The organism is Microcystis aeruginosa FD4, assembly GCF_009792235.1.
GTDB lineage: Bacteria > Cyanobacteriota > Cyanobacteriia > Cyanobacteriales > Microcystaceae > Microcystis > Microcystis viridis.
In genome coordinates, this window is record NZ_CP046973.1 from 807,403 (window position 1) to 864,939 (window position 57,537).

Annotated in this window: 59 protein-coding genes and 3 pseudogenes (1 of these 62 only partly in view); 40 read left to right on the top strand and 22 right to left on the bottom strand. The window is 42.8% G+C overall.

All coding sequences use genetic code 11. The features are described from left to right. The first annotated feature begins 162 nt into the window (after positions 1-162). Positions 163-1,311, top strand: coding sequence for a substrate-binding domain-containing protein (locus GQR42_RS04185; RefSeq protein WP_158199018.1), 1,149 nt, complete (start codon positions 163-165; stop codon positions 1,309-1,311). A 285-nt stretch (positions 1,312-1,596) separates the two neighbouring features. Here the strand turns inward: GQR42_RS04185 and GQR42_RS04190 are convergent, their stop codons facing one another. Then, positions 1,597-2,826, bottom strand: coding sequence for a site-2 protease family protein (locus GQR42_RS04190; RefSeq protein ID WP_158199019.1), 1,230 nt, complete (start codon positions 2,824-2,826; stop codon positions 1,597-1,599). A 63-nt stretch (positions 2,827-2,889) separates the two neighbouring features. Between GQR42_RS04190 and ruvA the strand changes: the two genes are divergently transcribed. Further along, the gene (gene ruvA, locus GQR42_RS04195) at positions 2,890-3,519 is read left to right on the top strand and encodes a Holliday junction branch migration protein RuvA (RefSeq protein ID WP_158199020.1); all 630 of its coding nucleotides are present in this window, start codon (positions 2,890-2,892) and stop codon (positions 3,517-3,519) included. 100 nt (positions 3,520-3,619) lie between these two features. Here the strand turns inward: ruvA and GQR42_RS04200 are convergent, their stop codons facing one another. Next, positions 3,620-3,781: a hypothetical protein gene (locus GQR42_RS04200; RefSeq protein ID WP_158199021.1), complete on the bottom strand. Its 162-nt coding sequence runs from the start codon at positions 3,779-3,781 to the stop codon at positions 3,620-3,622. A gap of 220 nt (positions 3,782-4,001) precedes the next feature. On the opposite strand from GQR42_RS04200, the gene GQR42_RS04205 reads away from it, so the two are divergent. The 3 genes from GQR42_RS04205 to GQR42_RS04215 all read left to right on the top strand — a co-directional run bounded on the left by GQR42_RS04205 (position 4,002) and on the right by GQR42_RS04215 (position 5,445). Continuing rightward, complete coding sequence (locus GQR42_RS04205; protein WP_002744263.1) at positions 4,002-4,487, top strand: allophycocyanin subunit alpha; 486 nt, start codon at positions 4,002-4,004, stop codon at positions 4,485-4,487. A gap of 79 nt (positions 4,488-4,566) precedes the next feature. Beyond that, positions 4,567-5,052, top strand: a complete 486-nt coding sequence (gene apcB / locus GQR42_RS04210; RefSeq protein WP_158199022.1) for an allophycocyanin subunit beta — start codon at positions 4,567-4,569, stop codon at positions 5,050-5,052. Positions 5,053-5,241: 189 nt separating this feature from the next. Beyond that, entirely contained in the window at positions 5,242-5,445 is a 204-nt protein-coding gene (locus tag GQR42_RS04215; RefSeq protein ID WP_002739162.1) for a phycobilisome linker polypeptide, read from the top strand. A 53-nt stretch (positions 5,446-5,498) separates the two neighbouring features. Here GQR42_RS04215 and msrB read toward each other — a convergent pair whose 3' ends face one another. Next, positions 5,499-5,915: a peptide-methionine (R)-S-oxide reductase MsrB gene (gene msrB / locus GQR42_RS04220; RefSeq protein ID WP_158199023.1), complete on the bottom strand. Its 417-nt coding sequence runs from the start codon at positions 5,913-5,915 to the stop codon at positions 5,499-5,501. Positions 5,916-6,090: 175 nt separating this feature from the next. Between msrB and GQR42_RS04225 the strand changes: the two genes are divergently transcribed. The 9 genes and pseudogenes from GQR42_RS04225 (at position 6,091) to GQR42_RS04265 (ending at position 10,462) form a co-directional block, all read left to right on the top strand. Then, a complete protein-coding gene (locus GQR42_RS04225) occupies positions 6,091-7,119 on the top strand; it encodes a PstS family phosphate ABC transporter substrate-binding protein (protein ID WP_158199024.1) in 1,029 nt (342 codons plus the stop codon). A 50-nt stretch (positions 7,120-7,169) separates the two neighbouring features. Next, the gene (locus tag GQR42_RS04230) at positions 7,170-7,469 is read left to right on the top strand and encodes a hypothetical protein (RefSeq protein WP_158199025.1); all 300 of its coding nucleotides are present in this window, start codon (positions 7,170-7,172) and stop codon (positions 7,467-7,469) included. A 37-nt stretch (positions 7,470-7,506) separates the two neighbouring features. Next, positions 7,507-7,731: pseudogene (locus tag GQR42_RS04235) on the top strand (hypothetical protein); the annotation flags it as partial. Between the two features lie 113 nt (positions 7,732-7,844). Beyond that, entirely contained in the window at positions 7,845-8,051 is a 207-nt protein-coding gene (locus tag GQR42_RS04240) for a hypothetical protein (protein ID WP_158199026.1), read from the top strand. Positions 8,052-8,302: 251 nt separating this feature from the next. Beyond that, a pseudogene (locus GQR42_RS04245) lies at positions 8,303-9,001 on the top strand (IS1 family transposase); the annotation flags it as partial. Between the two features lie 172 nt (positions 9,002-9,173). After that, entirely contained in the window at positions 9,174-9,431 is a 258-nt protein-coding gene (locus tag GQR42_RS27430) for a hypothetical protein (RefSeq protein WP_233271261.1), read from the top strand. 241 nt (positions 9,432-9,672) lie between these two features. After that, positions 9,673-9,870 (top strand): hypothetical protein, encoded by a 198-nt coding sequence (locus GQR42_RS04255; RefSeq protein ID WP_002797026.1) that lies wholly within the window; start codon positions 9,673-9,675, stop codon positions 9,868-9,870. 86 nt (positions 9,871-9,956) lie between these two features. After that, the gene (locus GQR42_RS04260; protein WP_052277900.1) at positions 9,957-10,184 is read left to right on the top strand and encodes a hypothetical protein; all 228 of its coding nucleotides are present in this window, start codon (positions 9,957-9,959) and stop codon (positions 10,182-10,184) included. Continuing rightward, a complete protein-coding gene (locus GQR42_RS04265) occupies positions 10,172-10,462 on the top strand; it encodes a hypothetical protein (protein WP_199273266.1) in 291 nt (96 codons plus the stop codon). The genes GQR42_RS04260 and GQR42_RS04265 overlap by 13 nt, the downstream gene beginning before the upstream one ends. A gap of 485 nt (positions 10,463-10,947) precedes the next feature. On the opposite strand, the gene GQR42_RS04270 is transcribed toward GQR42_RS04265, so the two are convergent. From GQR42_RS04270 to nifJ, 3 genes are all read right to left on the bottom strand, one after another. Continuing rightward, positions 10,948-12,162 carry an ATP-dependent 6-phosphofructokinase gene (locus GQR42_RS04270; protein WP_158199028.1) on the bottom strand — a complete coding sequence of 405 codons (1,215 nt, stop codon included), beginning with the start codon at positions 12,160-12,162 and terminating at the stop codon, positions 10,948-10,950. Between the two features lie 268 nt (positions 12,163-12,430). Then, on the bottom strand, positions 12,431-13,456 hold the full coding sequence (locus GQR42_RS04275; protein WP_158199029.1) for a dihydroorotate dehydrogenase-like protein: 1,026 nt from the start codon (positions 13,454-13,456) through the stop codon (positions 12,431-12,433). A gap of 2 nt (positions 13,457-13,458) precedes the next feature. Further along, complete coding sequence (gene nifJ, locus GQR42_RS04280) at positions 13,459-17,013, bottom strand: pyruvate:ferredoxin (flavodoxin) oxidoreductase (RefSeq protein WP_158199030.1); 3,555 nt, start codon at positions 17,011-17,013, stop codon at positions 13,459-13,461. A 782-nt stretch (positions 17,014-17,795) separates the two neighbouring features. Between nifJ and lexA the strand changes: the two genes are divergently transcribed. From lexA to GQR42_RS04305, 5 genes are all read left to right on the top strand, one after another. Continuing rightward, positions 17,796-18,410, top strand: coding sequence for a transcriptional repressor LexA (gene lexA / locus GQR42_RS04285; protein WP_158199031.1), 615 nt, complete (start codon positions 17,796-17,798; stop codon positions 18,408-18,410). Between the two features lie 128 nt (positions 18,411-18,538). Next, positions 18,539-18,805, top strand: a complete 267-nt coding sequence (locus tag GQR42_RS04290; RefSeq protein WP_158199032.1) for a TIGR02450 family Trp-rich protein — start codon at positions 18,539-18,541, stop codon at positions 18,803-18,805. 1,232 nt (positions 18,806-20,037) lie between these two features. Beyond that, positions 20,038-20,484, top strand: coding sequence for a hypothetical protein (locus GQR42_RS04295; RefSeq protein ID WP_233271262.1), 447 nt, complete (start codon positions 20,038-20,040; stop codon positions 20,482-20,484). A 214-nt stretch (positions 20,485-20,698) separates the two neighbouring features. Beyond that, entirely contained in the window at positions 20,699-21,067 is a 369-nt protein-coding gene (locus GQR42_RS04300; protein ID WP_158199033.1) for a transposase, read from the top strand. Between the two features lie 90 nt (positions 21,068-21,157). Then, a complete protein-coding gene (locus GQR42_RS04305; protein ID WP_158199034.1) occupies positions 21,158-21,922 on the top strand; it encodes a metallophosphoesterase family protein in 765 nt (254 codons plus the stop codon). On the opposite strand, the gene GQR42_RS04310 is transcribed toward GQR42_RS04305, so the two are convergent. Beyond that, positions 21,841-23,088 carry a site-2 protease family protein gene (locus tag GQR42_RS04310; RefSeq protein ID WP_158199035.1) on the bottom strand — a complete coding sequence of 416 codons (1,248 nt, stop codon included), beginning with the start codon at positions 23,086-23,088 and terminating at the stop codon, positions 21,841-21,843. The two genes, GQR42_RS04305 and GQR42_RS04310, sit on opposite strands and share 82 nt — an antisense overlap. Here GQR42_RS04310 and GQR42_RS04315 point away from each other — a divergent pair. Continuing rightward, positions 23,051-23,245 carry a hypothetical protein gene (locus GQR42_RS04315; RefSeq protein WP_158199036.1) on the top strand — a complete coding sequence of 65 codons (195 nt, stop codon included), beginning with the start codon at positions 23,051-23,053 and terminating at the stop codon, positions 23,243-23,245. The genes GQR42_RS04310 and GQR42_RS04315 overlap by 38 nt on opposite strands. Before the next feature lie 83 nt (positions 23,246-23,328). Here GQR42_RS04315 and GQR42_RS04320 read toward each other — a convergent pair whose 3' ends face one another. Both GQR42_RS04320 and pgl read right to left on the bottom strand, forming a co-directional pair. After that, entirely contained in the window at positions 23,329-23,961 is a 633-nt protein-coding gene (locus GQR42_RS04320) for an FHA domain-containing protein (RefSeq protein ID WP_158199037.1), read from the bottom strand. Between the two features lie 289 nt (positions 23,962-24,250). Next, positions 24,251-24,973 (bottom strand): 6-phosphogluconolactonase, encoded by a 723-nt coding sequence (gene pgl, locus GQR42_RS04325; protein ID WP_158199038.1) that lies wholly within the window; start codon positions 24,971-24,973, stop codon positions 24,251-24,253. Positions 24,974-25,727: 754 nt separating this feature from the next. On the opposite strand from pgl, the gene GQR42_RS04330 reads away from it, so the two are divergent. Then, a complete protein-coding gene (locus GQR42_RS04330; protein WP_158199039.1) occupies positions 25,728-26,519 on the top strand; it encodes an HpsJ family protein in 792 nt (263 codons plus the stop codon). Between the two features lie 510 nt (positions 26,520-27,029). Then, positions 27,030-27,761: a sugar transferase gene (locus GQR42_RS04335; protein ID WP_158199040.1), complete on the top strand. Its 732-nt coding sequence runs from the start codon at positions 27,030-27,032 to the stop codon at positions 27,759-27,761. 46 nt (positions 27,762-27,807) lie between these two features. Here the strand turns inward: GQR42_RS04335 and GQR42_RS29395 are convergent, their stop codons facing one another. Continuing rightward, positions 27,808-27,942, bottom strand: coding sequence for a hypothetical protein (locus GQR42_RS29395; RefSeq protein WP_257792614.1), 135 nt, complete (start codon positions 27,940-27,942; stop codon positions 27,808-27,810). A 598-nt stretch (positions 27,943-28,540) separates the two neighbouring features. On the opposite strand from GQR42_RS29395, the gene GQR42_RS28310 reads away from it, so the two are divergent. After that, positions 28,541-28,861, top strand: a complete 321-nt coding sequence (locus tag GQR42_RS28310; RefSeq protein ID WP_233271263.1) for a hypothetical protein — start codon at positions 28,541-28,543, stop codon at positions 28,859-28,861. 185 nt (positions 28,862-29,046) lie between these two features. Here GQR42_RS28310 and GQR42_RS29400 read toward each other — a convergent pair whose 3' ends face one another. Further along, the gene (locus GQR42_RS29400; RefSeq protein WP_257792615.1) at positions 29,047-29,175 is read right to left on the bottom strand and encodes a hypothetical protein; all 129 of its coding nucleotides are present in this window, start codon (positions 29,173-29,175) and stop codon (positions 29,047-29,049) included. Positions 29,176-29,326: 151 nt separating this feature from the next. On the opposite strand from GQR42_RS29400, the gene GQR42_RS04345 reads away from it, so the two are divergent. The 9 genes from GQR42_RS04345 to GQR42_RS04385 all read left to right on the top strand — a co-directional run bounded on the left by GQR42_RS04345 (position 29,327) and on the right by GQR42_RS04385 (position 36,271). After that, complete coding sequence (locus GQR42_RS04345; RefSeq protein ID WP_199273267.1) at positions 29,327-29,674, top strand: NADH-quinone oxidoreductase subunit K; 348 nt, start codon at positions 29,327-29,329, stop codon at positions 29,672-29,674. Beyond that, on the top strand, positions 29,671-31,107 hold the full coding sequence (locus tag GQR42_RS04350) for a cation:proton antiporter (protein WP_158199041.1): 1,437 nt from the start codon (positions 29,671-29,673) through the stop codon (positions 31,105-31,107). Before GQR42_RS04345 ends, GQR42_RS04350 begins: the two co-directional genes overlap by 4 nt. Continuing rightward, positions 31,104-31,487 carry a Na+/H+ antiporter subunit E gene (locus GQR42_RS04355; protein ID WP_002752062.1) on the top strand — a complete coding sequence of 128 codons (384 nt, stop codon included), beginning with the start codon at positions 31,104-31,106 and terminating at the stop codon, positions 31,485-31,487. Before GQR42_RS04350 ends, GQR42_RS04355 begins: the two co-directional genes overlap by 4 nt. After that, positions 31,484-31,735: a hypothetical protein gene (locus GQR42_RS04360; protein ID WP_158199042.1), complete on the top strand. Its 252-nt coding sequence runs from the start codon at positions 31,484-31,486 to the stop codon at positions 31,733-31,735. Before GQR42_RS04355 ends, GQR42_RS04360 begins: the two co-directional genes overlap by 4 nt. Beyond that, positions 31,732-32,001 carry a monovalent cation/H(+) antiporter subunit G gene (locus GQR42_RS04365; RefSeq protein WP_158199043.1) on the top strand — a complete coding sequence of 90 codons (270 nt, stop codon included), beginning with the start codon at positions 31,732-31,734 and terminating at the stop codon, positions 31,999-32,001. The genes GQR42_RS04360 and GQR42_RS04365 overlap by 4 nt, the downstream gene beginning before the upstream one ends. A gap of 8 nt (positions 32,002-32,009) precedes the next feature. Then, entirely contained in the window at positions 32,010-32,552 is a 543-nt protein-coding gene (locus tag GQR42_RS04370) for a DUF4040 domain-containing protein (protein WP_158199044.1), read from the top strand. Continuing rightward, the gene (locus tag GQR42_RS04375; RefSeq protein WP_158199045.1) at positions 32,552-33,214 is read left to right on the top strand and encodes a Na(+)/H(+) antiporter subunit B; all 663 of its coding nucleotides are present in this window, start codon (positions 32,552-32,554) and stop codon (positions 33,212-33,214) included. The genes GQR42_RS04370 and GQR42_RS04375 overlap by 1 nt, the downstream gene beginning before the upstream one ends. A 284-nt stretch (positions 33,215-33,498) precedes the next feature. Then, positions 33,499-35,592 (top strand): DEAD/DEAH box helicase, encoded by a 2,094-nt coding sequence (locus tag GQR42_RS04380; RefSeq protein WP_158199046.1) that lies wholly within the window; start codon positions 33,499-33,501, stop codon positions 35,590-35,592. A 7-nt stretch (positions 35,593-35,599) separates the two neighbouring features. Beyond that, positions 35,600-36,271, top strand: coding sequence for a DUF2290 domain-containing protein (locus GQR42_RS04385; protein WP_158199047.1), 672 nt, complete (start codon positions 35,600-35,602; stop codon positions 36,269-36,271). A gap of 187 nt (positions 36,272-36,458) precedes the next feature. On the opposite strand, the gene GQR42_RS04390 is transcribed toward GQR42_RS04385, so the two are convergent. Further along, entirely contained in the window at positions 36,459-38,630 is a 2,172-nt protein-coding gene (locus tag GQR42_RS04390) for an EF-hand domain-containing protein (RefSeq protein ID WP_158199048.1), read from the bottom strand. A 293-nt stretch (positions 38,631-38,923) separates the two neighbouring features. Between GQR42_RS04390 and lepB the strand changes: the two genes are divergently transcribed. After that, on the top strand, positions 38,924-39,520 hold the full coding sequence (gene lepB, locus GQR42_RS04395; protein WP_158199049.1) for a signal peptidase I: 597 nt from the start codon (positions 38,924-38,926) through the stop codon (positions 39,518-39,520). A 59-nt stretch (positions 39,521-39,579) separates the two neighbouring features. On the opposite strand, the gene GQR42_RS04400 is transcribed toward lepB, so the two are convergent. The 3 genes from GQR42_RS04400 to GQR42_RS04410 all read right to left on the bottom strand — a co-directional run bounded on the left by GQR42_RS04400 (position 39,580) and on the right by GQR42_RS04410 (position 43,352). Continuing rightward, entirely contained in the window at positions 39,580-40,551 is a 972-nt protein-coding gene (locus GQR42_RS04400) for a ribose-phosphate pyrophosphokinase (RefSeq protein WP_199273329.1), read from the bottom strand. A 130-nt stretch (positions 40,552-40,681) separates the two neighbouring features. After that, positions 40,682-42,475, bottom strand: a complete 1,794-nt coding sequence (gene typA, locus GQR42_RS04405) for a translational GTPase TypA (RefSeq protein ID WP_158199051.1) — start codon at positions 42,473-42,475, stop codon at positions 40,682-40,684. 151 nt (positions 42,476-42,626) lie between these two features. Beyond that, entirely contained in the window at positions 42,627-43,352 is a 726-nt protein-coding gene (locus tag GQR42_RS04410) for a DUF1997 domain-containing protein (protein ID WP_158202380.1), read from the bottom strand. Between the two features lie 104 nt (positions 43,353-43,456). Between GQR42_RS04410 and GQR42_RS04415 the strand changes: the two genes are divergently transcribed. Then, on the top strand, positions 43,457-44,116 hold the full coding sequence (locus tag GQR42_RS04415; RefSeq protein WP_158199052.1) for an SDR family oxidoreductase: 660 nt from the start codon (positions 43,457-43,459) through the stop codon (positions 44,114-44,116). 674 nt (positions 44,117-44,790) lie between these two features. On the opposite strand, the gene GQR42_RS04420 is transcribed toward GQR42_RS04415, so the two are convergent. Further along, entirely contained in the window at positions 44,791-45,354 is a 564-nt protein-coding gene (locus tag GQR42_RS04420; RefSeq protein WP_158199053.1) for a Uma2 family endonuclease, read from the bottom strand. A 21-nt stretch (positions 45,355-45,375) separates the two neighbouring features. Here GQR42_RS04420 and GQR42_RS04425 point away from each other — a divergent pair, with 21 nt between their 5' ends. Further along, positions 45,376-45,576: an ATP-binding protein gene (locus GQR42_RS04425; protein WP_158199054.1), complete on the top strand. Its 201-nt coding sequence runs from the start codon at positions 45,376-45,378 to the stop codon at positions 45,574-45,576. Positions 45,577-45,738: 162 nt separating this feature from the next. Then, the gene (locus GQR42_RS04430) at positions 45,739-46,161 is read left to right on the top strand and encodes a L,D-transpeptidase (protein ID WP_233271264.1); all 423 of its coding nucleotides are present in this window, start codon (positions 45,739-45,741) and stop codon (positions 46,159-46,161) included. A gap of 5 nt (positions 46,162-46,166) precedes the next feature. Here GQR42_RS04430 and GQR42_RS28315 read toward each other — a convergent pair whose 3' ends face one another. From GQR42_RS28315 to GQR42_RS04460, 5 genes and pseudogenes are all read right to left on the bottom strand, one after another. Then, complete coding sequence (locus GQR42_RS28315) at positions 46,167-46,883, bottom strand: hypothetical protein (RefSeq protein WP_233271265.1); 717 nt, start codon at positions 46,881-46,883, stop codon at positions 46,167-46,169. Positions 46,884-46,912: 29 nt separating this feature from the next. Further along, positions 46,913-47,857 (bottom strand): pentapeptide repeat-containing protein, encoded by a 945-nt coding sequence (locus GQR42_RS04445; protein ID WP_158199056.1) that lies wholly within the window; start codon positions 47,855-47,857, stop codon positions 46,913-46,915. Positions 47,858-48,039: 182 nt separating this feature from the next. Further along, the gene (locus tag GQR42_RS04450) at positions 48,040-48,396 is read right to left on the bottom strand and encodes a hypothetical protein (protein WP_158199057.1); all 357 of its coding nucleotides are present in this window, start codon (positions 48,394-48,396) and stop codon (positions 48,040-48,042) included. Between the two features lie 444 nt (positions 48,397-48,840). Continuing rightward, a complete protein-coding gene (locus tag GQR42_RS04455; RefSeq protein WP_158199058.1) occupies positions 48,841-49,143 on the bottom strand; it encodes a hypothetical protein in 303 nt (100 codons plus the stop codon). Between the two features lie 170 nt (positions 49,144-49,313). After that, positions 49,314-50,007 (bottom strand): annotated as a pseudogene (locus GQR42_RS04460) (response regulator transcription factor). A 45-nt stretch (positions 50,008-50,052) separates the two neighbouring features. Between GQR42_RS04460 and GQR42_RS04465 the strand changes: the two are divergent. The 4 genes from GQR42_RS04465 to GQR42_RS04480 all read left to right on the top strand — a co-directional run bounded on the left by GQR42_RS04465 (position 50,053) and on the right by GQR42_RS04480 (position 55,527). Next, complete coding sequence (locus GQR42_RS04465; RefSeq protein ID WP_158199059.1) at positions 50,053-51,417, top strand: sensor histidine kinase; 1,365 nt, start codon at positions 50,053-50,055, stop codon at positions 51,415-51,417. Positions 51,418-51,778: 361 nt separating this feature from the next. After that, positions 51,779-52,180, top strand: a complete 402-nt coding sequence (psb27, locus tag GQR42_RS04470; protein WP_002732185.1) for a photosystem II protein Psb27 — start codon at positions 51,779-51,781, stop codon at positions 52,178-52,180. 281 nt (positions 52,181-52,461) lie between these two features. Next, positions 52,462-54,831: an endonuclease MutS2 gene (locus GQR42_RS04475; protein WP_158199060.1), complete on the top strand. Its 2,370-nt coding sequence runs from the start codon at positions 52,462-52,464 to the stop codon at positions 54,829-54,831. Positions 54,832-55,368: 537 nt separating this feature from the next. Further along, the gene (locus GQR42_RS04480) at positions 55,369-55,527 is read left to right on the top strand and encodes a hypothetical protein (protein WP_158199061.1); all 159 of its coding nucleotides are present in this window, start codon (positions 55,369-55,371) and stop codon (positions 55,525-55,527) included. On the opposite strand, the gene GQR42_RS04485 is transcribed toward GQR42_RS04480, so the two are convergent. Further along, positions 55,510-57,537, bottom strand: partial view of an efflux RND transporter permease subunit gene (locus tag GQR42_RS04485; protein WP_158199062.1) — the 3' portion only. The gene runs 1,077 nt beyond the window's last position; the window shows 2,028 of its 3,105 coding nt (coding positions 1,078-3,105); its start codon lies beyond the right edge, outside the window; the stop codon is at positions 55,510-55,512. The genes GQR42_RS04480 and GQR42_RS04485 overlap by 18 nt on opposite strands.

Consider the following 57,537-nt stretch of genomic DNA (forward strand, 5'->3'; position numbering starts at 1 on the left):
CTACCTAGTTGACATTCTGTTAAAAATCGTCCTATTGGAGGCCAGTCGCCAGTGGTCGATACCAAATTAGGTTACACTTCATCTTTAGGGGAAAGGCTGTATAATAATTCAAGGCTAGAAACTGGCAATTATTACTGTTGAAGTTGAGAATCGGCGGGCGATATGTTAAAGAGACGTTCTTTTTTGCAAGGATTAGGTACAATCGCCTTAGCAGGAGGTTTAAGTGGCTGCGCTTCTGGAAGCGGCGATCCGAGCATTTTTCTCCTATCTGGTTCGATTCCGCCGCGATTACTAACAGACTTTCGGAAAACTATTGCCGAAAAAAAAGTAAATTTTCAGTCGGAAAGGCAGCTGAAAGAGCTATTAAAATTGTTGGAAAAATGGTTAAAAAATCAGGAGCAACCAGCCTCACAATTTTCGATTCCTATCCCTTTTACGGAACAAAAACCAGCTATCGGTAATTTAGTCACCCTAGGGGATGCTTGGCTAGGAAAAGCGATTAGCAACGGTTTAATTCAACCCCTAGATACTTCTCAACTCTCTAATTGGTCAAAACTGCCCCCCCGTTGGCAAGAAAATATGACTCGCAATGTCCAAGGACAACCGCAAACAGAGGGGAAAGTCTGGGCTGCGCCCTACCGTTGGGGAATGACAGTAATTGCCTATAATGAGGAAAAATTCGCTCAATTTGACTGGCGGCCACAGGATTGGTCTGATCTATGGCGACCGGAATTAACCGGTAAAATTGCCCTAATTGATAATCGTCGCGAAGTCATCGGTTTAACCCTAAAAAAATTGGGTTATTCTTATAACTCTAGTGATTTAAAACAAGTAATGGGACTAAAAGACCAGCTATTTGCTTTACAAAAACAGGTAAGATTTTATAGTTCTCAACATTATTTACAACCCCTGATACTCGGAGATATCTGGCTATCTGTGGGTTGGTCTAATGATATTTTACCAGTGAGCGATCGCTATAATAAAATTAAAGTTGTTGTCCCCAAATCTGGGACTTCTCTCTGGTCAGATGTGTGGGTAAAACCAGTTTTAACTACTCCTAATTCTCTTGTGGAGCAATGGATTGATTTTTGTTGGCAACCAGAATCCGCCACTAAAATTTCTTTATTTACCTCCGGATTATCACCCCTAATTCTCACTCAAAATCCCGACCAAATTCCCCCAGATATTAAAAATAATCCTTTACTTGTCAATCCAGAAGCGATCAAAAAAAGCGATTTTTTAAACCCTTTATCCCCAGCAACCGAGCAAGAATACCAGCAATTATGGCAAGCAATGCGAAAGTTAGTATAGTCAGGAGATACTAGACAAAATTCTGCGAGAATATTGAGGTGAAAATTACATTTACCTAACTGATTCTAGCTGATAAGTAGGGAGGCACAATTATTTGTAGGATGGGTTAGCGCACTTCGTAACCCATGCGGGCGTTGGGTTTCATACTTCAACCCAACCTACGTTCATCTTATATTTAATTCCACCCACCTACTTAACTGATAACTGATAACTGATAACTGATAACTGATAACTGATAACTGATAACTGATAACTGATAACTGATAACTGATAACTGATAACTGATTAAGCGGCTTGACTTTGGGTTTCTTGGGCGAGAAAATTAAGGATAGAAGCTTTCTCAATTAATCCCAAAACCGTGCCGTTTTCTTCTACCACTGTCACTTGAGATAAATTTTCTCCTTCCAAAATTTTCACCACATCTAGGAGGGAAGTATGAGACAAAACCAGTTTGAGACTTTCGCTAGTTTGTAATAACCGGCCGATATTTACCTCTGTCCATTGGGAAGTGGGAATCGTTTTCAGAGCCTCTACATTAATCACTCCTAATAGTTTACCTTCGCTATCGGTAACTAAGAATTTAGACCATTGTTGTTTACCGATAACATAATTATTAGCAAACTCTCGCAGGGTTAAATTAATCGGCACTACAGGACTATTAGGAGAGATAACATCTTTAGCGGTGTAGCGACTTAGGAAATCTTGAACCTTAGCTGATTGAGCGGAAAAGCCGGCATTTTGTAGGAGGAAAATGCCAATTAATAGCGTCCAAAAACTGCCAAATTGACTGATTCCGAGAATTGATAGCGCACCGATGACAATCGCTAACCAACCAAAAAATTGACCGAAACGACTAGCGAATAAAACCCCTTTATTGGGATTGCCCGTTACTTGCCAAACAATGGCTTTAAGGATATTACCACCATCTAAAGGTAAACCGGGGATCAGGTTAAATAGCCCTAGGGCGAGGTTGATATAGGCAAGCAGCGAAAGAATCGCCGCCATGGGCGCATTTAAACTAATATTGGAACCAATAATTAGGAAGATACCGAAGAGCAGTAAACTAACTAAAGGGCCAGCAATTGCTACTAGAAAAGCTTCCAGAGGAGTTTTCGATTCTCTGCCGAGAGTTGCCAACCCACCGAATAAAAACAGGGTAATTGATTTGACTTCAATACCTTGGGCGATGGCAACAAAACTATGACCTAATTCGTGGGCAACCACGGAGGCAAATAGGAGAATAGCAGCAAAAAATCCCAATAGCCAGGGCATGATTCCTGTCAACTGGGGAAACTGACTTAACTCTCCTCCATAGGTTAAGGTAATTAACCCCAGAACGAAGAACCAAGAAGGATTAATATAAAAGGGAATTCCAAAGAGATTCCCGACTCTAATGTTGCCATTCATTTTGTATCTTCTCCAATTATGGGGGACTAACGCCAAGAAGATTAGGTTATCAATTACGCCATTCACTTCTGTTAACAATTGTAACAAAACTGAAAATCTCCCCGGCATTCTTTCAGGGAGTAAAAACCGTCATCGCTGTGGTTCGGTTATTTTCGTAGGAGAATTAAATCAATGATTAATTATTTACGGGGACAAGCGATCGAGGTGATCAAAACCCCTAATAACCGACTGATCTTGATTTTAGACGTAAACCAGATCGGTTACGAAATCCAAATTCCCTCGCGATTAGCCCTAGACATCGGCAAAGATAACAATGATAGTCGTCAGATTTTTACTCACCTACTCCTTCGCGAGGAGCAGCCTTTATTGTACGGTTTTGGCACTGCCCCAGAGCGAGATCTGTTTCGTCAACTGCTTTCCGTCAATGGAGTTGGGGCGCAATTAGCCCTAGCTTTAATCGATACCTTGGGGATTGAGGAACTTGTGGTGGCGATAGTGACAGGAAATACCAAAATTTTGAGCAAAACCCCCGGAGTAGGCTTAAAAACAGCAGAAAGAATCGCTTTGGAGTTAAAAACTAAATTGGCAGCATGGCGACAGCTAAAAGAAGCGACGACGACAACCACGGCAATACTACCGGCAGCGGAAATCCTCGAAGATGTGCAGATGACCCTTTTAGCTTTAGGATACAGCCGAGAGGAGATCGATCGAGCTATGGCAGTCCTCAGTCAAGATGCTTTATTTAGTAAAAATACTCAGCCAGAAGACTGGATTAAAGGCGCAATTAATTGGCTAGGGTAAACCAGTCTTCAGGAGTCAGGAGTCAGGAGTCGATAGATAGGGTGATGGGGTGATAGGGATTTAGGGGTTTAGGGTTTTGGGGTTTTGGGGTTTTGGGGTTTTAGGGTTTTAGGGTATTAGTTGAAATTCCCCCACCTTCCCACTTCTCCCCCGCAACGAACGCGCACGAAGTGGTCTCCCCACTTTCCCCATCACCCCACTTCCCCATCACCCCACTTCCCCACCTCCCCACACCCCACACCCCACACCCCACACCCCACACCCCACTCCGGAGCTTCCTTCTTCGGGCAAATGTTAAAAAGTATTACAAAAATAGTGAGAAGGTGAACCAGATGCCGCAAAATAGTTGCGTTAGGTCGCTCTAGCTAGGGAAGTCTTGAGACGCTAAGGCGGAAACGAGATAACTTGAGCGTAGTGACCACAACTGCTATAAAATGTCAGATTAAGTTTATTAATCTCACTTAGTTGGGAGGAATCCATCAATGAGTATCGTCACGAAATCGATCGTGAATGCTGATGCTGAAGCTCGTTACCTCAGCCCCGGCGAACTAGACAGAATTAAAGCCTTCGTTACCAGTGGTGCCGCTCGTTTACGCATCGCTGAAACCCTGACTGGCGCTCGCGAAACCATCGTCAAGCAAGCTGGCGATCGCTTATTCCAAAAACGTCCTGACATCGTTTCCCCCGGTGGCAACGCTTACGGCGAAGAAATGACCGCCACCTGTCTGCGTGACATGGACTACTACCTACGTTTAATCACCTACGGAGTAGTTGCTGGTGATGTCACCCCGATTGAAGAAATCGGTTTGGTCGGTGTGCGTGAAATGTACAAATCTTTAGGAACCGACATCGGTGCCGTAGCTCAAAGCGTTCGCGAAATGAAAGAAGTTGCTACTGGTCTTATGTCTTCTGACGATGCTTCTGAAGCTTCTTCCTACTTCGATTACGTGATCGGCTCTATGTCGTAGAATAACTCCTTTGTGAATTGTTCTAGACACACCCCTCGTAAACCTCTTAAGATTAAGCAAAATTCAAGGAAGAACCACCATGCAAGACGCAATTACTTCTGTTATCAACTCTGCTGACGTTCAAGGCAAATACCTTGACTCTAATGCTCTCGGCAAACTGAAAGGCTACTTCGCCACCGGTGAACTGCGCGTGCGCGCCGCTAGTGTCATTAGCGCCAACGCTGCCGGTATCGTTAAAGAAGCTGTGGCTAAGTCCCTGTTATACTCTGACGTAACCCGTCCCGGTGGCAATATGTACACCACCCGTCGTTACGCCGCTTGTATCCGTGACCTCGACTACTATCTCCGTTATGCTACCTACGCTATGTTAGCTGGAGATCCTTCTATCCTCGATGAGCGCGTTCTCAACGGCCTGAAAGAAACCTACAACTCTTTAGGTGTACCCATCTCCTCCACCGTTCAAGCTATCCAAGCGATGAAAGAAGTCACCGCTAGTTTAGTTGGTGCTGATGCGGGTAAAGAAATGGGGATTTACTTCGACTACATTAGCTCTGGCTTAAGCTAGAAGTAACGAACTCGGACAAAATAGGTTCGGGAAGCCGAGGATGAGTGCTAGGTCTTTAAAGGCTGAATCTGGCCAAGATAGGTTTTGACGAGCTAGTATTGATCCTTGACTCCCGACCTTTGTTATTTTAGGAAAAAGCCTTCGTTAGTTTGAGCGACAAGTTTTTCAGCGATTAGGAGAAATCAATCCATGCGGATGTTCAAAATCACCGCTTGTGTTCCAAGTCAAAGCCGCATTCGGACACAACGGGAATTACAAAATACCTATTTCACCAAACTCGTTCCCTACGATAATTGGTTTCGTGAGCAACAACGCATCATGAAAATGGGCGGCAAAATTGTCAAAGTGCAGTTAGCTACCGGCAAACCGGGAACTAATACAGGTTTACTGTAATTGGCTGCCACTAGAACTGAAAAAAAAGAGGTCTGGAAAGACCTCTTTTTGCTTTAGGGATTTTTTTCAAACTGCAAAGCGGCAGAGTTGAGACAATAGCGTTTTCCCGTTGGGGGTGGACCATCATTAAAAACGTGACCAAGATGTGCATCACAGGTGGCACAAACAATCTCTGTCCGCACCATGAAAAAACTAACATCTCGTTCGTACTTGATATTAGCTTCGTTAGCAGCGGTCGAGAAACTCGGCCAACCAGTACCCGAATCATACTTGCTGTCAGAAGTAAATAACTCCGTACCACAGCAGACACATTTGTAAATACCTTTTTCTTTATTATCGTGATATTTACCCGTAAAAGCCCGTTCTGTTCCCTTTTTGCGAGTAACTTGGAACTGTTCAGGAGTTAGCTGGGTCTGCCATTCCGCCTCGGTTTTACGAACTTTTTCTACCATAGTTAGGACAACCGCCATTATGATTAAACTTCTCTTTTTAGTCTAACCTGAGTTCGAGATCTAGGGTTTTTTCACCAGAAATTTTGGGTCTGAAGAAATTTTGGGTCTGAAACCCCTTCCTAATGTAAAAGTTAGGGTCATTAAAAAAAGCTGGCATTATCATTAAAGTAGTCCGAAGCCTGATCCTAATTTTATGTCCCAGAAAAATGAAATTCTTCCCCTGCTGTTGACGGTTATGGTGACATCGGCAGTTTTAGGAGGAATTGCTTGGTGGTTGCTCAACAAAACCTTTCCCAATCTCAATGATCGATCTAATTCTTCCTCCTCGAATAATCAAATTTCCGAAACGTTAGCTGCGGTTAAAAATGTCCCGGAAGGATTATTTAACTACGGGGGAAGTACCACTTGGGCCCCGATTCGTAAGGAAGTGGACTTTATTATCCAGCAAGTCTGGCCGAAATTTCGCCTCGTCTATACCGATCCCACCACGGGAACCCCCGGCACCGGCAGCGGTATTCGGATGTTAATCGAGAATCAATTGGCTTTTTCCCAAGCATCTCGATCGCTTAAAGATGAGGAAATACAACGCGCTCAACAACGGGGATTGACTTTAAAAGAGGTTCCCGTGGCTATCGATGGAATTGCGATCGCAGTTCATCCCGATTTACCGGTTTCCGGTCTAACAATTACCCAGTTAAAAGATATTTATACAGGAAAAATTAGCAATTGGCGGCAAGTGGGCGGGCCTAATTTAGCCATTATTCCCTATTCCCGACGCAAGGAAGATGGGGGAACCGTGGAATTTTTTATCGATCAGGTTTTAGAAAAAGCCGATTTTGGGGATAATATTCAGTATGTTTATAGCACGACTCCTGCTCTTAGAAAAGTTTCCCAAAATTTGGGAGGAATTTACTATGCTTCTGCACCGGAAGTAGTTCCCCAGTGTGGAATTAAAACTTTACCCCTTGGTAAAAGCGAAAATCAATTAGTTGCCCCCTACCAAGAACCTTCGATCCCGTCTTCCCAATGTCCCCAGAAGCGTAATCAACTGAATGAATTAGCTTTTCAAAAGGGAGAATACCCGATCACCCGTCGTCTTTTTGTTATTATCAAACAAAATGGTCAATTAGACGAACAAGCGGGGGAAGCTTACGCTGATTTATTATTAACCGATCAAGGACAGAAATTAATTGAAAAAGCCGGTTTTGTTCCCTTAAGATAATTTAACCCAACTTCTACAAATCTAGGTTAAAGTGAATTTGAGTAATTTTCATGACAACGTTTCTCATGCTGAGTGTGCGCTTGATTGGGCGCATCCAGAGGACTGCTACGCCTAGTTTTGTCCAGATTTTCGGCTATCCCGTCGAAATCATCGCTCGGTGCGAACGATTTTTACCGAACAAGCAGGACATCTTCACCCAATGGCTCCTAGATGACAGTGGGATTTACACCTTCTGTCGCTACTATCCCACCTATGTGCAACTGGCAGTAGTAGCCAACAACCGCGACGAGCAAGCCATCCGCGCCCAATACCTGCGTCATAATCGCGTCAGATACTTTGCTTTGATCTAAGATTGAGTTAGCAATATCTAATTTGGAGTCTCAGGCAATAGAACCGATTTCTCTAATTCTCGCTGCGTTGGCTGCTGGTGCGGCGGCTGCTGCTAAGGATACGGCAGCAACAGCCGTTAAGGATGATTATGAGGGTTTAAAAGCGTTGATTAAGAAGAAATTTGCAGAGCAAGGAAAAGCAGATTCATCAACAATTTTAGATAAATACGAACAGAAACCTGAAAAAACGAAAGCTCTTTTGGAAGATGAGTTAGAAGAAGCGGGACGGGAGCATCTCATTTATGCAAGTGAGTAATTATACTTATCCCTAAAACTGCTTTTTAGCAAGGCTTTCAAAATAGCTTGACATAAAAACCTGATTTAGGGGTTACAAAGGTGAGATGCTCCCAAGCGGGACTTAAAGAACTGAAGGAGGATGACGAAATTATTAAAGCAGCCCAAGAAGTAATGAAAAAAGAAGAGCCAGAAGGGACAAAAGAAGGTAAATATAATATAAATATTTCTGGTGGGGTTCAAAATGTTGTTGGTTCAAATCGAGGGACTGCAAGCCAAACAGTTACTTACAATCCTAAAAGTTCGTAGTTGCGCTTTAGCACCCAAACCTGATGAATGAGAATCGGTAGTAATCCGATAGTAGTGGCGTAGCTCTCTTGCTTATCTAGCCTGAGTTGTGTAGAATATTGACTAATAAAAATAATTACCTGATAAATGTCAAGAATTTGCTTTTTATGATTGCTGTTTTTATCAAAATCTTCTCTTAGATTATTAAATTTTGGTTGGATTGCGATGAAGATTTAGAACATAATCTTCTAACAAAAGATTCACCAGCTTCAATATTTCGTTGTCCTAAATGTGGTGCTTGCCATACCATCAAAAATGGTTCTACACATAATGGCAAACCCAAACGTAAGTGTAAAGATTGTGGTCGTCAGTTTGTGATCAATCCCACTAATAAAACCGTCTCTGACGAAACCAAACAATTAATTGATCAACTCTTGCTCGAACGAATTTCCTGACGAGGAATTGCTAGAGTAACTGGAGTAAGTTGGTCATGGTTACAAAATTATGTTAATAATAAATTTAGCCAAGTCCCTCGTCAGGTCAAGGTTACAGACAAACCTAAAGGCAAATTAATCATAGAATGTGATCAGTTATGGTCATTCGTATTTTGCAAGAAAATCAAGGTATATATTTGGTTAGCTATCGATAGAACTACCCGAGAAATTATTGGTTGCTATGCGCGGAGATAGGAGTCGTCAATCAGCCAAAAAACTTTGGGACAGTTTACCAGGTGTTTACCGGCAATGCGCTGTTGCTTACACAGACTTTTGGGAGTCCTATAAGACAGTAATTCCCAGTAAACGTCATCGACCGGTTGGGAAAGAAACTGGTCAAACCAATCCTATTGAAAGATTAAATAATACCTTTCGACAAAGGATTTATCGACTGGTGAGACAGAGTCTATCTTTCTCTAAAAAAATGGAGAATCACGTTGGGGAACCCTTTGGTATTTTATCCATGACTACAATGCACAGCAAAGCAAAGGATTAAGCCACCATCACTACTACCGAATCACCACCATTTGCAGAATCCTAATTCTGATGTTAGGGAGGAGGATAGGGGTTTGTGTGACGGGATTGGTGAGGAGAAGTCTAAACTATGATTAGAATGATTAAATGAAGACTATGATTTGATTGCAGAAGGATGATGTGTGGGGATGCAGAAAGAATGATGGCTAAATCTTACTTAATTTATCTCGATGTTTGTTGTTTGAATCGTCCTTTTGATGATTGGACACAAGAGAGGATTCGATTAGAAGGACAAACCATTCTAGATATTTTCAAGCGGTTTTATCTGGGAGAATGGAAATTAGTCAGTAGTGAAACCATAGAGGCAGAATTAAAAAGAATGAGTAATCTGGATAAATTAAACAGGATTAAAGAACTATTAGAAATTGCTTAAAGTAAAATACTTTTAAATGATGAAATAGATCAACGCTCTCAAGAAATAGAAGATTTAGGATTTGATCTTTATGATTCTTTTCACATCGCTTGCGTCGAATATGCTAGAATAGATGTATTGCTAACCACCGATGACAGATTACTTAGAAAAGCCATAAAATGCCGTAAATTATTGCAAGTAAAATTAGATAATCCTGTTACTTGGTTAATGGCAACTTTGCTATTACAAGGAGATGAAAAAAATGACACCAATTGAGCTAAGACAAAAAGGCTATCAAGCATTAGTCAAAGAATTAGGACAAGTCGATGCTATTCGCTTTTTACAAGATACTGGATGGGGTTTTGGTGACTATACTCAAGAACGTCAACAGACCTTAAAAAATGTGACAAGAGCCGATTTTTGGCAAGATATTCAGGAGATTAGAAGTAAGCAGAATTAAATTTAATAGTGAAGGAAAATTAGTTGGCAAGGAAAAGTAGTTCACGATACGATAGACATTGGAATCAAATACCCAAAGAGATAACAATGGCTAAAATCTCCATTTCTTTACCCGATGAACTGGTTAATTACCTAGACCAGAAAGTAGAAGATAAAAGCATTTTCATCGCCTCAATTTTACAACAATGGCGACAACAACAAGAAGCAGAAGAACTCGCCCAAGCTTTTTTAGCAGTAGATGAACTAGAATTAGGATGGACTGACGAATGGCAAACAGCAGCGATTATCAACTCGGAAGCATTATGGCTGAAGTAAAACTTAAATCCAAGCATCTAAACTCCTTAAAAAAATTTATTGAAGACGCATTAACCGAAAGACTGCGAGAACTTCAAGAAGGAATTAAGCGCACCCAAGAACGAATAACTTTTTTTGAAAATAGGTATCAAATGCAGACACAAGAATTTCTCAGACGATTTGAAAACAATCAATTGCAGCATACCTTAGACTTTGATGAATGGATGGGAGAAGCTTGGATGCTAGAAGCTTTACTGCAAGATAAAGAAGAAATTGAGGAGATAGAATTTGTTGATTAATGACTATTTTCAAGAGATTATAAATCTCCTTGAAGCTTGTCCAATAGTTCAATCTTATAACCTCATTACTGATAGTAGAAGTCTTTATGTAGGGTTTGCTGAAAAAGTAAGGGCGAAGCATTCGGATAGAAAATCTCTGGTTTCACCGATAGGTTATTGCCCGAATGCTTCGCCCCTACAGGACGCGGGCCGATGAAGACGCAAGGTTTTGAACGACGATTCTCTCAAAATCTTGCACCTGTTTCGCGAGAAAAGCCACAAATTTGACAGAAAAGAATTTGATTCGTCGGGTTAAGAAGGATATATAGTTCGGGTTTATAATGATAAAAGTTTATGCTTAGAAAATTAATTACACTCTTTGAAAAATTTTCTTTATTTCGACAGTAGCTGTCATTATCTTCCGTAATTGTAGCGTTTAGAAATACCTAATCTTAACCAATTAACAAAGCGAGAAGGTATGAGCAACCCTTCTCGCTTTATTATAACTAAACTAACACCTCCACAGCTTGCGGAACTACTGCCGTCTCGGTCGTGGTCGTGGTATTTTCTCCTAGGTAAATTCCCAAAGAACGGGCTGTTTTCACGATAAAACCATGGGGATCCACGGGATAGGCACAGCGATTCTCTTGATGACATTTTTTGATAATTTTGATCACCGGTTTCAGGGGCAAACTACGCACTTGTCCCCCGCGCCAAATCACCACGCGATCGAGTTTTCCCTTTTCAATTAATTCTACGGCCTTAATGCCAAAAGCCGTGGCTAAGAGTCGATCCATGGCCAAAGGAGGACGACTTCTTTGCAGGTGTCCCAAGGACATGGCCCGCACATCCATGGAATTGAGGTAACAGAAGACGGGATCGGTAACGCATAAAGAGCGAGTTTTGTCAACTATTAATTTTTCTAAATAATCGCCAATATACTTCTCTTTTTGGTTATCTTCGTTTTTAACCCCCTCAGAAATGACAATGAGAGCGAATTGACGACCTTGAGCGCGCAATTGTGCCAAATGACGACAACAACCGTCGATAATTTCGGGAGTGAGAGCAGGGGTTAATTCGGGAATAAAAATCGCATCGGCTCCCCCGGCAATCCCGGCATGAAGGGCTAAATGACCAGCATCTCTACCCATCACCTGCACAATCATCACCCTTTCGTGACTAGCGGCGGTAAAGGTGAGATCATACAAAGCTTGGGTGACGATATCGACGGCAGTGGTAAAACCGACGGACCATTCCGTATAGGGAACATCATTATCGATGGTTTTGGGAACCGCGATAATATTCCAATTGCCCTTCTGGGCGAGATCGTAGATGATATCGATGCTCCCATCGCCCCCGACGACGATCAGGGCATCTAATCCCAGCATTTCGTATCCTTGCAGGATTTTCGTGGCAATTTCTGGGTTTTCGGGATGTCCTTTGCTCAAAGAACCCAAGATACTACCACTAAGGAACTGCAAAACGTCTAATCCTTTCAAGACCCCTGGCAGGTTATAGCCATGGTGAGTCAGGATCAAATCTTGGGGGTGATATTTTCCCTCGGCAATCTGCATAAAACCGTCGGTCCCGTAGGGAATGCCGTACACATCCCAACCCTTTAGTTTTGATGCTTTTACCACGGCACGAATTACCGCATTTAACCCCGGGCAATCGCCACCACTGGTCAGAATACCAATTTTTTTCCTTTGATTCTCGTTCATGGTTATATCCTCCAGGATTTTTTTGTCAGTTACCAGTTATCAGTTATCAGTTATCAGATGTTAGTTTTCAGGTTTCAGTTAAGTAGCTGGTTATAATTAAATTAAAAATGGATTTTAGGTTCGATCCCCCCTTAATCCCCCCTTGATAAGGGGGGTGTCTGATAATTTTTAACGCCTACCTACTTAAGTTATCAGTTCACTGATTACTGATTACTGTTTACTGATTACTGTTTACTGATCACTGAAAAAAGCTCCCCACTCCCCACTTTTATTTGCTGGTGGTTTGAAAACGTTTCCAAACAGGTTCGTAACTTTGCAGAGCTTTCATATACTGTACCCGTTCAAAAGCGCTCGGATCTGGGCAATTCATTTGACTCATACTGCCAATTAACTGCTCGATCGATTCATACTCATTTTCTTCCAACCAATGCAATAAACCCTGTTCGATCTTGGTAATTTCCTCCAAACCGTGGCGTAATAAAACACTAACTAACATGGTCGCTTTTGCCCCCACCATCATCATTTTGATCACGTCGATGGCGTTATGAATACCACTGGTAGCGGCAAAATCCGTCGGTACACGACCGTAAAGCATGGCAATCCAGCGCAGGGGTAAACGCATTGCTTGGGGATTACTGAGGATAATATTGGGGTGAACATCTAAGGTTTCTAAGTCGATATCCGGCTGATAGAAACGGTTAAATAATACCAACCCATCGGCCCCCGCTTCCGCTAATTGTTTAGCCATATTGGCCGTATTGCTAAAGTAGGGACTTAACTTCATCGAGACGGGAATTGATACCTCCGATTTGACAATTTTGAGGATATCAACATAGTTTTGTTCGACGTGATTTCCGGTTAATTCTAGGTCGTTGGGAACATAATAAATATTCAACTCCAAAGCATCAGCGCCCGCTTGTTGAATTTGAATGGCATACTCCAACCATCCCCCAGAGGTCTCACCGTTGAGACTGGCAATAATCGGAATATCGACCATTTCTTTGGCTTTGCGAATATGGTTAAGATATTCGTCGGAACCAACGTGAAAAACCTCCGGTTCGGGAAAATAAGTCAAAGCTTCCGCAAAACTCTCGGCTCCGTGGGTAAAATGATGGTGTAGAGCCAGTCTTTCCTGTTTAATCTGCTCCTCAAAAAAGGAGTGTAGAACCACGGCAGCGGCTCCAAAGTCTTCCATTCTCTTGATATTGTCGATATCCTCGCTCAAGGGTGCGGCCGCACCGATGACTAGCGGCGATCGCAATTGTAAACCCATGTAGGTAGTGTGTAGATTCATAACTATTCCTTGCTCCCTGTACCTTTTGCTGCTAGATACTGATACATTTGCCAGCGCGTATCCACATCTGCTTGTGCTTCTTTGAGCAGACGTTTAGCTTCCTCCGGCTTACTGGTGGCCAACATCTTAAAGCGATTCTCCGAGTAGAGAGTTTGCGCTACGGTAAGCTTAGGCGCACGGCTGTCCAATTGTAGGGGATTTTTGCCTTCTTTAGCTAAATCGGGATGATAACGGTACATTAACCAGCGACCGCTTTCCACCACTTCTTTTTGATGGTTCATGGCGGTGGTCATGTTGATCCCGTGAGCAATACAGTGAGAATAGGCGATAATTAACGATGGCCCGTTATAAGCTTCCGCTTCTAGGAAAGCTTTGATAGTTTGCTCGTTTCTTGCCCCCATAGCCACGCTGGCCACATAGACGTTACCGTAGGTCATGGCCATTAAACCGAGGTCTTTTTTCGGTCCCGGTTTGCCACCAGAAGCAAATTTAGCTACAGCGGCGCGAGGAGTAGCTTTTGAGGCCTGGCCGCCCGTATTCGAGTAAACCTCCGTATCCATGACCAAAATATTCACATTGCGACCACTAGCTAAAACGTGATCTAAGCCACCATAACCGATGTCGTAGGCCCAACCGTCACCCCCGACAATCCAGACACTTTTCTTGACCAGATAATCGGCGACGGATAACAGCATTTTCACCTGCGTGGTCGGGGTTAATTGCCCTAAACGGGATTTTAAGGCCTCTACCCGTTGCCGTTGTTCGTAAATTTCCGCTTCATCCACTTGGTGACAATTGAGAATATCTGCCGCTAGACTTTCTCCGATTTCACTAGCGAGGGTTGCTAACAGTTCGGCGGCAAATTCTGCCTGTTTATCGATGGAAACCCGGAATCCTAAGCCAAATTCGGCATTATCTTCAAAGAGGGAATTCGACCAAGCTGGACCGCGACCTTCGGCGTTAACTGCCCAGGGCGTTGTCGGTAAATTACCTCCGTAGATAGATGAACAACCGGTGGCATTAGCCACTATCATGCGATCGCCGAATAGCTGACTGACCAATTTAACGTAGGGAGTCTCACCACAACCGGCACAAGCACCAGAAAACTCAAAGAGAGGTTCCTGCATTTGCTGATGGTTAATTTTGTTGAGATTTAGGCTTAATCGGTCTGGATTAGGCAAATTAAGGAAGAAATCCCAGTTGACTCGTTCCTGTTCCCGCAGGGGCAATTGGGGAGCCATATTAATCGCTCTTAGACGCGGTTGCGATTTGTTTTTAGCGGGGCAAACATCGACGCAAAGACCGCAACCAGTACAATCTTCGGCGGCCACTTGGATGGTGAATTTGAGCCTCTTCCAGTCGTGATCCTTGGCATTAGCGACTTTAAAGGTTTCCGGGGCCGTGGCTAATTCGGCCTCATCATAGACTTTTGAGCGAATAACGGCGTGGGGACAAACGAGAACGCATTTACCGCACTGAACACAGACATCAGCGTCCCAAACGGGGATTTCTTGGGCAATATTGCGTTTTTCCCATTGGCTAGTGGCGGTGGGATAAGTACCATCGTTGGGAAGGGCGCTAACGGGCAATTCCTCCCCGTGACGGGCGATAATTTTGCCGAGGACTTCTCGGACGAAAGCGGGTGCGGTGTCGGGAATCGGAGGTCTTAATTCAAAAGCTTCCGGGGTGACAGTGGCGGGAATTGGCACTTGATAGAGGTGTTCTAGGGCAGAATCCACAGCTTTGATGTTCATCTGCACGATTTCTTCGCCTTTCTTGCCGTAGGTCTTGCGGATGGCTTTTTTGATTTGTGCGATCGCCTCTTCCCGAGACAAAACCCCCGCCAGAGCAAAGAAACACACCTGCATCACGGTATTAATCCGACTGCCCATCCCCGCTTCTTTGGCCACTTGAGTAGCATTAATCGTATAAACTTGCAGATTTTTATCGATGATAGTTTGCTGGAGATTGCGGGGTAGGTGACTAAATACCTCCTCCGGTGGATAGGGACTATTGAGGAGAAAAATTGAGTTCGGTTTAGCGGTTTCTAGCAGGTCAAATTGTTCGATAAATTCCCACTGATGACAGGCGATAAAGTTAGCATCAGTGATTAAATAGGTAGAGCGGATCGGCTCCGGTCCAAAGCGTAGGTGAGAAACGGTGACGGAGCCAGATTTTTTGGAATCATAGACGAAATAACCCTGGGCATAATTATCAGTATCTTCACCGATAATTTTAATTGAATTTTTGTTAGCTCCCACCGTACCATCGGAACCTAAACCGTAGAAAACCGCCCGCACTACTTTGTCTGGTTCGGTGGAAAAACTGCGGTCATATTCCAGACTAGAAAATGTGAGATCATCAACGATACCAATAGTGAAGTGATTTTTCGGTTTGTCGAGATTTAAGTTATCAAATATACCGGCAACCATGGCGGGGGTAAATTCTTTGGAAGATAAACCGTAGCGTCCTCCCACAATTTTCGGCAGCTGACCTTCGTAGTCTTCCATAAAGGCATTTACCACGTCTAAATATAGCGGATCGCCCCCAGCACCTGGTTCTTTACAGCGATCTAAAACGGCTATTTTTTTCACCGTAGTGGGCAAAGCTGCCAGTAATTTTTCCGCGGCAAAAGGACGATAGAGACGAACTTTTAAAACCCCAACTTTAGCCCCATTTTGATTTAGATAATCCACGGTTTCATGGACGGTTTCTGCTCCCGATCCCATTAAAATAATCACTCTTTCGGCATCGGTCGCACCGTGGTATTCATAAAGATGGTATTGCCGTCCTGTTAATTGGGCAAAACGATCCATAATTTTTTGAGCGATATCGGGACAAGCATGATAGAAAGGATTGACGCTTTCCCTTGCCTGGAAATAAACATCGGGATTTTGTGCCGTGCCTCGTAACACCGGTCGATCGGGAGTTAAAGCCCTTTGACGATGGGCAATAATTAGGTCTTCATTTATCAGTTCTTTGAGAGTTTCATCGCTAATTAATTCGACTTTTTGCACCTCATGACTGGTACGAAAACCATCAAAAAAGTGTAGGAAAGGAAGCCGCGTTTCTAGGGTAGTGGCTGTGGCGATCGCTGCTAGATCATGAGCTTCTTGAACGGAATTAGCCGCTAACATAGCCCAACCCGTACTTCTGGCAGACATAACATCACTATGATCCCCAAAAATTGACAACCCTTGGGCTGCTAAAGCACGGGCCGCCACATGGACCACTGAAGAGGTTAATTCCCCCGCAATTTTGTAGAAGTTGGGGAGCATTAATAATAATCCCTGGGAGGAAGTGAAAGTAGTAGTTAAAGAGCCTGTTTGTAGCGCTCCGTGCAGGGTTCCCGCTGCCCCACCTTCGCTCTGCATTTCGATTACGGAAGGGATGGTTCCCCAGAGATTAGCTCTGCGTTCGGCAGCCCAACTATCGGACCATTCACCCATAGGCGAGGAGGGAGTGATAGGATAAATAGCGATCACTTCACTGAGACGATAGGCAACGCGTGCAACAGCTTCGTTACCATCTATGGTTGCATAGGTTTTTTTTGTCATGTGTTCCCCTTAGTTTTTACGATATTTGTCGGGATTTTAAGTTTTTTTACGGCTCAATTTCGCACTAAATATCCTCTCGTTTCCCTGACAACCGAAGGATTTTCTTTGAGCGTCGCTTTTGACTCCCTATCTACTATTGGACGCTTACGGCAGACAGGCTTAAGTAGAGCAATTTTTCTGTCTCCACCTCGATCATTATCCAGATTCTCGGCTTTCTAGCAATTCGTTATTTTTTCTTAATACGCTGCTGAGTTTGCCGGCAATTGCCACCGGGATTAATTAATATTCAGAATTGAGATAAAAATTAATGATACTTTTTTAAAAAAAGTGCTAGGTCAGAAGATAAGCTGTTGACTATCTAAATTACTCGTTAAGACTGTCTATGAGAAGGGAGAAGGAATTATGAATTATTAATTATGAAGTGGGGAGAAGGGAGACTTTTCAGTTATCAGTGAACAGTAATCAGTAATCAGTGAACCGATACGGACTTTCTCGTAAAGGTGAAGCACAGATTAACCCTTGCTAATCAAGTATTGTAGCCGCAAGAACGAACCTCATCTATCTGAGAAACGCTGTAACTCGCATCTGATAACTGATAACTGATAACTGATAACTGATTCAAGGCTGACGACCGTCTCCTAACCAAGCACGACAATTTTTGATTTTTGCAAGAGATCTAATAACCAGTTGATTTAGTCAGCCGATGAAGTTAAGATGTACTAGGTTAAACACAAATGAACTAAAGTACAAATTATCTTAACCCAAGGATAGGAAAATAGATCATGACTAACCTCGAAACCCTTACTCAAGCGCAACAGGAGTTGTACGACTGGCTAATTGAGTATATTCGCACTACTCAACACGCCCCTTCCATCCGGCAAATGATGCGAGCGATGAATTTACGCTCTCCCGCACCGATTCAAAGCCGTTTAGAACGTTTACGCGCCAAAGGCTATATTGATTGGACAGAAGGAAAAGCACGCACCCTGCGGATTCTCAAACAACCAGTGCAAGGTTTACCGATTCTAGGCGCGATCGCTGCTGGTGGTTTAGTGGAACCCTTCACCGATGTGGAAGAAAAACTCGATCTTTCTAACCTGTTTCAACGCAGTCAAGACTGTTATGCCCTGCGCGTTTCCGGAGACAGTATGATCGAGGATCATATTGCCGATGGGGATCTGGTGATTATGCGTTCTCTCACAGGCGATGAAGCCGTCTCCAATGGGGAAATCGTCGCCGCCAGAGTCGAAGGCCACGGCACTACTTTAAAACGTTTCTACCAAGAAGGGGAAATCATCACTCTCCAACCCTCCAATCAAAAATATCAACCAATTACAGCCAATACTGAACAAGTACAAGTGCAAGGGGTTTTAGTTGGTGTTTGGCGCGGTTATTAGCCAAAACTGGGGCGCACTCAAGCGCCCCGATAATTGTTCCTCACCTTGCTCCCGCAAAAGAATCGGGTTGGCAGACTAGGATAATATAAGGGTTTTAGCCTATCCGGAACTCAGGTGTCTTAAATTTTATGCCCAAAAAACAGAAATATCCCCATCTCTTGGGATCAAAATGGACGGCAAAACAAAAAACATGGGGCTGGCGACATTTTCAAGTGGTCAATCGTCAAAATCGCGGTCAATGGGTTTTCGCCGAATTAGTCGCTTCCTGCGATCCGACTGTCCGCTTCTGGATTAATGCCAAACAGTTGCAAGACGCAAATCTCTGGCAATCAGGTTGGCAAACCCTGACGGAAATCAACCAACCCGACACCGCCGACGAGATTATCGTAAATTAATTTCACCAAAAGTTAACACTTGTTTATACTCAGGGCTGGCTGAATATCAGTAGGAGCTTTGCTAGAAAAGGGTTTTGGGCTTTTTTTTGCCAAAAAGTGCCAGAAACAAACGTTGAGAAATCGATCGGAGGGACTCAAAACCCTGGCACTTTCCGGAGGCGAACGCAAAGCGCTCGCGTAGCGAGAATGCGAAGGATGCGGCTTCCTAGCGTGCGAGGTCATTCTGTTATTCTGACTTCCCCGACCGACGACCTATTCCTAACCCCACCAACAGATTTTTTCAGCAAACCCCACTTAAGCAGCATTGACTAGGCTGGAGCAAAAGCCCTATAATGCCGGAGTCTAAGTAGGGTCTGCTGAAAAAGTTTTTCGGTGGGGGCAGGGTGTGGAGTGTAGGGTGTAGGGTGTAGGGTGTGGGGTTTTAGGGATTTTGAGGGGGTCAATTACCTAATTTTCAGGGAAAAAGTACCTGAATTTTACCCCCGATCACTCCAATGGTTGGCACTTTTTGAGGTCAAAAAAGTCTAAAAGTCTTGCCCAACAAGGTTTTTAGATTTATTCAGCCAACCCTAAGTGGGGAGGCACAATTATTTGTAGGATGGGTTAGCGCACTTCGTAACATAATTGGGCATTGGGTTTCATGCTTCAAACCAACCTACGTTCATCTGATATTTAATTCCACCCACCCACTTAGGTTGCCAATGTAGTAACTGAGCAATGACAAAAGAACAGGGTCGCCTACAGGTCGATAACCAACAGGGCAGGCAAATCTAAGCACCGAAATCTCTTGTTTTAGGCTTGGAAAGATACCCCCTCTTTGAGAGATTCTCTTAAAATCGATTGTTGGTGTGTGTTAGCAAAAAAGTATTGTAAAGTTTCAATACAAATATAGTTATATCTAGTCATTCATGGTAATATGTACAGACAAAACTATCGGACTAGGCAAAAAAAACAGGAATAAGTTATCGAACGGCTTGGAGGTGGTGGAAACAAGGGAATTTAACAGGCTATCAATTGCCTTCCGGTACAATTATCACAACGGATAACAACCCTTCAAAACCCGACGCTGAGTTAAAAGACAACGGATAACAATGTTAGTAGCAGAAAGACACATTATCAAGAAAGGACATCGATTTTGGGCTGAAATAGATAATTGATCTTGGCAGTCTAAAAATCTCTACAACTCAGCCAATTATTTAATCCGACAAAACTTCATTTATAGCCATGGCTATTTGACCTATAATCAGATGGCCTCTCTGAGGTCAGACACAGAACAGTATCAAGCTTTACCTGCTAAAGTTTCCCAACAAGTTTTAAGAGGATTAGACCGGAACTGGAAATCATTTTTTGCCGCTTCATCCGAGTTTAAAAGTCACCCCGATAAATTTCTGGTCAGACCCAAAATCCCTGGCTATAAAGAGCCAAAAAAAGAAGGACGAAATCTCTTAGTTTACACAATTCAAGCCATCAGCAAAGTAGGTCTTAAGCAAGGATTAGTCAAGCTATCAGGTACTTCAATTGCGTTGCCGACGAGAGGGTTAGAGCGCCTAGCAGAAGTCAGAATAGTTCCTAAATGTGATTGTTATGTAATCGAGGTAATTTATGATAAAACCGAACAGTTCTTAGCTCCTAATGAAAAGATAGCTGCGATAGATTTAGGCATAGATAGGGTTGGCTGAATAAATCTAAAAACCTTGTTGGGTAAGACTTTTAGACTTTTTGTCAATCAAAAAGTACCGGATATGGGAGTGTTCGGGGGGAAAATTCAGATACTTTTTCCCTGAAAATTAGGTAATTGACACCCTCAAAATCGGTAAAACCCTACACCCCACACCCTACACCCCACACCCTACCCCCACGAAAAACTTTTTGCCGCAAACCCTAGATAATTTGATGGCTGTAACTTCAAATCAACCGGATTTTATCCCTTTGTTGATTAATGGCAGACCGTTAAAAAGCCTGAATCAATTTTATAACCAACGTCGAGCTAAGTTACAATCTCTGTTAAAAGGTAATCGTCAAAGTTCCCAGAGGATTCGCCGTTTAACTCGATGTCGAAATCAGAAAGTAGATGATTATCTTCATAAGGCTACAGGAAAAAGAATTTCGCGAGGGTTATATCGTACAGATAGAGGATTTCTTTGCCAATCTGATGTCATGGGTTCCTACAACATTTTGCGAAAAGCATTCCCAAATGCGTTTAACCGCTATGGGATAGAGAGGTGCGTAGTTCACCCAAGGAGAATCAATCTCTCGAAGTAAAAGTGAAGGGAATTTCTGAAATGGAATTCAGTCTGTCTATAGTTGACTATACTTTTACTAACTATTACCAACATAACAGACAAAATCCTCATGCGAACCTTAGCGATCGGCGATATTCATGGTTGCTCGAAAGCTCTAGATCACTTGCTAGAGATCGTCAATCCCAAACCGCAAGATACTTTAATCACCCTTGGTGATTACGTTAATAAGGGTAGAGACTCGAAAGGGGTGATCGATCGCCTGATTTCCCTACATAAACAGGGAAATTTGATTCCCCTCAAAGGTAATCACGAGATTATCATGCTGCAAGCCCGTCATAACCCCCTCAAACAGCGTCTCTGGTTAGAAAAAGGCGGTAAAGCTACTCTAAAATCCTACAGCGAAGGCCACCTGATTAAAATTCCCGAATCCCACTGGGATTTTTTAGGAAAAGTCTGTATAAATAGCTACGAAACGGCAAATCATTTATTTGTTCACGCTAGTCTCGATCCCCATCTACCCCTGGCCAGACAACCAGAATACAAACTCTTTTGGGAGAAATTTCAACATCCCGCCGCCCATAGTTCGGGAAAAACCATGATTTGTGGCCATACCAGCCAAAAAAGCGGTAAACCAGTTAATCTCGGCCATGCCATTTGTATTGATACTTGGGCTTACGGCAAAGGTTGGTTAAGTTGTTTAGATGTGGAAACGGGGAAATTGTGGCAGACTAACCAGCGAGGAAATTTTCGCATTAGCCATATTCAAGATTATTATCGTTCATCCTCTCTAGGTCAGGACATTAAGGACGGTTCGCCGATTTTTGGCCGTTCACTCTTGTCAAGAGCGGCAGCAATGACATTTAAGGGCAAATAACTGGGGTAAACTCCCTCGCGAGCGCGTTTAATATCCGTTTCCTCTAGGGGAAGTTGGTATTTAATCGCAATTGCCTTGAGGATATCGCCGCGATCGATCACTCCTGCTACGGCGGAGGCCGGTGTTAACACCGTGATCATGCGGTCTGGGATAGTTTCCAGTTTCTGCACCACTGTCACTAAGGGGGTTTTTTCCTCAACAGTGGCAATTTCCCCGAGGGGATGGGCAATATCAAGCAGTTGTTTTTCTGACCAGAAACTGCGCTCGATCGCCTGTAAATCTGCCACTCGAATTAATCCCCGATAACGCCCCTCGGAGGCGGCAAAATAAGCAGTATTAGCCGCTGCTTGGTCTAAAACGTATTCTTGGACGAATTCCTCTAGGGTTTGATGGGCGTTTAAAACCCGCAAATTTCTGCTCATCACCTCTCCCGCTTGCAAATTGAGGAGACTTTCCTGTAAATTAGTCAAATTATCGTAGGCACGGGCATTTCTGAGGATAAACCAGCCGATTAATCCTAACCAAGCACCCCCCACGTCTGCCGTCAAGAGAACCAAGAAAATCCCCAAAATAATCCCCAACCAACCGATGAATTGACCACTGATCGCAGCCCAATGTAAACCTTTCCAGCGATCGCCCGTTGCTTGCCAGACCATTGCTTTGAAAATTTGACCGCCATCGAGGGGTAAACCGGGGATAAGATTAAATAGAGCCAAAAACAGGTTAATTATCGCTAAATGACCGCATATATAGGTTAAATTAGCGTTTAAATAGGGTAAGTGACTGGCTAGGGATAAGAGACAAAACAGGAGAAAACTGACGAGGGGTCCAGCGATCGCTACTTGCAGGGCCTCTGGAGGAGTCCGAGATTCTCGATCGATCGAGGCCATACCTCCAAAGAGAAACAGGGTAATGGAATTGACCTCGATGCCTTGGCAACGAGCCATGAAACTATGACCTAATTCGTGGAGTAAAACCGAGATAAACAGCAATAAAGCCATGATTAAACCAAGTAACCACGCTAAACCGAAACTCTGGGCGGCCAGAGACTGAATTTCTGCATCGGTGGCATTGATCAGGGTGACAAAAGCCAAAATCAGAAACCACGAGGAATCAATATAGATAGGAATGCCCAATAAAGAGCCGATTCGCCAATTTGTACGCATAATTTTTAGTGGGGAAGTGGGAAGTGGGGAAGTGGGGAAGTGGGGAAGTGGGGTGTGGGGAAGTGGGGAAGTGGGGAAGTGGGGAATGGGGGAATGGGGAAGTGGGGAATGGGGAAGTGGGGAATGGGGAAGTGGGGGAATTCAACTAAAACCCTAAAACCCTAAAACCCTAAAACCCTAAATCCCTAAATCCCTAAATCCCTAAATCCCTAACCCCTAACCCCTAAAACCTGTCCCCTTTTAAGACATTTGGAAAATAAAAGTCATTTTGTCCCCTTTACCGAGGGAAATGCGATCGCCAGCCCGGAGACGATGACGATTGCCGGGGGGTAGGGGATTGTGATTAACGTAGGTTCCGTTGGCGCTGCCGGTGTCTTCAAGGTAATAGATGCCCGCTTCGACGCGGATATCGGCATGAACCCGGGAGACGATATCAGAATCGGGAAAACCGGAAACATCGATATCGGGGGGAATGCGATCGTTAGGTTTGCCGATATGAATTACCGATAGATGTAGGGGTAATTCAATTTTGCTATCGGTTTGCAGGTGCTGGAGACTAGCTATTTCCGTCTGTAAGCGGGTGGCAGCCGGAACCGGTGGAGGAGCAACAGGAGGAGGTGCGATCGAGGCGACGGTGGCTGTAGGGACTGGTGGGACGGGTTCCGGTTCCGGTTCCGGTTCGGCCTCGGCTGCCACCATGGGAACGGAATTAGGCTGTAAATTGTAGCCACACTGACCGCAAAAGGTGGCATCAGTTTGGATGGTTGCCCCACAACTAGGACAGGAAGACATCCGCGGCAAGGGAGTGTAACAGGCCTCGCATTGACTGGCCTCATCGGGGTTAGTATGTTCGCAATTAGGACAAACGATCATTTTTAAGGAAAAAGGAAAAAGTTAAAAAGCAGATTAGGGTTTTAGGGTTTTAGGTGTTGGGGTGTTGGGGTGTTGGGGTGTTAGGGTGTTGGGGTGTTATACCAAATTTCTAAATCCATGACAGACATCCACGCTCGAATGCTTGCCAAACCTTCATTCGTTGTGACGCGAATAAAGAAAAATGGTATTAAGGTTTTGGGGTGTTAGGGTTTTAGTTGAAATTCCCCCATTCCCCCATTTCCCCATTTCCCCATTTCCCCATTTCCCCATTCCTCCATTCCCCTATTCTCTAGACAAAAGAGGAACCAGCGGCCGCATCGAGTAACCAATATAATTCCCCGGCCGGGGGGTGGATGAGACGGGAAGGATAGGAGAAAGAGTCACCATAAGCAGAGAAAATCTCATGTAGAGCGGGGCGTTTACTTTCGCCAGCAGCGATAAAGATCACACAACGGGCATGATTGATCAGGGGAACGGTAAAAGTTAAGCGGGGATTGCCGTCTTTCTCGCCGACGGTGATACAGCGATCGCTCACCGTTAAAGCTGCCGTGTGGGGAAAGAGAGAGGCAGTGTGACCATCATCGCCCATTCCCAATAAAATCAGGTCAAAAACCGGAAAATCGGGAGAATTGACCCCAAACCATTGGCGGAGATGATCATCGTATTTTTGGGCGGCCAGCTGGGGATCGGGGTCATCCGTGGGCATAGGATGAATATTAGCGGCCGGGATCGGTATGCGATCGAGCCATGCTAACCGGGCCATGCGTTGATTACTGTCGGGATGATCGGGACTAACGTAGCGTTCATCTCCCCAGAAAACGTGAATTTTTGACCAGTCGAGGGGTTGAGAGGATAAAGCTTCGTAGAGAGGTTTCGGGGTACTACCGCCGGAAAGAGCGATGGTAAAATAGTCCTGTTGGTCGAGGCTGGTTGTGATTTTTTCCAGAACCAGCGCCAGAGATTTTGCGATCAGAGCTTGTTTATCAGCTAAAACTTCCACCAATTTCTGCATGGGTTTTGTTATCAACTCAGGGGGGCTGTCTTTACTATAGGCTAACCATTGAGGACTCATCTGAGAGCTTGGGAAAATTTTATTCGGCTCTCTTGGACATTGGCTGAAAAATGTTCACGATGTTACATTATGGGCGCAAGCGCTGCGCCCCTAGCGCCGCGCTTGGTGTGATTGGTAGGGGCGTATAGCGTACGCCCTTTCTTCGCTCAGATAAGCTTATCACCATAACTCCAAGAGAGCCTTTTATTCTTTGACGGCCTCTGTCTTAGGTAAGAGATACGGGGGGAAACCTCATCTGAGAGCCTGGAAAAATTTTATTAGACCTCCTGCAAAACTAAGTTATCGAGGCGCTATCGGGTCAAAATATCTAAAAGATCAGATAAATTTGACATAATCTTAGGTTTTATGGATAGCAGAGTTGTCTCTTGTCTTTTTTATCTTCCTGTCTCCGAGTATCCTATCGACCGTCTCCTCGCCTAACGGAAGATTTTTGATTTTTGCGGGAGATCTATTCTTTGACAGGGATAAGTTTACCGATACCATATTGAGGTAATATTTCTAGAGTCGATTCTCGAAAGGGGTTGACAAGCAGAACGATTTAACGTAGGGTTTAGCGGGAGGTTAAACGAGAGTTAACTAGAAATTGCAGTTTGTCAGAGTTCCTCTGTCGGCAAAATCCTTCCGCGAATCCCCAGCGAGAACTTTTAAACAGACTAATGAATCTATTCATTGACATACCATTACAGAAACAGCGATGAACAGCTTTACTTCTTTGTCCCTGAAATTAACGGGATTGGTTTTCATTATTTCCTTCCTTTTGGATGGGTTTATCCTGCCGCTGCCCTATCGATTCAATCAATCCCAATGGCAGGTAGGGTTCGTCACCACCTTTGTCGATCGAGGAATTGTTCCTCTTCTGGGTATCGTTCTCGTTTTAATCGCTTACTGGATTGACGCTAACAATAAAGATGTCATTCCTAGAAAATCCCGCTTTGAATTGCGTTGGCCGATCTTTATTTTTTCCACACTGTTAGGTTTAGTTTTTCTGTTGATGATTCCTGTTCACATCAATAATATCAACCAGATTAAAAACAACGCTTTGACTCAAATTGAACAGGGTGTTGACCAAGGGGAGGGACAAATTCAGGCTTTCTTAGCCCAGTTAAATACGCTATCGCAAAATCCCCAACTATTAGAACAGCAGATCTCTCAGAGAAATCAAGTAATTGAAACTGGTCGTTTCCAAGGACAACCGATCAGCACAGAACAGTTACAGACCCTCCGTCAACAAAGAGACCAATTAACTAATTTACGGGATTTATCCAAAAAACCGAAGGAGTTTAAACAGGGATTAGATGATATCAAAAATCGGCTACAAACTCAGCTGCAAGATCGACAAAAACAGGCGGAAAGTCAAGCTAACTTGGAGGCTTTGAAACAGTGGTTAAGAATTGGTATTCAAAGTATGTTGCTATCGATTTGCTATAGTTTGATCGGTTGGTTAGGCATTCGAGAACTAGGTAGTGTGAAAAAACGCACTGCCTAAGCAGGGGATTTATCTTAATGATGAAGTATAAAGTTTTCGTTTTCGGGAGCCAAAATTCTCCGAGTCAGGAGACGAGCGCACACAAGAGCATACTTCATCCTTAGGTCAAATCTCTAACTCCTTAAATATTCAGCCACAGGGCATCAGCACATGATGCTCTTTTATTTTTTATTAAGTATCTAGGGGTTGCTGAAAAAGTTTTTCCTGGGGGTAGGAGTCGGTCGTCAGGGACCGGCTACTGACTTGAAAGAGGGTGTAGGGTGTGGGGTGTAGGGAAGGAAACCTCTTTCATCTGTGGGGGTGAAAATTTTTTCATCGGGACTGACTCCTGACGACCGGCTACTGACTCCTAACCTCACCAACAAACTTTTTCAGCAAACCCTAATTAGAGATTTTTCAGTACAAAGGCTCTAAAATGGCCAGTGCCAGTTATTGGCCTGAAGACTTGTTTTTTCAGTCTTGTGGCTTTATCATGGGTACTGTGTGGTGTGTGTGATGTGAAGGAGTAAGATGACTGCTAATAGCCAACTTATCTCCGTCAAGGCTCTACAAGCTTTGATGAAGCGAGGGTTCAAACCTTCGGTCTCCGGTAGACGGCATCAAAAATCTTGGTTAATAGCTTTAGACGGCGATACCTCAAAACGATTATTCGATATCGTTTTCTCCCTATCGGTTCTAATTTTCTTTTCGCCGCTTTATTTAATCTTAGCCTTATTGATCGCGATTAGTTCCCCCGGTCCGATCTTCTATGTGCAGAAGCGCGTCGGTCAAAACTTCCAGCATTTCAACTGTATCAAGTTCCGTACTATGGTAATGGATGCGGATAAGGTATTAGAGAGACTGATGGAAGACTCCCCCCAACTGCGGGCGGAATTCGAGGATAATTTCAAGCTTAAGGACGATCCCCGCATAACTTGGATTGGCAAATTTCTCCGCTTAACCAGTTTAGACGAGTTTCCCCAATTCTGGAACGTCCTGCGAGGAGATATGAGCGTCGTCGGTCCGCGGCCTTTAGTTCCCGAAGAATTGCAGAAATATGGCAATCGCATCGACAAAGTTTTAACTATTCGCCCCGGTTTAACTGGTTTATGGCAAGTTTCTGGACGTAATGACATTCCCTATCCCATGCGCGTGCAGATGGATGTGTATTACGTTAATTCCCGTAACTGGTTAACCGATATCTGGGTAGTCTTCAAAACTATCGGTGTTGTGGTTTTTCCCAAGAATAATGGTGCTTACTAAAGCAGTGAATAGTAATTAAACATTACTCACTGCTGTTTCAATGTAATTAATCGCTAGACTGGAGGAGAGAAAGGCAGGACTTGCTTTTTTCTCCTCTTTTTTTGAGAAAGATGATGACAGTAATTAGGGTTTGCTGAAAAAGTTTTTCCTGGGGTGTGGGGTGTTTAGGTTTATTCAGCAAGCCCTAAATACAATCGAATCCCTTTCGGATAATTATCCTAGTATGAGAACATGGATTGTTCTTAAGGAGCTATCTAAGTCATGACGATCACTACAGAAGATTTGCTGTTATCTTTGCCGCTAGTTAGCAGTGAAGAAATGTTAGCTGAAATAAGTTTTTTAAAAGTAGATTTAGAAAGACTATTTAGGGTTTGCTGAAAAAGTTTTTCCTGGGGGCAGGGTGTAGGGTGTGGGGTGTGGGGTGTAGGGTTTTACCGATTTTGAGGGGGTCAATTACCTAATTTTCAGGGAAAAAGTCCAGGAATTTTTCCCCCGATCACTCCCAGATCCATTACTTTTTGATGGCCAAAAGGTCTAAAAGTTTTACCCAACAAGGTTTTTAGATTTATTCAGCAAACCCTATTTACTTCCGATCAATCCCTTAATTTACCCAAGGAATATCAAAATGATTATTTAAAAATTACTGAAGTTATAGAAAAAATTAGAGCAGCTCAAACTCCACCTCAAGCGGAGAATATTTATTCTCTTGAATATCAACCAATAACAAAAAAGTTTCAAGCTAAGTATTGTGAATTTTTGTCTGCTGATAGCTTAAAAAAATGGACTATAATGATAATTATTTACAGGGTTTTATCGAGTTAATTCGAGTGAAGAAAATACTGTTAGATACTTTGTTAAAATCAACAGATAAATCCGCTCAATATAATCGTATTTGCTTCGGTCTTACCATACTCTCAGAGATAATAATAGAAAAATATATTGGCTATTTTCCCCACAACTCCCTAGAATCTTTTAAGATGATCGCCAAGGCTTTTTTAAATGATCCTAGCTTGCAACCAGAGAAAACAAGTCAGTTTAAGCAAGTTTTAATCTCTTTAAAGAATACGGCTAGAGCAATCCTCTGGCAAATACAAGAATAGGAAAATCAAGAAACTGAACCTCTCAATTGGACAGACTTTTATACCTCGAATAAATCCGATACTGATCAAGTGCAGAAACAAAAAAATCAGCCAGCGATCGCATGGGCAAAATCTCGCTTAGAACAGTTAGAAAATCTGAGAAAAGTTAAGGGATGGGATTAAAAGAGTGATTGTAATTCTGGACTCTAATCAAAGAAAAATATCCCAATCGTCAGGTTATTATTGCCACCAAAAATATCAAAGATTTTCAAAACGTTAATCATTGCCCCCTCTGGCAAGATATACATTGTTAAAGCGAAATTGCTTGCTTTCATTTTTTTTAATAATAATTATAGATCCAAGACAATCTATTTACACCTGAAAAATTCCCCCATAATCTTGAGAAATTTTTGATCAATTGGGACTCGATCGAGGATAATTAGAAAAAGTATTTTGACTCATAACCAAATCTAATCAAGAAGCCCAGTGACGATTCCCCTGCTAGAGTTGTTTGTATTCGCCACCGTTTTGTGCGGATTTTTAGGAACATTCCTGAAAAAAAACTTAATCATGAAGATTATCGCCATGGATGTCATGAGTACGGGCGTTATCGCCTACTATGTGGTGATAGCTTCTCGTGACGGTTTATTTACTCCCATCCTCGGTACAGTTAAACAGCAAAATTACGCCGATCCTGTACCCCAAGCAGTGATTTTAACAGCGATCGTCATCGGTTTTTCCATTCAGGCGTTAATGCTGGTGGGAGTAATGAAATTAGCCAAAGATCACCCCACCCTAGACAGTGCTGAGATAGAAAAAAATAACACACCATGAATACTTTAACGATCGCTTGGATAAGTTTACCCTTTTTGATCGGCTTTATCATCTATTTATTGCCGCGATTAGACAAATATCTGGCTCTCGCCACTACTATTATCTCTCTGGCCTATTCTCTCCTTCTATTTAGCCAATCCTCCCCCATAACCCTCAACCTCCTAGATAATTATGGCGTGAGACTGGTAGCCGATCAGTTAAGTGCCTATTTTATCCTCACTAATGCCCTGGTGACGATGGCAGTTATTTTTTATAACTGGGAAAGTAGCAAAACCGCCTTTTTTTACGCCCAAGCTATCATTCTCCACGGTAGCATTAATTCTGTCTTCGTCTGTGAAGATTTTATTAGCGTTTACGTTGCCCTAGAAGTAATTAGTATTGCCGCTTTTCTGGTGATTGCCTATCCTCGCAGCGATCGCTCTCTCTGGGTTGCCCTGCGTTATCTGTTTATCAGCAATGTGGCGATGTTATTTTACCTCATTGGCGCAGTTTTGGTCTATAAAGCCAATAATTCCTTTGCTTTTGCCGGTTTAAAGGGCGCACCTCCCGAAGCCTTGGCTTTAATCTTCATGGGATTATTAGTCAAAGGGGGAATCTTTGTCTCGGGATTATGGCTACCGATGACACACTCGGAATCGGAAACCTCCGTTTCGGCGCTGATGTCGGGGGTGGTGGTAAAAGCTGGCATTTTTCCCCTCCTGCGCTGTGCTTTAATCCTAGAGGATTTGGATCCCCTAATTCGGCTTTTAGGGGTGCTAACGGCGATTTTTGGCGTATCCTACGCAGTGTTTGAAAAGGATAGCAAGCGGATGTTAGCCTTCCATACTATTTCCCAATTAGGTTTTATTTTAGCCGCCCCGGTAGTCAGTGGTTTTTATGCCCTTACCCACGGTTTAGTTAAATCTTGCCTATTTCTGTTAGCGGGAGTTTTACCCAGTCGCAATTTTAAAGAATTACAGCAACAATCGATTCCTAATTCCCTCTGGATTGCCCTAGTGGTTGCTAGTTTTTCTATCTCTGGATTCCCCCTATTATCCGGTTTTGGGGCGAAAGCGTTAACGATGAAAAATTTAGTCCCTTGGCAAAAAATTATGATCAATCTTGTGGCTGTGGGGACGGCGATTTCCTTTGCTAAATTTATCTTTTTACCCCACGCGGGTGGCGAAAGTAAACAGAAGCTAACTATCGGTTTCTGGATAGCAATAATTCTACTCCTTGCCGCCCTATTTTTATCCAATGCTGTCTATGTTGAAGCTTATAATCTCCCCAGTATTATCAAAGCTTTAGCCGTCATCGGTGCCGGGTGGTGGTTATATCTGGTAGTTTTCAAAAAGTTATCCCTAAAATTATCACGAGCTTGGGAACAATTTGATAATATCGTCGGTATGATGAGTATAATGTTAGTTCTATTATTTTGGATGGTATTGGCATGATTGGACATATAATTCTGCGTTTAACTATGTGGTTTTTGCTCACCGCTAATTTTACCCCTGCTAATATTATGATCGGGGTGGCTATTGCTTTTCTTTTGCCCCGTAATTTCGCCTCTAGCGAAACTTTAGGCGATTGGTTAAAGGTAATAATTAAAGTTTTTATGGCTATTCCCCAAGCTTATAAAGAAGCGTTTGAAATTATCTTTCGTCCCCACAAGGAAGAAGAAATTATTTTAGAGAGAATTTCGGGTAAACGTTCACCCAGATTAGCTTTTTGGGATATATTTCTCATTACCTTTACCCCGAAAACTATTGTCACCGAATACAAGGAAAATGAGGGTTATGAAGTTCATGTAATTAAACGGAGTCAACAGGGATGAATATTGTTCTCATTGCCATGATTGTCGCCCTATTAATTCCCCTTTATGAAGTGGCAAAAAATGATGACATCTGGCAAAAAATGGCCGCCTTTGCCAGTGCTTCCAGTAAATCATCGATTATTATTCTAGTAGTTTCAGTATGGCGGGATGATTGGATGATTGGAGTGGTTGCAGTGATTATTCTCAGTGTCGGTAATGCCGGTTTTATGTTATTAGCACAAATTCTTAAACGACTGAACGAATCATGATTAACATTTTGAGTTATATCTGTATCGCTATCGGAGTTTTTTTCTGGTTTTGGGGAACGGCGCATCTTTTAGACAAGCGCTCGGTATTATATAAATTACACGGTCTATCTGTCGCTGATACATTAGGTTCCATGGCGATTATTTTCGGGCTACTTTTGAAAGTTCCCCAAAATTGGCCTTTATTATTATTGGCAATAATTTCCTTAGCAATTTGGAACACCATGTTAGGCTACGTTTTAGCTTATACTTCTAGCGAGCGAGAGTAAAATTAAAGATGAATGAAAGTTATCTCTATGTTATTGTTGCCCTCTTGCCTTTAACTGCGGCGATGGTGATGTTACAATCCAATCCCTACCAAGCTCTAGTAATTCGTGGGGTTTTAGGGGCAATAGCAGCCCTAGTTTATGCTTTATTAGGGGCAGCAGATGTGTCTTTAACCGAAGCTTTAATGGGAACCATGTTAGCCGTAACTCTCTACGCGGTGGCGATTCGTTCCTCTTTAGTGATGCGTTTAGGAGTAATTGCCGAGGAAACCGATACAGTTTTAGAACAGTTAAAAACTCAACTACAAACGGTTTTAAGTAAACGTTTTATGCGTTTAGAATTAGTTGCCTACAGTGATAAACAAGCTTTGCAACAGGCACTTATGGATAAGGATGTTCATGCCGTCTGTATCCGTCAAAACAACCCGGAAACTATCCCCTACGAAACCACAATTAGATTACCCTATCTCTACGATATTTTTAAAAATGAATTAACGGCAGCCAACACGATTTTAACCTGTATTGAAACCCCAAAATTAGAGGAGAAACACTAATGAAATGGATTTATACTCTAGCCGCCATTGCCTTCGCTGTCAAAATGGTAATTATTCCGAATACTGCTTCCTCTGTATCATCCTTAGAAATTGTTGAATCCCTAGTGCGCGACGGTGGTGTTCCTAATGCGGTTTCGGTGGTTATTTTTCGTAATCGTCTCTACGATACCATCTATGAAGTGGTTGTTTTTACCATTGCGATTATGGGAGCAAATTTTCTTTTAGCCACCGAAAAACCCGCCAGTAAAATCCATCAATTTACTGACCAACCTTCAATTATTTTAGCCCGTTTAGGGTCCACAATTGCCGCTTTAGTAGGCATTGAATTAGCTATCCGCGGGCATTTAAGTCCGGGGGGAGGTTTTGCCGCCGGAGTCGCCGGAGGTACGGCAATTGGTTTAATAGCAATTACCTCGTCTCCCGAATGGATGCAAGCAATTTATCGCCGTTGGCAAGCGGCAACATGGGAGAAAATTTCCGTCTTAGTTTTTATTGTTTTAGCCGCTATTACTCTCTCAGGATTTGAGTTACCCCACGGGGAATTAGGTGCGCTATTTAGTGGCGGCATTTTACCGATACTAAACATTTTAGTTGCCGTTAAAGTAGCTTTAGGTTCCTGGGCAGTAATCCTCGTTTTTATCCGTTATCGCGGTTTATTGTGAGAGGTTAAGTAGGTGGGTGGAATTAAATATAAGATGAACGTAGGTTGGGTTGAAGCATGAAACCCAACGCCCACTCATGTTACGCTACCGCTAAACCATCCTACAAATAATTGTGCCTCCCTACTTAATAGCTATAATTTATAGCTTTAGGTCAAAACTGAGGATTAAACCATAATCATAACATAACTTGATGGTTGAAAAAATGCTATAGTAATTTTGTTGCCCTCCTCAAGAATCAATAGGCATCTAATGATTCTGGTAAAAGAACTACCGAGGTAAAAATTATGGTTAACGTTATTCGCGGTTCTTCAGCTAAACCTGTATCTTCTCAAAGATTAGCTAAATATTTTGAGGAAAGAACAGATATAGAGGGAACATTGTATATCGGCTATCCTATTATTGGAACTCCCCAAGGAGGATATCAAATTGATGCTCTATTAGTCTCTCGTCAGCAAGGGGTTATTATTTTTAATATTGATGAGGGAAAAAATTATGATTTGGATATTGAAGGCACTCAAGACGAGAGCATAACCAAGTTAGAAGCAAAACTGCTTTCTTATAAAGAGCTTGTTCAAAAAAGAAAGCTAATGGTTAACATTTCTGTAGCCACCTATGCACCGATTTGGAATAATTATCCAGAAGCAATTAACCGAGAGGAATATCCTGTTCTTATTCACAAGGAAGACCTTGATGATTTTATCAATGAATGTCAAGGCAATGCTCCTGAATATTTCGAGAAAGTCAACTCAGTCATACAAGCTGTTACAACCATTAGAAAAAAAGACGCTCGCAGTTATGTTGTTAAACCAGATTCTAGGGGAGCAAAGTTAAAAAAATTAGAAGATTCTATTGCTAATCTTGATGAAACTCAAAGTAAGGCTGTTTTAGAAACCACTAAAGGTGTACAAAGAATTAGAGGTTTAGCAGGTTCGGGAAAAACAATTGTCTTAGCGCTGAAAGTAGCTTATCTTCATGCAACTCATCCCGATTGGAATATTGCTGTTACTTTCTATACACGCTCGTTAAAGGATCAATACAAAGATTTAATTACTCGGTTTAGTTATGAGCATAAAAATTCCGAACCAGACTGGGAAAAAGTAAAAATTATTCATGCTTGGGGAAGTCCTAAGATAGAAGGAATTTATTATGAGCTATGTAAACAACATAATATTGAATATTTAGATTTTAGTCAAGCAAACAACCTAACATATTTGTTGAATGAAGATCCTTTTGAGTTTGTCTGTCAAAAAGCCTTGCGAGAGATTAAAAAATTTCATCAATATTATGATCTTATTTTAATTGATGAAGCTCAAGATTTTCCTCAATATTTATTAAGACTCTGCTATGAAATCTTGAAAGATGATAAACGTTTAGTTTATGCCTATGATGAGTTGCAAAGCTTAAATAGTAAAGTCATGGATTCTCCCGAAGTTATTTTTGGAAATGATAACCATGGTAATCCTAGAGTTAAATTGGAGAATTTACCCAGCGAACCTCAACAAGATGTGGTTTTAAATACTTGTTACAGAAATTCTCGTCCTATTCTGTCCTCTGCTCATGCTCTAGGTTTTGGAGTTTACTATCCAAAGGGACTAATTCAAATGTTTGATAATCCTCAATTATGGCAAGATATTGGTTATGAGGTTGAAGAAGGAGAATTAAAATCAGGAGAATTTGTTAAACTGATTAGAACCCCCAAAACCAGTCCTAAATTCCTTGAAGAACATTCTTCTATCGATGATATTATCAACTTTAAATCTTTCGATAACAATCAGGAACAACTTGAATGGCTAGTGGAACAAATTGAAAAGAATCTTAAGGAAGATGAATTAAGATGCCAAGATATTATGGTTATCCATCCACTAGCTAAAAATGCTCGCAATGTTTTTGGAAAAGCTAGAGAAATGTTATTTACAAAAAATATTAATTCTCATTTAGCAGGTAGCACATCTTCTCCCGATGAGTTTTTTCAAGAAAACTCGATTGCTTTTACACAGATTTATCGTGCAAAAGGCAATGAAGCGGCAATGGTTTATTTCATTAACGCTCAAGAATGTTTATCTGGTTCACAAATTGCTAGTAACCGCAATATTTTATTTACAGCGATGACTAGAAGTAAAGCTTGGTTAAGAGTTATTGGTTATGGGGAAAATATGCAAGCTTTAGAGACGGAATTTCAGGAGATTAAATCGAGAAATTTTGCTCTTGAGTTTACCTATCCAACCCCCGAAGAACTTCAACAAATGAAGAGGGTTTATCGAGATACTCTTAATACCAATAGATATAAAAATGACAGGGACAACGAAGAATTAATTGCCAAGTTAAGAAGATTGCCATCAGATGAAAAAAACAAAATTATCAAAATACTCCAAGAATAGTTAAGAAATGCTTAATATTCAGAATATCTTTAAAGATGTTGAAAATTTAACGGCTAAATTGATAGAAGTAGGATTATCAAGTCAGCAGAACTTTCCGACTTTGAATAAATTGAGTCAAAATATTTCTGAGATTAGCTATTCCAATAGTTACGACTTATCCATTGCCCTAAAAAATGTTGCCTATCAAGATATTTATGATGAGCTTGATCGCGGTAAGAATTATAATATTAAAATGATTGATGGAGCCTTGATTCAATTACTTTATCGCTTCCAAGGATCGCAATTATTATCCCATAGACTAGCTTTCTTCTCATCCCCTTATTTAGAATCTTTTCAAAATGAGCCAGAACTATATGAAGAAGATGAGATATTTGCCGATATTATCGACAAAAATATTGTAGCTGTACCGATTAGATTTGATTACGATCCTGATAATTTTCAAGAGATTCATCACCCCAGATGTCATCTCACCCTAGGACAATTCAAAAACTGCCGAATTCCAGTGTCCTCCCCTTTAACACCCAGTATATTTATTGCTTTTATCCTTCGTAACTTTTACAATACAGCCTATCATCTATATTCCGAGCAGATCAATTTTAACAATCGGCGATTTCCAGAAACCATAACTGAAATAGAAAAAAATATACTACATTTTGCTATTAAATCTCCCTCTCTATAGTCCCTATCGGATTTCCCCTCATACAGTTCAGCGAAACCTCGAAATTTTTTCTCCAAAAAGCTTGACAAAATCCCTCAACTTGACTTATACTTTCTAGTATAATGGGAATCCGTGCCTGCCTGCGAACAGCTATTTTTTAGTTGAAAAAGGAGTCAGGAAAAATAAAGACTCCTTAACTGAAGACAGTTTATTTGTGGAATTGGTGGAGTAGGTTGCGAAATTCTGGAAAACTAATCTGATTATCGCGACTGGTATCGGCCTGCTGTAACATAGCTTCGATTTCCTTGTCTGTCACCCCCGGTTCGATCGCCCCAATACAAGCTTTCAATTCCTCAAGGCTAATTTGTCCCGAACCATCACTATCGAATAGCTGAAATCTTTCCAATAAAATCCTCTCCTGTTGCTCACGATCGCTGTCACTACTAAAAGATAGACGATCGAAGACCTGAAAAGCGCGGGCGATATTCTGCCATAATTGATGGGACAGAGGACGATGGAGAATGGTTTCCTCCTCCTGACTGGTAACTCTGTACTGGCGACGCAAAGACTCGACAGTTTCCGTTTCTGCGGCCGGCAATTCCGTCAATAAATGCTCGATCGCCTCCCTGGAACTCTTGCCGGTCAACACTTCCAGCAATTCCGATCCCACCTTGCGATCGGGGTCTTTTTTCCATGTCACCAACAAACTTTCTAACAAAGCATCGCGATAACTCTGTAAACGTAACCAATCCTCGCGACTATACTGCTTTTCCGGATCGAGAAGTTCGGCCGATTCCACACCCAACTCTGTTAAAATTGCCTGATGTTCCGCATCAGTAATCGTCAACTCTAAACGCATTTGTTGCAGGATTTCGAGGCTGTGGCCGAAGTCAGTATATCCCTGCTCCAAAGCCTCTTTTAACACGGCTTTATAGGCTTTTAAACCCTTCTGGTGGGTGAAATCCGGCAGTATCTTGGCCAACACATAGACTTCATCCGCGTGCAAAGCATCCAGCGATCGCCGATCGAGATATTTAGCCGTATCGAGATCGAGTTTACCTAACTGTTTACGCAATCTTCCCGCTAGTCCTTCCCGTTGGTAAAGACCCGGATTTCTTGTCCAAGTGCGATGTAACCATAAACTACTCAAAACCGCCGGTAAAATACTAGCGAAATAATGCCAAAATTCCGGCAAAAGATTAATAAAAGGACGACCACCGAAAATAAAGAAGAAATTGAAAATCAGAAAAGTTCCGAAAGTAAAGACTCGATGACGGATAATTTCGGTCGGTAAGGGCGACTTTTGGCGAATTCTATAGACTTTGTAGGCATTTTCAACTTTTTTACCGAGAAAGTAACCCAAAAAAGTGCAGATTGCCAAAGTTAAGGGGACAGCTACCAGCTTCGGAATCGCAATTGCCTGACCTGCAAGGTAAAAACCCGGTTTAAAGAGTGCTTCTAGTTGATTTTCTTCGTGCGCCCAAGCTCCGGAAAAATAATAGTCCCAATTGCCAGCATAGAGATAATAATAGATAGAATAGCCCAAAACTAAGCCAAAATAACCGTAATAAAGCCATTGGCGATCGCTCTTAGTAATCCCATCCCAATAGGATCTTTCCGCATCGATATCGATACAGGGACTCTGACAGGCAACACAGGCACTTTGTTCGCTACCATCTTCATGGACAATGCGACACATAGATTGAGTAATCCCACCGCGACTGTCTTCGTGAGCGGTACTATTCAGTAAACCCCTCGGTTCACCGTAAATTCTTTGAACCGGACTCATGGGACAGAAATAGTTACACCAAGATTTGCCCCCATACCAATAACCAACAAAGATCGCCGCTAGAATAGTAAAGATTAAAAAGCTACCTAAGACTAAGCGATCGGAATTATCAAAGAGAATCCGTCCGCATAAACCCAAAAATAACAGACTGAATTGTAGATAGAGATAATTCCGAGCTAACCAAGAGTTTTTCGGCACTTTATAGATTTCATAGCGGACTTTTCCCGATTTATCGGTCTGTTTTTTCTGTCTTTGTTTACCCAAAGCGCGCGGTATTTGAGAAAGAAAGGATAAAGGACAGATACGCCGCCAGAGTTCGTGACCGAAAACTAATAAGATAAAAATGCTACTAGGAACCACTATTCCCCAAAAAATCGGCGCACCTAACTGATAGGAGGATTGGGGTAGGCAAACTCCCTGGACTTTAATGCACACATGGGGATCAACTCTCAGGGGACTAGCAAGATTATTAGGATCGGTTAATTGTGCCGAAATCGGGTCAAAAAACAGAGAAAATATCAGAATTAACCAAGCGATGGTAACAACCCATCGCAGATAGTGCATCGAACGTTCGGGAATTTGTGCAAACATGGATCTGGTAGTGACGTTGAAGAGACTTTTAAGGGAGATTAGGGGTTCAATCCTCGAATTCTCAAGCTTTTACTTTAATAGCGGCGAAAAACTCTACTTTTTGACCGACTACATCACCGTTTTCTACCCCCGAGGAAATTCCCCTACAGGCAGCAGGATGCGGCCTTGACAAATTAACAGTGATCCGGTAGATGTAGAAAGATCGTCTTAAAATATTATCCACGCTGCTACTATCACTAAACTAGAAAATTAAAGAGCGTATTGGCTTAATCCTTATCAAAAGTTAAAATTCTATGGCTGAAAGCTTGAACCATAAATCCGAAAAACCTTCTCCCCCTCCCGTCCCCCAAGAAAATCCTTGGCTAGAAGCAGTTAAAACCATTGTCACGGCTGGAATTTTGGCTTTTGGCATCCGCACTTTTGTGGCCGAGGCCCGTTATATTCCCTCTTCTTCCATGGAACCCACTCTCCAGATTAACGATCGCCTAATTATCGAGAAAGTTAGCTATCATTTTCAGAAGCCAGAACGGGGTGATATAGTGGTTTTTAGTCCGACAGCCGCTCTGAAAGCTCAAAATTTTCAGGATGCTTTTATTAAACGGGTGATTGGACTGCCGGGGGATAAGGTGCAAGTCAAAGACGGTCTAGTTTACGTCAACGGTAAAGCTTTAGCGGAAAAGTATATTGCCGAAGAACCTAATTATACTTACGGACCGGTGACAGTTCCCCCCGATCAATATCTGGTTTTGGGCGATAATCGCAATAATAGTTATGATTCCCACGCTTGGGGCTTCGTTCCCCGGGAAAACTTAATCGGTCGCGCCGTGGTGCGTTTTTGGCCCTTCAATCGTCTGGGAGGACTTGACAACCCCGACGCTGCCACAAAATAGCATTAATGTCAAGAAAATAAATATAAAAATTCCCCCTAGTTTTAGGGGGATTCGAGCATCTATTTGAACATATTACTCACGGAATTGTCCTCATGGATGCGCCATATGGCCTCACCCAGAATCGGGGCAACCGGCAAGACTTTCAGTTGCGGGAAAAGATGTTCTGGCGGGACGGGAATCGTGTTAGTAACGATCACCTCCTCGACTATACCACTGGATAAACGCTCGATCGCAGGACCAGAAAAAACTGGATGGGTGGCACAAGCATAAACCTGTCGCGCCCCCTTGGCTTTCAGTAACCGCGCCCCTTCAGCGATCGTACCGGCCGTATCGATCATATCATCGACTAAAACCGCCGTTTTATCCTTAACATCGCCGATCAAGTTCATCACTTCCGCCACATTATGGGTTTGCCGGCGTTTATCAATAATTGCTAGGGGTGCATCACTGAGTTTTTTGGCAAAAGCCCGCGCCCTAGCCACCCCACCCACATCGGGAGAAACCACGACGATATCGGGTAATTTTTTACTGAGAAGATAGTCCACCACCACTGGGGAACCATAGACGTGATCGCAGGGAATATCGAAATAACCTTGAATTTGGGCTGAATGCAAATCCATGGCCAACACGCGACTTGCCCCCGCTTCCGTGATCAGATTAGCCACCAGTTTAGCGGCGATCGATTCCCGGCCGGCGGTTTTGCGATCGGCGCGAGCATAACCATAATAGGGAATTACGGCGGTAATTTGTCGGGCAGAAGCACGACGACAGGCATCAATCATGATCAACAATTCCATCAAATGATCGTTGACGGGATTGCAACAGGGTTGAATTAAATAGACATCACAGCCGCGGATCGATTCCTGAATCTGGATGTACAATTCACCATCGGCGAAACGTTTACGAATCATCGGGCCCACATCCATGCCCAGATAACGGGCCACCTCTTGGGCAAGAGATACATTAGCGGATCCCGAAAAGAGACGGAGACGATTGCTGTCCGACGCGGCGGGAAACATCGGATGTCGCATCAAAGTAGCAGAATAGCTCACAGCAGATTCTTTACCCTCAAACTCAAGGCACTTTTTTCTATCATCTCAGTTTTGTTGAAAATCTGAGTGGATTTCTTTGTTAGATCTCGGTCATAACCAATTCAGATCATCAACGTTTGGCTAACTTTTTCACCGGTAATTTACGCAGACGGATCGATTTCGGGGTAATTTCTACCAACTCATCTGGTCCGATGTATTCGAGGGCGCGTTCGAGACTCATATCCACGGGGGACTGTAACTGAACCAATTCATCCCCGGTGGCAGAACGATGGTTAGTTAACTGTTTAGTTTTACAGATATTGATCTCCACGTCTTGGGGCCGGTTACTTTCGCCGATAATCATGTTTTTATACACTTTTGTCCCCGGAGTAATAAAGAATACCCCCCGGTCCTCGGCGTTTTTGAGCGCGTAGAAAGTGGCGACTCCCTCCTCAAAGGCAGTAATCACGCCATTGTAACGGGTGGCTAATTCCCCGGAGAAAGGACGATATTCCAGAAAACTATGGTTCATAATCCCCTCACCGCGACTCAGACGGATAAATTCGCCCCGGAAACCGATTAAACCCCGGGCCGGAATCACGAATTCCAATTGAGTACGGCCATTGCTGCCCGTCTGCATATCCTGCATTTCCCCTTTCCGTTGGCCGAGACGTTCGATACTCGAACCCACCGCTTCTTCGGGTACATCTAAAACGAGGTATTCGTAGGGTTCGCAGGGTTGACCGTTTATTTCGCGATAGATAACCTGCGGCTGCGATACTTGGAATTCGTAGCCTTCCCGACGCATGGTTTCGATGAGAATGCCTAAATGCAGTTCTCCCCGTCCCGAAACCAGGAATTTCTCGGCAGAATCACTTTCTTCCACCCGCAGAGCGACGTTAGTTTCTAATTCTCGCATGAGACGATCGCGAATTTGCCGCGAGGTGACAAAAGTGCCTTCCTGACCGGCAAAGGGAGAATCGTTCACCGAGAAGGTCATTTGTAGGGTCGGTTCATCGACTTTAATTAGGGGTAAAGCTTGCGGGTCATCGGCTAAAGTTACCGTTTCCCCGATGTTAGCGTCGGCAAAACCAGCCACAGCAACGATATTACCGGCGCTGGCTTCGTTTAGTTCCACCCGTTTGAGGCCTTCAAAACCAAGAAGTTTTGTTATTTTCCCCTTGACAATCGCGCCCGTATCCTTTACTAAAGCGGCCTGTTGACCGGCTTTAATTACGCCGTTATGGATGCGGCCGATAACGATGCGTCCTAAGTATTCCGAGTAATCGAGGGTGGTTACTTGCAACTGTAGGGGTTTGTTAACGTCCCCGGCCGGTGGTGGAACGTGGTGTAAAATCGCCTCAAATAGGGGCTGCATATCTTTGTCTTCGTCTTCGAGGCTTTCTTTGGCGAATCCTTGCATCCCGGAAGCGAACAGAGTAGTAAAATCACATTGGTCGTCATCGGCCCCCAGTTCCACAAACAGATCGAAAACTTTGTCCACGGCTAGGTTAGGATCCACGTTAGGGCGATCGATTTTATTAACCACGACAATTGGTCTTAATCCCTTTTCTAGGGCTTTTTTCAGCACAAAACGGGTTTGGGGCATCGGCCCTTCGTTAGCATCGACAATCAGGATACAACCATCTACCATACCTAAAACCCGTTCCACTTCGCCACCAAAGTCGGCGTGACCGGGAGTATCGACGATGTTAATTAGGGTGTCTTGGTAACGAACGGCGGTGTTTTTGGCCAGAATGGTGATACCGCGTTCTCTTTCGAGGTCATTGGAATCCATGACGCAGGTGGGTACATCTTCCCCTTCTCGAAAGATTCCCGACTGTTTGAGGAGTGCATCGACGAGGGTGGTTTTCCCGTGGTCAACGTGAGCAATGATAGCAACGTTACGGATAGGCAGAGACATAAAATATTGAAGTAGTCTTAGGTTTATTTTTACAAGTAAACATTTCTTAACATTCTAGCTTAGACTGACCAGCACCGTTAGCAAATCTTTATTTTTCCTTGGTTTCCCATCAGCAAGCTCTACTACTTACTGTTGACAGACTCCCCAAACCCTAGGCAAGCAACCCACCCTCGCAGGAGTCGAGACGATAGAAAAGACGACTGGAGGCAGGGGGTAGGGGTAAATTAAAGCTAGAGTGAAAATCCTCTTGAACTTTGTAGGTTAAGCGGGGGGAAACTTGACGAACAATTTGCGTCAACAGTTTATCACCGGTTTTTTGGAGAATGGGACGGGGAATCTTATAAACAAATTTGGGGAACTTAACCATCACATCCATATGCAGTTCCCAGGTGACTTGGGTGATAACCGCCGGAATATCCCGCTCCTGTTGCCGAAAAATTGCCTCAATTTCCTGACTAGGAGAAGATAGCGGCATTTCCTCTAGTTTCATAATTGCCTGATAATCCACTAGATAGCCCAAAAACGGTTGATCGGGAATGGGAACACTACGAGTATGATAGACTCCATTGACGGGCAGCTCCAGAACCACAGCGATTTTCGGCTCCAGTTCATAGCCAAAAGCACCATATTTACCGATGGTGATAATATAACCATTGTCACCGAAGGGCAGCGTTTTCATCGGTTCGGCACAACGACAAAACCAACCTTCGTGAGCGCCCAGATAATCGGCAACCGTCTCCTGATTGCTATACATATCCATAGATCCGGCAAAATGGGTTTGAAAACCGAGAAATTGATTGTCTTCTTTGACTTCTACAGATTCGCGAGCTAGGGAGTTAATGGGGGGGACACTGCATGACTTATAAACCTGGTAAATGATAGTGTTAGAAAAATTTGGGGATTAACCGCCAAAGGATCGGGGAAATTTGTAGAATTGAGATTAGTGTAACGTATTGTTAAAAACTATTTGGTCAAAAAGCGATGAAAGCATTTGTAGCAGGAGCCACAGGGGAAACGGGACGGCGAATTGTTGCCCAATTAGTCGAACGTCAGATTCCCGTACGCGCTTTGGTGAGAAACCCAGAGAAAGCGGCAGAAATTTTGCCCGCAGGGGTGGAAATCGTCGTCGGAGATGTCCAACAGGCCGATAAGTTAGAGGCACTAATCGCTGATTGTAGCGTTTTACTATGCGCCACGGGAGCCAGACCGAGTTTTAATCCCACGGAACCTTTGTTAGTAGATTACTTGGGAACTAAAAATCTCATCGATGCCGCCAAAAAGAAAGGAATCGAGCATTTTGTTCTCGTTACTTCCCTCTGTGTATCGAACTTTTTCCATCCCCTCAATCTATTTTGGTTAATTTTATTCTGGAAAAAACAAGCGGAAGCCTATTTAATCAATAGTGGCTTAACCTATACGATTGTGCGCCCCGGCGGCCTTAAAAATGAGGATAATCTTAATGCAATTAAAATGTCATCCGCAGATACCCTTTCTGAGGGCAATATTCCCCGCACGAAAGTGGCTTCCGTTTGCGTAGAATCCCTATTTTATCCCGCCGCTAACAATAAAATTCTCGAAATTATTGCTCCCTCAGATGCTCCCAATCTCGATTGGACACAATTGTTTCAAAGTGTCGGCTAAACAGTAATCAGTAATCAGTGATCAGTAAACAGTAAACAGTAAACAGTAATCAGTAAACAGTAAACAGTAAGTAGGATTAAATATAAGATGAACGTAGGTTGGGTTGAAGTATGAAACCCAACCCCCGCATGGGTTACGAAGTGCGCTAACCCATCCTACAAATAATCGTGCCTCCCTAATTAATTAACTTAGGCTCTCCTAGACAGCTTATAGCAAATTAGTAGTTTAAATGAGCCTAAACCCTTAAATAGCCTGGAATCCAACAAAGCAAAAAGCTTTTTTTATTAAAATTGCTTTTTTAAATTCTGGTGAGCCTTACTTGGCAAGGCTTGTGTCGGTTATTTTCTGCTAATATATCATAACTAGGATTTGCTGAAAAAGTACGGGCGAAGCATTCGGATAGAAAATCTACGGTTTCACCGATAGGTTATTGCCCGAATGCTTCGCCCCTACAGGACGCGGGCCGATGAAGATGCAAGGTTTTGAACCACGATTCTCTCAAAATCTTGCACCTGTTTCGCTCGTAAAGCCCCAAAACCCTTACTTTGCATACATTTCACATTTATTCAGCCAGCCCTAACTACTCTAGAAGAGTTTTAACTTAAAACTTACATCTGATAACTGGTAACTGATAACTGATAACTGATAACTGGTAACTGATAACTGATAATCCGTTAACCTCTTAACCAGTCAAATAATTGACCGAGGGTGATTTGAAAATTCGTCGCAAAAGCGGGGACGGGTAAAAGAGCATTTTCTGATTCAAAAATAGCGATAGTTCGATCACTAAAATAAACAAAGATAATTTCTTCTTCAGGGTCGATTAACCAACCCATTTGAGTGCCGTGATCTAGACAATAAAGGATATTTTTAACAACTTTAGTCTGATTTTGGTCAGGAGAGAGAATTTCAATCAGCCAGTCAGGAGCGATCGCAAAAGTATTTAATACTTTTCCCTGTGCATCGCGGGGAATATTTTCCCAGAGAAAAACTGAAACATCAGGAACTAGAGAACGACTGCCAAAAGTACAACGCAATTCAGGATAGGCACGGGCAATTTGTTGGGGTTTTAGACTAGCGTTAATAGCCGGAACTAAATCACCTTGAATAGTGCTATGTTTACCTTGGGGCATCGGTTTAGGAATAATTTGACCATCAATAAATTCCTGGGAGGGTTTAGTTTCTGGTAATTGCAGAAATTCCCTTAGTGTCAGGGAATTATTAACAGTTACAACCATAAAATTTTTTTGTTGATCGTTATGATCGTTAATTTTATCGCAATTTCTCCAAGCAGAGAAGATCAAAAACAGTTATATAAAAATGTCCGTCATATCGCCGGGACAGGGTTGGGTTTGGTGGTAGTACAAAAATGCGTGGAACTACACGGAGACTCGATCGAAATTGCTAGTATTCCAGGTAATGGAACCACTGTCACGATTTTATTACCGAAAGTGACCTGAAAATAAAATCATTATATGCTAAAAGTTTTAAAGGATATGGCGGAATTTTTCAAGCGTTGTCGCGGCCCAAATCGGCTTAAGCAATTAGCGCTGCTTTTTCTCCTGTGTCTAGCTTTCGTTGTCTGTAGTCCTAAAACGGCCTCAACTACGCCGGACAATTACATGACACTAACCCCCACAGCATTGACCAATAAGCTAGGCAATCCACTTTACCAACTCAGCCTTTACGGTAACGGGCAGTTAATCGCCGCTTACATGACCGTCGCGGGACGAGCGCATACTCAAAATTATAATCGCCATCAAGCTGGGACAGAAGCGCCCTTGCCGGACGGGAAATATCGGGTAGCCAGAGAGCCTGTTCTGGGAACAATTCCAGAAGCAGGAGATCGTTTCCTCCCCATACAGCCTTTGTTTCGGACTCGTCGTTCAGCTTTGGGCATTCACTACGATCCGTCCTTTGAAAAACCCAATGGCGAAGACGGGACATCAGGGTGTATCGCCCTGACCAACCGAGCGGATCTCGACCAGGTGTTGAATTACGTTCGTACTTATCGACCTCAATATCTCGAAGTTAATATTCAGTAATTCACTCACTTACATTCTATGTAATCGTAAATTTTCGGGTCTTCCACTGGTTTTAACTCTCGACGAGGACACCACTGATTAATATTGACTGCCTTAGCTTTATTCTTCATCTCTTGCGGTACTTGCGGTATTTGCTGATTAGCCTCTTGCGTATTCTTGTAATTAATCACGGCTGGATAGAAATACTTTCCCTTCTTAAAAATTGCTAAGTTGTGCTGTAATTTTTTAAACTTATCTTTGAGTATTTCTATCTTATCTTGAGCCTTTTGGGGGCTATCTAATTGAGCATCAATTATAATGGCTCCTGGGCTGCCATCCATTATTTCTCCTCTCTTACAGTCATAATAACTTACACCTAGTTTAACTCCTGTATTTTTCCTCCAGTCGGGACGACACCATTCTTGAAGATTAACGACAAAAGAGCCTCTGGAATATTCACCATCAATTATATTTCTCGCTTCATCAGCATCAGTTTTAGATTTAAATAAAACAACGCTTGCATACCAGTTTCTCCGCTTAAATAAATAATTTTCTTTTTGATATTGTGGGAATATTTGAGGAAGTTGGTCTGTTTCATTGTTTGCTTTTTTAATGTCCTGCTCTGAACTATAAACTACTCCATAGGAAAAAGCTGGATCTGGTTTATCTTGAGAAGATGCCAAGGGAGCAAGACATACACTTAACATTAAAATAGTTGAGATTAAACGGTAGTAATATTTCATCTAAATCTCTAGCTGTAAGTTTTAAATGTTTATTTAGATTGGCCTAGATTTTGCTCAGTTGGTTTGCACCATCTATCGGTTTTGGTGATCCTAGAATTAGTGTTAGGGTTTTGAAAATCGGTTAATTTCAACCAAGTGATTTGATTTTTATCATCTTCTGTATTTTCAAATTTAGTTCCCTCACTGTAACAAACATTCTGGAATTTTGATGATGTACTAATTGTTATATTTTTAAGCTTAGTATTGTAGAAATTTGACTTATCCAAAGTAGCACCTGAAAAATTTACCTTTTGCAGAGTAGCAGAACTAAAAATGGATAATGTCAAGTCTGCATTTATTAAGCTTACATCAGTCAGATTAGCTCTTGTCATATCGGCTTTGTTAATTTTTACTCCACCCATATCGACATCTTGTAATACTATATCTTGTAAATTAGCGCGATCTAATTTAATTTCTGGCTTGGGTTTGTTTATCAAGTTTGATTCAGCCAGATAAGTGATAACTTTCCCTTTTCTTGGGCCATCTAATTCATCTAAAACAGCTAGTGTTAAAGCTCGGGCAATATCTTGAGAGGCTTGTGACAATAGAGATTTATCTTGATCCAGCGATGGAGAGCCGGTTGGCTTATTATTAGATTTTGGCAACGTTTTTTCTGCGAGAATTAAAGTTTGCATCTTGGAGAAATAATCTTTTAAAAGTTCTTGTTGTTTTCGATCTTCAGCTATTTGCTTGTCTCTAGTTTCAGAAACATAATTTAAATAGAAAGCAGCAAAAGCTAACATCAAAGGGACAATCAATAATTGTAACCAATCCCAGAAACTTTTCTTCTGGAAGCCAGACCATTTAAAATTTGATATCCAGTTTGATATGATGATTACAAGCAATATACTAAACGCCCCTGAAAGCACCCATTTTATCCAGGGTTGATCACTTCCAAATTCACCGCTCATCAAAGCAATGGCAGCGACTATCAAAAACCCAAATAATATATATAGCCAAATTTTTCCTTTCTCGAAGAAATCTCTAATTATATTATGTTTAAGTCGCGGTGATTGCTGCTTCAGATAGCTGGCAAAATCTATATCAATTGGTTCTCTATCTTTGTCTGTTCCAGCTTCGTCATCAGTGAATATCAGAAAAGCTAGAGCTTTGCCATTTATTTTTTTTTCGATGAATTTTCTGGCAAATCATTCAACCATCTTAAGGAATACTTTAGTCGTTCAATAATCTCATCGCTTTCAAAGAGCGAGTAAATCCCAGGAACTCCTCTGATATCAAGATTGCGATGTTCGATAATATCACGTTCGATAATATCATGTCGTTTTAGTATTTGCAGTTCCTTAGCTTCTATCGTTCCTATGTTAAAGAAGTGTGTATTTGATAAGCCGATTCCGTAATGCCAAAGTTCCTTCTCTTGTTCCCACCATTTGACAAGCTTGCCGTAATATTCACTATCTGGATTAACGGTTTCTTCAATGCGTATAATTAATCGTGCGATTTCTGAAGCTGTCATAAATATCCTCAGTGGTGCAGAAAACCCATGAAAGACTTGCTGTACAAGGAGTCCGAATTAGATAGCGGGTTGGCAGAAGGAAAAACTTTATGAGATGCTTAAGTTCCGCAACTAAAAGACATCGCTAGGTCAGCCTTTATCTTTGTATCCTAAACTATTTGAACAGCTAAGTCAATCAGGGTAAGCACTTCTTAACAATCCTTGACAAAATGAACTTTATGTGAGTTGCTCATCCCATTTTTCTTTATTTGTGGCAGGCATCCTACACGCTTTTCCCTTTCTGGGAGAGGGGTTGGTTGTGAGGGTAATTAACCATCTCTGCCATTACTTTAGAAAAATGGTATTATAGCCTTTTGTCAACGGGGAAGTCCAGATATTCAGCCAACCCTAAATAAATCGGAGCGAGAATCATTCTCAATGAGAGGAAAACTTCCAAAGAAGAAATCAGGAAACACCACCCACACGGGCATATTCTAAAATTGACTGGCTGAGAGCATCGCGATCATCGCCGGTGAGATAATAATTCCGGCCGCCGATATCATTGAGAAATCGCAGTAGAGCAAGACAAGCGGACTCTAGATCCGCCCGGTGTCGGGCAGCCGCTAAAGCTTGTTCGCAGGTGGCATAAACTAGGCGATTGCTAATTCCTTCCCTGCCATCCACTCGCCAACATTGAAAAGAATAACCCTGCATTTCTGCGCTCAATTCAATCTGCCAACCGTGATAGTCAAATCGCGTGTAAATCATCTCAAGCTGCCCCGTTTAGAAGAGGAGAGTCACAGGTTTGACCGCTCTGATTGTCTAGAAGCCCTGCACCTGTCTAACTCTCTAATTTAACGGCTGATTATGGAAACCCCCTGCAAACTTCGTGCAGATTTCGTGCAGAAATAATTTTGTCCACTGTCTAAAGGCAGATATTACTTTAAGCGATAACCGAGACCGTGAACGGTTTCAATAAAGTCTTCCGGCGCGCCAAGGGATTTTAGCTTGTGACGAAGACCGCGAATATGGGAAGTAACGGTTTCCTCGGCTGGAGAATCGTCCAAAGACCAAACTCGCTCAATAATACCCGATCGACTTAAGACCCGGCGCCCATGGGTAACAAGTAATTCTAAGAGAGCGAATTCCTTGGGGGTGAGGGAAAGAAGTTGACCGTTATAACTGGCCTCGTGGGTACTGGGATTTAACTGCAACCCCCCCCCAAGATAATAAAACACTGCTGGTGCTGCTACCACGTCGGATCAAGGCCCGAATCCGCGCCATTAATTCCCCCAAATCGAAGGGTTTAGTGACATAATCATCGGCCCCTGCGTCTAATCCGTCGATTTTATCGATTACCGTATCCCTTGCGGTTAATAATAGGACGGGAACGGTGGCATTAGCAGAGACGGGATGATGGGATTCCGCTCGTCGCAGACGTTGACAGAGTAAAGTTCCGCTTAATTTTGGCAGGGTGACATCGAGAACTAAAAGATCATATTTGCCTAATTCTAGCCAATTCCAGCCTTCTTCTCCGTCTCTAGCCACATCGACAACGTATTGTCGCTCGCTCAATGCCTCTCGCAAAATCTCGGCTAGTTGCATATCATCTTCTACTACTAAAATTCGCATGGTCTAGAGATGGAGTAAGCTGGAAATAGCGTCGGTTTGCTGCTGATGAATTGGCTCAAACAAGGAAAATGGATCGCGGGAGGTTTCGGGCTAACTGTCTTATTGATGGGAACTATTAGCCTAGTTTCCTATCGCAATACCCTCGCCCTGCGTCAGCGCGCTGCCGAGGTGGAAGTTACCTACGAGATCATCGATAATCTCAGTAATCTTTACGCTAACATGGCCGTGGCCGAATCGGGAAGAAGGGGTTATATTAAAACTGGCAGCCCCAGTGAATTAGGTCGTCATCGTCGAGCGATCGCTTTGATGCAATCTAACTGGCAACTCCTGGCCAAACAATTAGAAAACGGCACGGATTTCGAGCGGGAAATGGTGGCTCAGATCGGGGATTTAATGTATCGGCGAATTGTTCTATTTAATCAATCGATCGCCACCTATAAATCCGATCAATCCGATGATATTTCCCAAGATGCAATCACGGTTAAAAGTGTCGAGTTTCGGGATAAGTTTCAAAATCTTCTTACCTATTTACAAGCTAGTCAGAAAAGGAATTTAAGAATTAGCATCGCTAGTTCTAGGGATAGTATTCGCGAAAATTCTCTGTTGGGTTTACTGGGAACTTTTACTAGCTTTGGAATTATTTGCGGAGTTTATTTTTTAGTTTTTTGGCAAGAGAAACGGCGACAAAAAAGTGAGAAAATCCACCAGTTATTACTACAGGAAAAAGAACTTTCCGATCTAAAAATTCAGCTTTTTTCCATGATATCTCATGAGTTTAGAACCCCTTTAACCGTGATTTTTTCTGCCTCGCAGTTATTAGAAAATGGCTTAAAAGATGCCGATCAGTCTAGCAGAAAAAACCTATATAGAATCCAGTCTTCTGTCAAGCTAATGAATCAATTCTTAACAGATATTTTGATTTTAACTAGGGCAGAATCTGGGAATCTCAGTTGTCAACTAGAGCCGCTCGATATTGAAGCTTTTTGTTTAAATTTAGTCGAGGACTTTCAATTTATCAATAAAAATAATACACCGATTAAATTTGTCAGCGAGGGATTGATGATTCGTCCCTATCTAGATGAGAAACTGCTCTACTCGATTTTAAGTAATTTACTCTTAAATGCGATTAAATATTCCCCCACAGGAGCAGGGATTAGTTTGATTTTGGGGAAAGATAGCGATCGCATTGTTTTTCAAGTCCGGGATCACGGGATCGGCATTGCCGAGGAAGATAGAGGTAAGATCTATGAACCCTTTTATCGGGGTCAGAATGTGGAAAATATTATCGGTACGGGATTGGGGTTAGCAGTGGTTAAAAAATGCGTCGAACTCCACGGTGGCGAAATCGCCCTAGATAGCCAAGTGGGTGAGGGAACAAGCTTTACCGTCAAACTGCCCATTTCACCCTAGTTCCAGCTTGAGCGGTCTAAAGATTACAAAATGTAACTTTCTTTCTTCCGAAACAGGACGAAAGCAACGGAGAATTTTTATCTTCTAGATAAATCGATCGCAAAGTCCAATCTCGATCGACCCTAAAACCACCACCAGTGCCTTATCGCGGCTGGAATTAGTCCAAAATCAACTCACTTCGGGTTGATGGCATCGAAATTTTAGGCAAAAATAGGGCTTTTACCGTCAAAAAAGCCTACATTTTGGCTATTTACCCCCCGGTTGACCCCTGATTTTTGCAGTCAGTTGACTGCCCTGGGGAACTGGTCACGGTTTCCTGATAGGATAAGGTGACTTGGGATTAACTTATGGTGTTGAAAATATGTCTCTAAAACCTTACATTTCTCGCTTATTAGCTTTGGTTCTCGTCCTGGTAATCGGATTGATGGGTTGTTCTGGTAGTTCGGGGTTAACGGGCAATTATGGACAGGATACCCTGACGGTGATTGAAACTTTAACCACAGCCCTTGATTTAGTCAAAGATGACCCGAATAAAGCGGCAGTTGAGTCGCAAGCAAAGGAACAAATCAACGATTACATCTCCCTCTACCGACGAGATAAAAAATCCGGGGGTTTGCGTTCTTTCACTACTATGCAAACAGCCTTAAACTCTCTAGCTGGTTATTATACCGCCTACGGTTCCCGTCCCATCCCCGACAAACTCAAACAACGTTTAAAACAAGAATTTAAACAGGTGCAATTCTCTCTCCAGAAAGGAATTTAGATACAGTGATCAGTTATCAGGGGTGAATCTCACGTTTGTGACTTTCTCTCACCTATTGGTGAGCAGCAGAAGTTATTCAAAGAGGGCGAATGCAATTCGCCCCTACAATAAACAATATCATCGGGCCAATGGTAGGGGCGCACCGCGTGCGCCCCAAATATCATCTAGATATTTCGACCAAATTGAGATGCACCCGTTATCAGTTATCAGTAGAACTCGACCTAATCAGACCAAATCCGGTTAGACTAGAAATACAAAGCGTATTATAAAAAACTACAAAATTGATTCAAGACGAAACCCTAGAATTATTGGAATGGCCGCGGCTATGTCAACACCTAGCTACTTTTGCCGCGACTAAACTAGGTGCGATCGCAATTCGTCAATTGCCGTTACCAGAAAGCAAAGAGGAAAGTTTAAACCTACTCTGCCAAACCAAAGAAGTTTATAGCTTAGAACAAAAATTGGATAGTCGTCTTTCCTTTGATGGGATTACCGACATCGGCGATGCCCTAGAAAGGGCGCATCTGGGGGGTTTATTATCGGGACAGGAACTTTTAAATATTGCCACGACTTTAGCGGGAGTGCGACGTTTACGGCGTTTAATTGACGAACAGGAAGATATACCAGTTTTAAAAGAGTTAGTAGCCGAAATTCGCACCTATCCAGAGATAGAACAGGAAATACACCGTTGTATCGATGAAGATGGCCGGATATCCGATCGCGCTAGTCCTCAATTACGCGAAATTCGGGGACAAATGAAGGTGATTAGAGAGCGAATTTACCGAAAATTACAGGATATCCTGCAAAAACAGGGCGGTGCTATCCAAGAAGCGGTGATTACCCAAAGAAGCGACCGCTGGGTGATTCCCGTAAAAGCAGCGCAAAAAGAGCAAATACCGGGGATAATTCACGATACTTCCAGCACAGGGGCGACTTTTTACATTGAACCTCACTCTATCGTTGACCAAGGCAATCAACTGCGGCAATATCGTCGTCTGGAACAAATCGAAGAAGAAAAAATCCTCCGGCAGTTAAGTAATCTGATCGCCGCAGCTTTTGAGGACTTAGAATATTTACTAGCGATCGCTACTAGGCTCGATCTGGCCACCGCTAGGGCCCGTTACAGTTTATGGTTAGAGGGTAATCCCCCGCGCTTTATCGATAGTCCAGAAACGATTACTTTGCGGAATTTGCGTCATCCTTTGCTCTGGTGGCAAAAACACCACGAACAGGGGGGGGAGGTCGTACCAATAAATGTGCAGATTAGCCCAGAAATTCGCGTTGTTGCCATCACCGGACCAAATACCGGCGGAAAAACCGTTACTTTAAAAACTCTCGGATTAGCGGCTTTAATGGCGAAAGCGGGCTTGTTTATTCCAGCGCGGGAACCGGTAGAGATACCCTGGTTCGATCAGGTTTTAGCCGATATCGGGGATGAACAGTCTTTGCAACAGAGTTTATCGACTTTTTCGGGTCACATTCGCCGGATTGTTCGTATTTTAGCGGCTTTAAATCATCGTTCCTTGGTTTTACTCGACGAGGTGGGAGCAGGTACGGATCCGGCTGAGGGAAGTCCTTTAGCGATCGCTATTTTACAATACCTTGCCGATCATAGTTTACTGACGGTGGCTACCACCCACTACGGGGAATTAAAAGCGTTAAAGTATCGAGATTCTCGCTTTGAAAATGCCTCGGTAGAGTTTGATGATCGCACTCTTTCCCCCACTTATCGACTATTATGGGGCATTCCGGGGCGTTCTAATGCTTTAACTATTGCCCAGCGTTTGGGATTAAGTCCCGAAATTGTGGCCGAAGCGAGAAATCATCTGGGGGGGTTATCGGAGGATATAAATCAAGTAATTGCTGGTTTGGAAGCGCAAAGACGGGAACAGGAGTTAAAAGCTCAAGAAGCTAGTCAATTACTCCAACAAACGGAGAAATTTTATACAGAAGTTTCCACGCGGGCCAATTCTCTACAGGAGAGAGAGCGAGAATTAAAGCGTTATCAGGATCAGGAGCTACAAAAGGCTTTATTATCAGCAAAAGCTGAGATTAATGACGTTATTCGCCGATTGCAATCAGGAACAAAAACTGGTAAGGATGCCCAAAAAGCCACCGAGGAATTAACTGCGATCGCAGAAAGGCTATTACCAAAAACGGAAAAAACTAAGGTTAATTATCGTCCGCAAGTGGGGGAAAGGGTACGCTTGCCCAATTTGGGACAAACTGCCGAAGTTTTAGCAATTTCACCGGAATCAGAGGAGATTTCCCTGCGTTTCGGTATGATGAAGATGACCCTACCCTTAGACCAGATTGAGTCTTTGGATGGTCAAAAAGTGGAAACTGCGCCAAAACCTGTCAAAAATGTGCCACAAACTCCCACAAAACCCCAGGAGACCCCTTTAATTCGTACTGCTAATAATACCGTCGATATTCGCGGTTTAAGGGTGGCAGAGTCAGAAACGGAGATCGAACAAGCGATCGTCCGTGCTACCCCCTCGGGTATATTATGGATTATTCACGGTAAAGGTACGGGGAAATTGCGTCAAGGTGTTCACGATTTTTTATCCCGTCATCCCCAAGTAAAACGCTTTCAATTAGCACCCCAAAATGAGGGCGGTTCGGGGGTAACTATCGCTTATTTAACTTAGGGTCTGCTGAATAGGTTTTTTGTCGGGTTAGAAGTCAGGAGTCAGTATTCAGGAGACAGGAGTCGGTCGTCGGTCGTCAGGAGATTATTTTTATTTATTCTTTCCATCCCCCCACTTCCCCACTTCCCCACTTCCCCACTTCCCCACTTCCTATATCATACTTTGTGCTTTTTGTCAAAAAAACTTTTTTTTTGCAATAAAACTACACAAAAAAAAGATCATCGTTGTGGGTGAAATTGACTAATTTACCCGTCTTAATTAGGATTACCTTCTAGGTGTGGCAAGGGTTTCAACCGTTGCTGCCAAAAAAAGCACAAAATAACCCATTATGAAATTCTATCAAATCGCTGTAACCATTGGAACATCGTCGTTAAATAAAAATCTTTCTCAATTAATTCTTAAGAATTTATAAATATTGCGAAATGTTAATTTAAATATTCTCAAGTTTTTGGAGTCAGTAGATAATTTTTGCTTATCTTTAGCCAACATTGGGTTAGAAGTCAGAAGTCAGGAGTCGGGAGATAGGGAGATAGGGTTTTGGGGTGTTGGGGTGTTAGGGTTTTAGTTGAAATTCCCCCACTTCCCTACTTCCCTACTTCCCTACTTCCCTACTTCCCTACTTCCCTACTTCCCCACTTCCCCACTTCCCCACACCCTACACCCTACTGTGCAGGGGGATTATTTTCTGGAGAATAAAACGTAAAAACAGGGAATAATAAACAGAGTTAACAGCGTTGCTAAAGACAAACCTGAAAAAACGACAATTCCTAAAGGTTGCAGGAATTCCCCCCCCTCTCCCAATCCTAAAGCGAGGGGAAATAAACCTAAAACCGTGGTCACGGTAGTCATTAAAATCGGTCGTAAACGTTGGGGAGCAGCCTTTAAAATGGCTTGTAGTCGAGTAAAACCGAATTCTTGCCGCAATTGATTGGCTAATTCCACCATAATAATCCCGTTATTAACCACAATGCCCACCAATAAAACCACCCCGACGATGACAATGGCATTAATCGGGGTTTTGGTCAAATATAGTCCAAAAATTCCCCCCGCTAGGGCCAAAGGAACGGTTAACATAATCACCAAAGGGTCTATGAGCGAGTTATACTGGACGGCCATGACCACAAAGACTAAAAATACCGATAAACCCGCTAATAAACCCAAAGAACCCTGAATTTCTCGGTTAGACGTGGCGGCAGCACTGGGTAAAATGCTGATACCATCGGGTAAGGGAGTGGAATTTAAAACCGATTGTACCCCCGCGAGTGCGTCACTTAATTTCGCCCCCTCGACTAAACTGCCGATAATAATAAAAACTTGACGCTGATTAATTCTCTGGATGACTGCTGGGGTTTTTCCCCCTTCAATCCTGGCGATATCTGCTAATTTTAAGTCTTCTTGCCTATTGACAAAAATAGGTATTTGTGAGATGTCACTAATTTTTTGCCGCGAGTTGGGGTCCAATTGCACCCGGATATCGATTAATCTATCTCCCCGTTGCAGTTGGGTGGGGATTGATCCTTGAATAGCAGTCCTTACCGTTTGTCCCACTGACCGGGTACTCAATCCCAAACTATTTAAGCGGGTCCAATCGGGTTTAATCTGAATTTCTGGTTGTCTGGGGTCAGCATCGGGACGAAAACGCGCACTAGGGACTTTTTCATCGAGAATACTGAGGACTTCTTCACCAGCTTGCTCTAGAGTTTTCCCATCGAGTCCCTGTAACATCACATCCACGTCAGCACCGACGGAGGGAGAGTTATTAAGAATAATACCGCGCACTTGACCGGGGGTGAGACGCAAACGCACGTTAACGAGGTTTAATTGCTCTAGTGCTTTGCTCATGCGTTCGATATATGCTTCTGTATTAGTGCCTTGTTTGAGATTAATCGTACTAGAAGCACGCAAAATATTTTCATTGGTAGTTGTGCCAAAAAGAGAACCGCCACTGGTAGTAAAAATGTACTTAGTCTCTGGTTGTGATAATAAAATCTTTTCTACTTCCCCCATCACCTGACGGTTAGCATTTAAATTGGTACCGGGGGGAAATTGAGCAAAAAGGTTCACCTGTCCGGTTTGAATACGACTAAAGACTTCCTGGGGGATATATTGCCAGAGATAGAAACTACTTCCCCCTAAAATTAAAAAGGCCAGCAGGATAACAGGTATTCTGTAGCGGATGATTTTAGCTAAACAACGACCGTAGAGAATAGTTAAACCTTCTAGACGTTGACTAAAGACTTTTAAGAGCCAAAATCGCTGAATACCACTAGAAACCTGCATATTTAACAAACGACTGGCTAACATGGGAACAACGGTTAACGCAGAGAGGAGAGAAGCAGCCACAGCAAAACTGATAGTGAGGATAATCTCGTTAAACAGCAGGGAAATAAAACCACCCAGTAATAAAAATGGCAGTATAGAGACGAGATTAGTCGCAGTGGAGGCCAATAAAGCAGATTCTACCTCTTGGCTGCTATTACGAGCAATTTCTAAAAAATCTTGCTTATTTTGGTTTTGATTAACTTTGAGGGCAATATTTTCCAGCATGACAATGGAATTATCCACCACGATACCCACCCCTAGGGCCAATCCTCCCAAACTAAACACATTTATCGATAACCCGAATAACTTCATACAGATGATTGCGACGAGGGTAGAAAGAGGAATCGCTAGGGTAATGATAAAAGTCTGTCGTAGGGAACCGAG

Coding starts and splice junctions, on each gene's coding strand:
- GQR42_RS04185 (WP_158199018.1), top strand. CDS start 163: ATGTTAAAGAGACGTTCTTTTTTGCAAGGATTAGGTACAATCGCCTTA.
- GQR42_RS04190 (WP_158199019.1), bottom strand. CDS start 2,826: ATGCCGGGGAGATTTTCAGTTTTGTTACAATTGTTAACAGAAGTGAAT.
- ruvA (WP_158199020.1), top strand. CDS start 2,890: ATGATTAATTATTTACGGGGACAAGCGATCGAGGTGATCAAAACCCCT.
- GQR42_RS04205 (WP_002744263.1), top strand. CDS start 4,002: ATGAGTATCGTCACGAAATCGATCGTGAATGCTGATGCTGAAGCTCGT.
- apcB (WP_158199022.1), top strand. CDS start 4,567: ATGCAAGACGCAATTACTTCTGTTATCAACTCTGCTGACGTTCAAGGC.
- GQR42_RS04215 (WP_002739162.1), top strand. CDS start 5,242: ATGCGGATGTTCAAAATCACCGCTTGTGTTCCAAGTCAAAGCCGCATT.
- msrB (WP_158199023.1), bottom strand. CDS start 5,915: ATGGCGGTTGTCCTAACTATGGTAGAAAAAGTTCGTAAAACCGAGGCG.
- GQR42_RS04225 (WP_158199024.1), top strand. CDS start 6,091: ATGTCCCAGAAAAATGAAATTCTTCCCCTGCTGTTGACGGTTATGGTG.
- GQR42_RS04230 (WP_158199025.1), top strand. CDS start 7,170: ATGACAACGTTTCTCATGCTGAGTGTGCGCTTGATTGGGCGCATCCAG.
- GQR42_RS27430 (WP_233271261.1), top strand. CDS start 9,174: ATGATGTGTGGGGATGCAGAAAGAATGATGGCTAAATCTTACTTAATT.
- GQR42_RS04255 (WP_002797026.1), top strand. CDS start 9,673: ATGACACCAATTGAGCTAAGACAAAAAGGCTATCAAGCATTAGTCAAA.
- GQR42_RS04260 (WP_052277900.1), top strand. CDS start 9,957: ATGGCTAAAATCTCCATTTCTTTACCCGATGAACTGGTTAATTACCTA.
- GQR42_RS04265 (WP_199273266.1), top strand. CDS start 10,172: ATGGCTGAAGTAAAACTTAAATCCAAGCATCTAAACTCCTTAAAAAAA.
- GQR42_RS04270 (WP_158199028.1), bottom strand. CDS start 12,162: ATGAACGAGAATCAAAGGAAAAAAATTGGTATTCTGACCAGTGGTGGC.
- GQR42_RS04275 (WP_158199029.1), bottom strand. CDS start 13,456: ATGAATCTACACACTACCTACATGGGTTTACAATTGCGATCGCCGCTA.
- nifJ (WP_158199030.1), bottom strand. CDS start 17,013: ATGACAAAAAAAACCTATGCAACCATAGATGGTAACGAAGCTGTTGCA.
- lexA (WP_158199031.1), top strand. CDS start 17,796: ATGACTAACCTCGAAACCCTTACTCAAGCGCAACAGGAGTTGTACGAC.
- GQR42_RS04290 (WP_158199032.1), top strand. CDS start 18,539: ATGCCCAAAAAACAGAAATATCCCCATCTCTTGGGATCAAAATGGACG.
- GQR42_RS04300 (WP_158199033.1), top strand. CDS start 20,699: ATGGCTGTAACTTCAAATCAACCGGATTTTATCCCTTTGTTGATTAAT.
- GQR42_RS04305 (WP_158199034.1), top strand. CDS start 21,158: ATGCGAACCTTAGCGATCGGCGATATTCATGGTTGCTCGAAAGCTCTA.
- GQR42_RS04315 (WP_158199036.1), top strand. CDS start 23,051: ATGCCCAATAAAGAGCCGATTCGCCAATTTGTACGCATAATTTTTAGT.
- GQR42_RS04310 (WP_158199035.1), bottom strand. CDS start 23,088: ATGCGTACAAATTGGCGAATCGGCTCTTTATTGGGCATTCCTATCTAT.
- GQR42_RS04320 (WP_158199037.1), bottom strand. CDS start 23,961: ATGATCGTTTGTCCTAATTGCGAACATACTAACCCCGATGAGGCCAGT.
- pgl (WP_158199038.1), bottom strand. CDS start 24,973: ATGCAGAAATTGGTGGAAGTTTTAGCTGATAAACAAGCTCTGATCGCA.
- GQR42_RS04330 (WP_158199039.1), top strand. CDS start 25,728: ATGAACAGCTTTACTTCTTTGTCCCTGAAATTAACGGGATTGGTTTTC.
- GQR42_RS04335 (WP_158199040.1), top strand. CDS start 27,030: ATGACTGCTAATAGCCAACTTATCTCCGTCAAGGCTCTACAAGCTTTG.
- GQR42_RS28310 (WP_233271263.1), top strand. CDS start 28,541: ATGGACTATAATGATAATTATTTACAGGGTTTTATCGAGTTAATTCGA.
- GQR42_RS29400 (WP_257792615.1), bottom strand. CDS start 29,175: ATGAAAGCAAGCAATTTCGCTTTAACAATGTATATCTTGCCAGAGGGG.
- GQR42_RS04350 (WP_158199041.1), top strand. CDS start 29,671: ATGAATACTTTAACGATCGCTTGGATAAGTTTACCCTTTTTGATCGGC.
- GQR42_RS04355 (WP_002752062.1), top strand. CDS start 31,104: ATGATTGGACATATAATTCTGCGTTTAACTATGTGGTTTTTGCTCACC.
- GQR42_RS04360 (WP_158199042.1), top strand. CDS start 31,484: ATGAATATTGTTCTCATTGCCATGATTGTCGCCCTATTAATTCCCCTT.
- GQR42_RS04365 (WP_158199043.1), top strand. CDS start 31,732: ATGATTAACATTTTGAGTTATATCTGTATCGCTATCGGAGTTTTTTTC.
- GQR42_RS04370 (WP_158199044.1), top strand. CDS start 32,010: ATGAATGAAAGTTATCTCTATGTTATTGTTGCCCTCTTGCCTTTAACT.
- GQR42_RS04375 (WP_158199045.1), top strand. CDS start 32,552: ATGAAATGGATTTATACTCTAGCCGCCATTGCCTTCGCTGTCAAAATG.
- GQR42_RS04380 (WP_158199046.1), top strand. CDS start 33,499: ATGGTTAACGTTATTCGCGGTTCTTCAGCTAAACCTGTATCTTCTCAA.
- GQR42_RS04385 (WP_158199047.1), top strand. CDS start 35,600: ATGCTTAATATTCAGAATATCTTTAAAGATGTTGAAAATTTAACGGCT.
- GQR42_RS04390 (WP_158199048.1), bottom strand. CDS start 38,630: ATGTTTGCACAAATTCCCGAACGTTCGATGCACTATCTGCGATGGGTT.
- lepB (WP_158199049.1), top strand. CDS start 38,924: ATGGCTGAAAGCTTGAACCATAAATCCGAAAAACCTTCTCCCCCTCCC.
- GQR42_RS04400 (WP_199273329.1), bottom strand. CDS start 40,551: ATGCGACATCCGATGTTTCCCGCCGCGTCGGACAGCAATCGTCTCCGT.
- typA (WP_158199051.1), bottom strand. CDS start 42,475: ATGTCTCTGCCTATCCGTAACGTTGCTATCATTGCTCACGTTGACCAC.
- GQR42_RS04415 (WP_158199052.1), top strand. CDS start 43,457: ATGAAAGCATTTGTAGCAGGAGCCACAGGGGAAACGGGACGGCGAATT.
- GQR42_RS04420 (WP_158199053.1), bottom strand. CDS start 45,354: ATGGTTGTAACTGTTAATAATTCCCTGACACTAAGGGAATTTCTGCAA.
- GQR42_RS04425 (WP_158199054.1), top strand. CDS start 45,376: ATGATCGTTAATTTTATCGCAATTTCTCCAAGCAGAGAAGATCAAAAA.
- GQR42_RS04430 (WP_233271264.1), top strand. CDS start 45,739: ATGACACTAACCCCCACAGCATTGACCAATAAGCTAGGCAATCCACTT.
- GQR42_RS28315 (WP_233271265.1), bottom strand. CDS start 46,883: ATGAAATATTACTACCGTTTAATCTCAACTATTTTAATGTTAAGTGTA.
- GQR42_RS04450 (WP_158199057.1), bottom strand. CDS start 48,396: ATGACAGCTTCAGAAATCGCACGATTAATTATACGCATTGAAGAAACC.
- GQR42_RS04455 (WP_158199058.1), bottom strand. CDS start 49,143: ATGATTTACACGCGATTTGACTATCACGGTTGGCAGATTGAATTGAGC.
- GQR42_RS04465 (WP_158199059.1), top strand. CDS start 50,053: ATGAATTGGCTCAAACAAGGAAAATGGATCGCGGGAGGTTTCGGGCTA.
- psb27 (WP_002732185.1), top strand. CDS start 51,779: ATGTCTCTAAAACCTTACATTTCTCGCTTATTAGCTTTGGTTCTCGTC.